A 57671-nucleotide genomic window follows, 5' to 3' on the forward strand; every position below is an offset into this window, starting at 1 on the left:
ATGCCGAACTCAGAAGTGAAACGCCGTAGCGCCGATGGTAGTGTGGGGTCTCCCCATGCGAGAGTAGGACACTGCCAAGCATCAAATAAGCCAAGAGGCCATCCGAAAGGATGGCCTTTTTGCTTTCAGTACCTCTCATCCTCCCTGCCAAGATCCTGACGCAGCTCGCGCAATGAAACATTTTCACCTTTCCGCTGAATGCTCGACAGCGACGGAAAAAAACGCTATCTTCGGGCATCTAGAAGTCTAAACGTATAAATGGATATGTGAGGGTTAAGCAATGCCGATTCGTGTTCCTGATGAGTTACCTGCGGTCAATTTCTTGCGCGGTGAGAATGTCTTCGTGATGACATCCTCGCGGGCAAAAACACAGGAAATCAGGCCACTGAAAGTGCTGATCCTCAACCTGATGCCAAAGAAGATCGAAACGGAAAACCAGTTTCTGCGTCTGTTGTCCAACTCGCCGCTGCAGATTGATATCCAGCTGCTGCGCATCGACAGCCGCGAATCGAAGAACACGCCGGCCGAGCATCTGAACAACTTCTACTGCGACTTCGAGGATATCCAGAATGAGAACTTCGATGGCCTGATTGTCACCGGCGCGCCGCTGGGGCTGGTTGATTTCTGCGATGTTGCCTATTGGCCGCAGATCGAACGGGTCATTGACTGGGCCAAAAACCATGTCACCTCTACGCTGTTCGTGTGCTGGGCGGTACAAGCGGCGTTGAATATCCTGTACGGCATTCCCAAGATGACGCGCGAAGTGAAGCTCTCCGGCGTTTATCCGCACCAAACGCTGCAGCAGCATGCGTTGCTGACGCGCGGCTTCGACGAAAGCTTCCTGGCGCCGCATTCACGCTATGCCGATTTCCCGACCGAGGTGATTCGCCAATATACCGACCTGGATATTCTGGCCGAATCCGAGCAGGCCGGCGCCTACCTGTTCGCCAGCAGGGATAAGCGCCTGGCATTTGTCACCGGCCATCCTGAGTATGATGCCCTGACCCTGGCCGGGGAGTATTGTCGCGACAACGAAGCTGGCCTCGATCCTGCCGTACCGCTCAACTACTTCCCCGATGACAACCCCGCACTGACACCGAAAGCCACCTGGCGCAGCCATGGCCACCTGTTGTTCTCCAATTGGCTCAACTATTACGTGTACCAGATCACGCCTTACGATCTGCGCCATATGAATCCGACTCTCGACTGATCTTTCCTGCCTGCCGGCGGCTGAATCGAGGCCGCCGCGCTGTTGATCCTCTGTACGATCCTCTTTTTACCCGCCACTTTTTCCAAAAAACCATTGGCCAACAGCGCGTTAGCCTGTCTTTGCGATTCTATTGGAACCGATTTCCTTACCCATTAGTTATGTTATTTGTTCTAACCAATTGATAATAAAGTGTTAATAAAATATTTAATAATAAAATGGAAATGGTTTTTGATTTTTATTTTTTGTTGAGTATTCTTAGAGCTATCGGGATGAGATCTGACCAGTTTAGGATCGTTTCATCCGCCCTGATCCACAGTGATTTCTGATGAAAATGCGCCGATCGCTCGGGCGCAATGATGGGAAGGAGCAAGGTCATGACGCAACAGATAGCAGGCACGGAGTTAAGGTTTACCCAGGGTTTCGCCGCTGCGGAGCGCCAGGTATTAACGGATGAAGCGGTTGAATTCCTGGCGGAACTGGTGGGGAAATTCACGCCGCGGCGCAATGAGCTGCTGGCGGCGCGTGCCCGCTGGCAGCAAAATATCGATCGCGGCGAGCTGCCTGGGTTTATTTCGGAAACAAATTCCATTCGTGAAGGCGACTGGCAGATCCGCGGCATTCCGCAAGACCTGCGCGATCGCCGGGTCGAGATCACCGGGCCGGTAGAACGCAAGATGGTGATCAATGCGCTTAACGCCAACGTAAAAGTGTTTATGGCGGACTTCGAAGACTCCCTGGCGCCAAGCTGGGATAAAGTCATCGACGGTCAAATCAACCTGCACGATGCGGTTAACGGCACCATCTCCTACACCAATGAAGCCGGCAAGATCTACCAGCTGAAACCGAATCCGGCGGTGTTGATCGCTCGCGTGCGCGGCCTGCATTTGCCGGAAAAACACGTGCTGTGGCGTGATGAAGCCATTCCCGGCGGCCTGTTCGATTTCGCGCTGTATTTTTATCACAACTATCGCCAGCTGTTGGCCAAGGGCAGCGGCCCGTATTTCTACCTGCCGAAAACCCAGTCCTGGGAAGAAGCGGCCTGGTGGAGCGATGTCTTCAGCTTTACCGAGGATCGATTCGATCTGCCGCGCGGCACCATCAAGGCGACCGTGTTGATCGAAACCCTGCCGGCGGTGTTCCAGATGGACGAGATCCTCTATCACCTGCGTGATCACATCGTCGGCCTGAACTGCGGCCGTTGGGATTACATCTTCAGCTACATCAAAACGCTGAAGAATCACGGCGATCGCGTGCTGCCGGATCGTCAGTCGGTGACCATGGAGAAACCTTTCCTCAGCGCCTATTCACGCCTGTTGATCAAAACCTGTCATAAGCGCGGCGCCTTCGCTATGGGCGGCATGGCGGCGTTTATCCCGAGCAAAGACGCTGAGAAAAACGCCTGGGTGCTGAACAAGGTGCGGGCGGACAAAGAGTTGGAAGCCAACAATGGCCACGACGGCACCTGGGTGGCGCATCCGGGGCTGGCGGACACGGTGATGGAGGTGTTCGGCAACGCATTGGGCGATCGCCAGAACCAGCTGGACGTGATGCGTGAGCAGGATGCGCCAATCAGCGCCGCGCAGCTGCTGGAACCGTGCGACGGCGAACGCACCGAAGCGGGGATGCGCGCCAATATCCGCGTGGCGGTACAGTACATCGAAGCCTGGATCTCCGGCAACGGCTGCGTGCCTATCTATGGGTTGATGGAAGATGCCGCGACGGCGGAGATCTCCCGTACCTCTATCTGGCAGTGGATCCACCATGAGAAGAGCCTGAACGACGGGCGCCCGGTCACCAAGGCGCTGTTCCGCCAGATGTTGCAAGAAGAGATGTTGGTGGTGCGTGAAGAAGTAGGGGAAGCGCGCTTTAACGCCGGCCGGTTCGAAGAGGCGGCGCGCCTGATGGAGCGCATCACCACGCAAGATGAATTAATCGACTTCCTGACGTTGCCCGGCTATGCGCTGCTGGCCTGAACTTTCCCAATCAACCCTACATGACTGAAAGGATAAAAATTATGTCTACCTCTCGCTCTCAACAGATCCAGCAGCTGGAACAGGAATGGAAATCGGCCCGTTGGGAAGGCATCACCCGCCCTTACAGCGCCGAAGACGTGATCAATCTGCGCGGTTCGGTCAACCCGGAATGCACCCTGGCGCAAAACGGCGCCGCCAAACTGTGGGCCTTGCTGAACGGCAAGGCGCGCAAAGGCTACGTGAACTGCCTTGGCGCGCTCACCGGCGGCCAGGCGCTGCAGCAGGCCAAAGCCGGCGTCGAGGCTATCTACCTGTCCGGCTGGCAGGTGGCGGCTGACGCCAACAGCGCGGCGGCCATGTACCCTGACCAGTCGCTGTATCCGGTGGACTCGGTGCCGAAGGTGGTCGAGCGCATCAACAACACCTTCCGCCGCGCCGATCAGATCCAATGGGCGAACCAGATTGAGCCGGGCAGCAAAGGCTACACCGATTACTTCCTGCCGATCGTCGCCGATGCGGAAGCCGGCTTCGGCGGCGTGCTGAACGCCTTTGAGCTGATGAAAGCGATGATCACCGCCGGCGCCGCCGGGGTGCACTTCGAAGACCAGTTGGCGGCGGTGAAGAAATGCGGTCATATGGGCGGCAAAGTGCTGGTGCCGACGCAGGAAGCGATCCAGAAGCTGGTCGCCGCTCGGCTGGCGGCCGACGTGCTCGGCGTGCCGACGCTGGTGATCGCCCGTACCGACGCCGATGCGGCCGACCTGCTGACGTCCGATTGCGATCCGTATGACAGCGCCTTCGTTACCGGCGAGCGCACGGCGGAAGGCTTCTTCCGCACCCATGCCGGCGTCGAACAGGCGATCAGCCGCGGCCTGGCTTATGCCCCTTACGCCGATATGGTGTGGTGCGAAACCTCAACGCCGGATCTGGATGCCGCTCAGCGCTTCGCCGACGCCATTCACGCCAAATACCCGGGCAAGCTGCTGGCCTACAACTGCTCGCCGTCGTTCAACTGGAAGAAAAACCTCGACGACCAGACCATCGCCCGCTTCCAGCAGGCGCTGTCGGACATGGGCTACAAGTATCAGTTCATCACGCTGGCGGGGATCCACAGCATGTGGTTCAACATGTTCGACCTGGCGCACGCCTATGCGCAGGGCGAAGGGATGAAACACTACGTCGAGAAGGTGCAGCAGGCGGAGTTCGCCGCGGTGGATCGCGGTTACACCTTCGCGTCGCACCAGCAAGAGGTGGGCACCGGCTACTTCGACAAAGTCACCACCATCATTCAGGGCGGCGCTTCTTCGGTCACCGCGCTGACCGGTTCGACGGAAGAACAGCAGTTCTGATGCGGCAAGCTTGAAGACGTTTCACCGGAGCCTGCATGCGCAGGCTTCTTTTTCTGGCGGGGGGGAAGGATGGCGGCAAAACTGGAGTTGTTGATCGCACAGACGATCCTGCAAGGCTTCGATGCGCAGTACGGCCGCTTTCTGGAAGTGACCGCCGGCGCGCAGCAGCGCTTCGAGCAGGCGGACTGGCCGGCGGTGCAGCAGGCGATGAAAAAGCGCATCCATCTGTACGACCATCACGTCGGCCTGGTGGTGGAGCAGCTCAAATGCATCACCGGGCAGAAATATTTCGACGCCGACTTCCCCAGCCGGGTCAAAGCGGTCTATATCGACCTGTTGCCGGACTACCCGCGTTTCGAGATCGCCGAAAGCTTCTTTAACTCGGTCTATTGCCGGCTGTTCAAGCACCGCGATCTGACGCCGGACAAGCTGTTCGTGTTCAGTTCGCAGCCGGAACGGCGCTTTCGCGACATTCCGCGTCCGCTGGCGCGCGATTTTACCCCCAATGGCGATCTGCCGGCGATGCTGCGCAGCATCTTGAGCGATCTGCCGCTGCGGTTGCCGTGGGAGGATTTGACGCGCGATATTCGCTATATCACCCAGGCGCTGCAACGCGCCTTCAGCCCACAGCACCTGACGGGGGCGACCTTCCAGATCGCCAACGAGCTGTTCTATCGCAACAAGGCCGCCTGGCTGGTCGGCAAGCTGCGCCTGGCCGACGGCGTTTATCCGTTCTTGCTGCCGATCCACCACAGCGAGTCGGGCGCGCTGTTTATCGACGCCTGCCTGACCGGTAAGGCCGAGGCCAGCATCGTCTTCGGCTTCGCCCGCTCTTATTTTATGGTCTACGCGCCGCTGCCAGCGGCGATGGTGGAGTGGCTGCGCGAGATCCTGCCGGGCAAGACCACCGCCGAGCTGTACATGGCGATCGGTTGCCAGAAGCACGGCAAAACCGAATGCTATCGCGAATACCTGACTTTTATGGCGCACTCGCAGGAGCAGTTCATCATTGCGCCAGGGGTGAAGGGCATGGTGATGCTGGTGTTTACCCTGCCGTCCTTCGATCGGGTGTTTAAAGTGATCAAAGACGAATTCGCCCCGCAAAAAGAGGTGACGCAGGCGCAGGTGATGGCTTGCTATCAGCTGGTGAAAGAGCACGATCGCGTCGGGCGCATGGCGGATACCCAGGAGTACGAGAATTTCGTCGTCGACAAGGCGCGCCTCAGCCCGGAACTGCTGGCGGAGCTGCGGCGCGAAGTGCCGGGCAAGCTGGAAGATCTTGGCGATCGCATCGTGATCAAACATCTGTATATGGAACGGCGCATGACCCCGCTGAATCTGTATCTGGAGCAGGCCAACGACCAGCAGATGCGCGATGCGATTGAAGAGTACGGCAATGCCATCAAACAGCTGGCCGCCGCCAATATCTTCCCCGGCGACATGCTGTTCAAGAACTTTGGCGTGACGCGCCACGGGCGGGTAGTGTTCTACGACTACGACGAGATTTGCTACATGACCGAGGTCAACTTCCGCGATATCCCGCCGCCGCGTTATCCGGAAGATGAACTGGCCAGCGAGCCGTGGTACAGCATCGCGCCCAACGACGTGTTCCCGGAAGAGTTCCGCCACTTTCTGTGCGGCGATCGGCGCATTCGGCAGATGTTTGAAGAGCTGCACAGCGATCTGTTTACCGCGGAGTATTGGCGCGGGTTGCAGCAGCGCATCCGCGAAGGGCATGTGGAAGACGTATTCGCTTATCGCAAGAAGCAGCGGTTCAGCCAGCGCAGCGGGGCGGCGCTGCCGGCCGCCACCGCTGCGATGTAAATCAGGCCTGAGCGCCCGCGACGGCGGCGCGCGCCAGTTCGGTAATGCGCGCGTAGTCGCCGCTTTCGAGCGCGTCCGCCGGCACCAGCCAGGAGCCGCCGATGCACAGCACGCTTTTCAGCGCCAGATAGCTGCGGTAGTTGTCCGGTGAGATGCCGCCGGTCGGGCAGAAACGCACCTGCGGGAACGGGCCGCCGATCGCCTGCAGCGCTTTTACGCCGCCGTTGGCTTCCGCCGGGAAGAATTTAAACTCGCGCAGGCCGTAATCCATGCCCTGCATCAGTTCGGAAACGGTGCTGATGCCCGGGATCAAGGGAATGGAACCGGCGGTGGCGGCCTTAAGCAGCTCGTCGGTCAGGCCTGGGCTGATGGCGAACTGCGCACCGGCTTCGGTCACTTCCCGCAACTGCTGCGGATTGATCACCGTACCGGCGCCGATGATCGCTTCCGGCACCTCTTGGGCGATGGCGCGAATGGCGTCCATGGCGCAGGCGGTGCGCAGCGTCACCTCCAGCACCCGCACGCCGCCGGCGACCAGCGCTTTCGCCAGCGGTACCGCATATTCCAGCTTGTTGATCACGATGACCGGCACCACCGGCCCCGCCGTCAGGATCTGCTCGGCGCTTGTTGTCCACTTGTTCATGCTGACGTTCTCCTCTGTGGCCGCCGCCAGGCGGCGATGCGGCCAGGCTATCGATTAAAATTTGATGCAGCAGGCGCCCTGTTCGGCGCCGGACAGCTGGCTGCGCAGCGCGCCGAACAGCTCGCGGCCGCAGCCGATGTGTTCCGCGCTCAGATCGGGTTGGCATGGCGTGCGCCGGGCCAGTTCGTCGGCGTCGACCAGCACCTGCAGCTCGCCGCTGCGGCCGTTGACGCGGATCGGATCGCCGTCGCGCACTTTCGCCAGCAGGCCGCCGGTATAGGCTTCCGGGGTGACGTGGATGGCGGAAGGCACCTTGCCGGAGGCGCCGGACAGGCGGCCGTCGGTCACCAGCGCCACTTTGAAGCCGCGATCCATCAGCACGCCCAGCGGCGGCATCAGCTTGTGCAGCTCGGGCATGCCGTTGGCCTGCGGCCCCTGGAAACGCACCACCACCACACAATCGCGATCCAGCTTGCCGGCTTCGAACGCCGGCACGATGTCGTGCTGGCTGTCGAACACTACCGCCGGCGCTTCGATGATCTGGTTGTCGGCGGGCACCGCCGAGGTTTTCATCACCGCGCGGCCCAGGTTGCCGGCCATCACTTTGGTGCCGCCGTGATGTTCAAACGGCTGAGTGACGCTGGCGATCACGCTGGCGTCGAGCGAGCCGGCCACGCCTTCGCGCCACACCAGTTGGCCGTTGTCCAACCACGGTTCCTGGGTGTAGCGGCGCAGGCCGAAACCGGCTACGGTGTGCACGTCTTCGTGCAGCAGGCCGTGTTGCAGCAGTTCGCGCACCACCAGCGGCACGCCGCCGGCGGCCTGGAATTGGTTGATGTCGGCCGGGCCGTTCGGGTAGATGCGGCACAGCAGCGGCACCGCCTCCGACAGCTCCGAGAAATCGTCCCAGGTGATGATGATGCCCGCCGCGCGCGCCATCGCCACCAGATGCATGGTCAGGTTGGTGGAGCCGCCGGTGGCCAGCAGCGAGACGATGCCGTTCACCACCACTTTCTCGTCCACCAGGCGGCCGATCGGCAGGTAGTTGCCGGCGGTATCGGTCAGTCGGGTCACCTGGCGCGCGGCGGCGTCGTTCAGCGCGTCGCGCAGCGGCGTGTCAGGATGGACGAAGGAGGCGCCCGGCAGATGCAGGCCCATCATTTCCATCACCATCTGGTTGGTGTTGGCGGTGCCGTAGAAGGTGCAGGTGCCGATGCCGTGATAAGAGGCGGCCTCGGCCTCCAGCAGCGCCAGGCGGTCAGCCTTGCCTTCGGCGTACAGCTGGCGTACGCGCACCTTTTCCTTGTTCGGCAGGCCGCTGCTCATCGGGCCGGCCGGCACGAACAGCGCGGGCAGGTGGCCGAAGGAGAGGGCGGCCATCACCAGCCCCGGTACGATCTTGTCGCAGATGCCGAGGAACAGCGCGCCGTCGAACATATTGTGCGACAGGCCGACGGCGGCCGACATGGCGATCACGTCGCGGCTCATCAACGACAGCTCCATGCCGTCCTGCCCCTGCGTCACGCCGTCGCACATCGCCGGCACGCCGCCGGCCACCTGGCCCACGGCGCCGACCGCCTTCAGCGCCTGCTTCAGCCGCTGCGGGTAGTGTTCGTACGGCTGGTGGGCCGACAGCATGTCGTTGTAGGCGGTGATGATGGCGATATCGCTGCGCACCATGTTTTTCAGCGACGCCTTGTCATCGGGCTGACAGGCTGCGAAGCCGTGGGCCAGGTTGCCGCAGGCCAGCTGCGCGCGGTGGACGGTTTGGGCGCGGGCCGCCTCGATACGCGCCAGATAGGCGGCGCGGCTGGCCTGGGAACGGTCGATGATGCGCTGTGTGACACGGGACAAGGTTGGATTAATCATGCCTTCCTCACATTGCTGTTGTTATAGTCGCCGCCTGTGGCGGTGCCCCCGGGGGTGATTTGCAGCCCTGGTGTGCAAGGCCGGGGGCGATTTGGGATTTAAAACATCGTGAATGCAATCATGCCGATGGCGCCGCCGACGCTGCCCAGAATGGTTTCCATCACCGTCCAGGTTTTCAGCGTTTGCAGTTCGTTGGCGCCGGTGAATTTGCCGAACAGCCAGAAGCCGGCGTCGTTGACGTGGCTCAGCACGATGGAGCCGCCGGCGATGCAGATGGCCAGCGCGGCCAGTTGCCCGCCGCTGAGCCCGAGCTGGCTGGTGACCGGCAGCACCAGGCCGACGGTGGTCAGGCAGGCGACGGTGGCCGAGCCCTGAATCACCCGCACCATGGCGGACAGCGCGAACGCGGCTACGGCGATCGGCAGGCCGGCGCCGATCATGGCGTCACCCAGCGCCGGCCCGACGCCGGAATCCACCAGGATCTGCTTGAACACCCCGCCGGCGCCGGTCATCAGCAGGATGATCCCGGCCGGCTGCACCGCGGCGGAGCAGATGGCCAGGGTCTGTTCGTTGCTCATGCCGCGCGGTTTCGCCAGACCGTAAATCACGATCAGGCAGGCCAGCAGGATGGCGGTGAACGGGTGGCCGATAAACTCCAGCCACTGCTGCAGCTGCGAGCCGGGGGTGACCAGCCGCGCGCCGATAGTCTTCATGCCGACCAGCACCAGCGGGCACAGCACCAGCGCCAGGCTAAAGCCGAACGACGGCAGATTGCCCTTGGTCAGCGTCGGTTCGTTCTCTTCCGGCGGCATTGGCCAGTTGACGAAGCGGCTGATAAAGCTGCCGTACAGCGGGCCGGCGATCAGCATGCCGATCACCGCCGCCACCAGGCCGATGGCGATCATCCAGCCGAAGTCGGCCTTCATCTGCGACGCCAGCAGCATCGGCACCGGCCCCGGCAGCAGGAAGGACGCGGCGGCGGCCACGCCGGCGAACAGCGGGATGGCCAGCTTGACGATATTGCCGTCGGTGCGGCGCGCCACGGCGAACACGATGCCGATCAGCAGCACCACCGCCACGTCGAAGAACAGCGGCAGCGCGCAGATCAGGCCGGCGATGCCGAGCGCGTAGTGCGCCTTGCTTTGTCCGAATCGTTTCAGCAATTGCGCCGCAATTTGATCGAGCGCGCCGACCTCATGCAGGATCTTGCCGAACATCGCCCCGAGCGCCACCACGATCGCCAGGAAGCCCAGCGTGTCGCCCATGCCTTTCTGCATGGTGTCGGCGATGTGTTCCAGCGGCATGCCGGAGAAAATGCCGGCGGCGATGGACACCAGCATCAGCGCGACGAAGGCGTGCATGCGCGCCTTCATCACCAGGAATAACAGCAGTAAAACCGAGCCGACTGCGGTACCGACCAGCGTTACGGTACTCACGCGCACACGTCCTGCGGCAGGAAGCTCTGGATATGGCGCACGGTATCGGCGATCACCGCGTCCAGCGGCTGATTGATGTCGATCGCCATCACGTCGTTCTCGTCGGCGCCCGGCTGCTCCAGCGCGGCGAACTGGGTGACCAGCATCTGCGGCTTGAAGAAGTGGCCGTTGCGCGCCGCCAGGCGGGATTCGATCACCGGGAACTCGCCGTGCAGATAGATGAATGACAGGTTGCCGTTGCCGGCGCGCAGGCGGTCGCGATACTGCTTTTTCAACGCCGAGCAGACGATGATCGACACGTTGTTAGTGCGTTGCATGGCGAAGGCGGCGTCGTTGAGCGCGGCCAGCCACGGCGCGCGATCGTCGTCGTTCAACGCCTCGCCGGCGGCCATCTTCAGGATATTGCTGCGCGGGTGCAGGAAGTCGCCGTCGAGGAAGCCGGCGGAGAGTTGGCGGGCCGCAGCGGCGGCGACGGCGGACTTGCCGCTGCCGGAAACGCCCATAACGACGTAAATGCGATTTTGATTGTTGGTCATGGCTTGGCTCCAAAACACCGGGTGACGTTACCTTCGTTCAGTCTGGTTGTTACCGGTAACATGTTATCGGTAACATTGTCGAAGGAAGTTTGAGCGGTTGCAATGGGCTTTCGCCGTGAGGATCGTTAACTGTGATCGGCTTCAAGCTTTTTGCCTGTGTGCTAAACAGGATGCCGACAGCCTGTTACATGCTGACAACAGAGCATGGCAGGGAAGCAGGGGCGCGCTGGGGCGCCCCTCAGATGGGCGGGATCAGCGCACGCCGCCGTAGGCCAGGCTGATCTCTTTGGCCGCATGGATCACCAGCGCGCCCAGCTCGATCACGCGATCGTCGGTGATGCGCGACACCGGGCCGGAGATGGAAATGGCGGCGAAGGCTTCGCGGTGCTCGTCGAAGATGCAGGCCGCCACACAGCGCAGGCCGAGCGCGTGCTCTTCGTCGTCAAAGGAGAAGCCCTGTTTGCGGATCTGCGCCAGCCCCTCTTTCAGGTTGTGCGGCGTCAGGGTGTGCGGCGTGTAGGTGTGCATGCCTTTCTTGTGCAACAGTTTGGTCACCTGATCGTCCGGCAGGGTGGCGAGGAACGCTTTGCCGGCGCCGGAGGCGTGCATCGGCAGTTTGCCGCCGATCGGCGCCGACATGCGCATCAGCGCCGTACACTGCACCTGATCGATGATGATCGCTTGGTACTCGCTGGTATCCAGCACCGCCAGGTTGACGGTTTCGCCGGACTCTTCCATCAGGCGGCGCAGCGTCGGATGCACCATCGCCAGCAGGTTGCGGCTTTGCAGGAAGCTACTGCCGACCACAAAAGCGTGCGAGCCGATGGTCCACAGGCCGAGATCGCCGACCTGGCGCACGAATCCCTGCTGCTGCATGGTGGTGAGCAGGCGGTGAGTGGTGGAGTTCGGCAGGCCGGCCTGCTGGGCCAGATCGGTCAGCGCCACGTTGCCCTGGGCTTCCGAAATGTATTCCAACAGTTTCAGGCCACGGGTCAACGATTGTACCTGACCGGTCGCCGCACTGGCGGCGGGGGCTGCTGCGCGGGGCTTCTTGCCGCGCTTGGCGGGAGCAGGGGTGGCCATGGGTGAGATTCCTTTTTCCGTATGATGGAATTCATTTTCGTTTTTTGTCGATGAATTGCAAGCCGCCGTCAGCTCATCGGAGGTGTTGGCGCACAACCTGAAAAACTCTCAATTGTCGCCTGGCCCTTTGTCCTTACAAGCTGTGCTAGGATGACTCGTTGGTGTTTGCGGCAGTTGAGCAATGGGCTGGATGGCAATGGAAGGGGTTACAGTGACGAATCGAGTAGAACAACTGCGCCGCCAGTTAGCGCAGCGCATTTTGGTGTTGGACGGCGGCATGGGCACCATGATCCAGAGCTACCGTCTGGACGAGCGCGATTTTCGCGGTGAGCGTTTCGCCGACTGGCGCAGCGATCTGAAAGGCAATAACGATTTGCTGGTGCTGACCAAGCCGGAAGTGATCACCGCCATTCATTACGCCTATCTTGAGGCGGGCGCCGATATCCTTGAGACCAATACCTTCAACTCCACCTCCATCGCCATGGCCGACTACCACATGGAGTCGCTGTCCGCCGAGATTAACTATCAGGCCGCCTGCCTGGCGCGCGCCTGCGCCGACGAATGGACGGCGCGCACGCCGGAAAAACCGCGCTACGTCGCCGGGGTGTTGGGGCCGACCAACCGCACCGCGTCCATCTCGCCGAACGTCAACGATCCGGCGTTCCGCAACATCTCGTTCGATGAACTGGTGGCGGCGTACCGTGAATCGACCCGCGCGCTGGTGGAGGGCGGCGTCGATCTGATCATGATCGAAACCATCTTCGACACCCTCAACGCCAAGGCCGCCGCTTTTGCGGTGGAAACCGAATTCGAAGCGCTGGGGGTGGAACTGCCGATCATGATTTCCGGCACCATCACCGACGCCTCCGGCCGCACCCTGTCCGGCCAGACCACCGAAGCGTTTTACAATTCGCTGCGCCACGTCAAGCCGCTGACCTTCGGCCTGAACTGCGCCCTGGGGCCGGATGAGCTGCGTCAGTACGTCGCCGAGCTGGCGCGCATCTCGGAGACCTACGTCACCGCGCACCCGAACGCCGGTTTGCCGAACGCCTTCGGCGAGTACGATCTGGATGCGGCCGAGATGGCGCGCCAGGTCGGGGAGTGGGCGCAGGCCGGCTTCCTCAATATCATCGGCGGCTGCTGCGGCACCACGCCGGAACACATCGCCGCGATGGCCAAGGCGGTTGAGGGCGTGCCGCCGCGCCGGCTGCCGGAGCTCCCGGTCGCCTGCCGCCTGGCCGGTCTGGAACCGCTGACCATCGACGCCAACACCCTGTTCGTCAACGTCGGCGAGCGCACCAACGTCACCGGTTCGGCACGTTTCAAACGCCTGATCAAAGAAGAGAAATACAACGAGGCGCTCGACGTGGCGCGCCAGCAGGTCGAGAGTGGCGCGCAGATCATCGATATCAACATGGACGAGGGGATGCTCGACGCCGAAGCGGCGATGGTGCGTTTCCTCAACCTGATCGCCGGCGAGCCGGATATCGCCCGGGTGCCGATCATGATCGACTCCTCCAAGTGGTCCGTTATCGAGAAAGGCCTGAAGTGCATTCAGGGCAAGGGCATCGTCAACTCGATCTCGATGAAGGAGGGCGAAGAGGCCTTTATCCATCACGCCAAACTGGTGCGCCGCTACGGCGCCGCGGTGGTGGTGATGGCGTTCGACGAAGTGGGCCAGGCGGACACGCGCGAGCGCAAGTTCGAGATCTGTCGCCGCGCCTATAAAATTTTGACCGAACGCGTCGGCTTCCCGCCGGAAGACATCATTTTCGACCCGAACATCTTCGCCGTCGCCACCGGCATCGAAGAGCACAACAACTACGCCGTCGACTTTATCGAAGCCTGCGCCGACATCAAAACCCACCTGCCGCACGCGATGATCTCCGGCGGCGTGTCTAACGTGTCGTTCTCGTTCCGCGGCAACGATCCGGTGCGCGAAGCGATCCACGCGGTGTTCCTGTATCACGCCATTCGCAACGGCATGGACATGGGCATCGTTAACGCCGGGCAGCTGGCGATTTACGACGATCTGCCTGGCGAGCTGCGCGAGGCGGTAGAGGACGTGATCCTCAACCGTCGCGAGGACGGCACCGAACGCCTGCTGGAGCTGGCGGAAAAGTACCGCGGCAGCAAAGACGGCGAAGCGGCGGTGCAGCAGGCGGAGTGGCGCGGTTGGCCGGTGGAAAAGCGGCTGGAATATTCGCTGGTGAAGGGCATCACCGAGTTTATCGAGCTGGACACCGAAGAAGCGCGGCAGCAGGCCGAACGCCCGATCGAAGTGATCGAGGGGCCGCTGATGGCGGGGATGAACGTGGTCGGCGATCTGTTCGGCGAGGGCAAGATGTTCCTGCCGCAGGTGGTGAAATCCGCCCGCGTGATGAAGCAGGCGGTGGCCTACCTGGAACCGTACATCGAGGCCAGCAAGCAGCAGGGCACCTCCGCGGGGAAAATCCTGCTGGCGACGGTGAAGGGCGACGTGCACGACATCGGCAAGAACATCGTCGGCGTGGTGCTGCAGTGCAACAACTATGAAATCGTCGATCTTGGCGTGATGGTGCCGACGGAGAAAATCCTGCGCACCGCGCGCGAGGAGAACGTCGACATCATCGGCCTGTCGGGGCTGATCACGCCGTCGCTGGACGAGATGGTCAACGTGGCCAAAGAGATGGAGCGCCAGGGCTTTACGCTGCCGCTGCTGATCGGCGGCGCCACCACCTCCAAGGCGCACACCGCGGTGAAAATCGAGCAGAACTACAGCGGCCCGACCACCTACGTGCAAAACGCCTCGCGTACCGTGGGCGTAGTGTCGGCGCTGCTGTCCGCCACCCAGCGCGACGAGTTTGTGGCGCGCACCCGCAAAGAGTATGAAACGGTGCGCATTCAACACGCGCGCAAAAAGCCGCGCACGCCGCCGGTCGATTTGCAGAAGGCGCGCGCCAACGCCATGGCGCTGGACTGGGCCGACTATCAGCCGCCGGCGCCGCGGCAGCTTGGCGTGTTTCCGGTGTCGGCCGGCATCGAGACGCTGCGCCACTATATCGACTGGACGCCGTTCTTCATGACCTGGTCGCTGGCGGGCAAATACCCGCGCATCCTCGAGGATGAGGTGGTGGGGGAAGAGGCCAAGCGCCTGTTCCACGACGCCAATCAGATGTTGGATCGGCTGGCGGCCGAGCGTAGCCTCAACCCGCGCGGCGTTTACGGTTTGTTCCCGGCCAACCGCGTCGGCGACGACGTGGAAGTGTACTGCGACGAACAGCGCGGCGAGGTGCTGGCGGTGAGTCGCCATCTGCGCCAGCAGACGGAAAAAACCGACTTCCCGAACTATTGTCTGGCGGACTTCGTGGCGCCGAAAAGCAGCGGCAAGGCTGACTACTTCGGTGCCTTCGCGGTGACCGGCGGACTGGAGGAGGACGCGCTGGCCGCGGCGTACGATGCACAGCACGACGATTACAACAAAATCATGGTCAAGGCGCTGGCGGATCGTTTGGCGGAGGCTTTCGCCGAATACCTGCACGAACAGGTGCGCAAGTTGCACTGGGGTTATGCCGCCGACGAGAACCTGAGCAACGAGGAACTGATCCGCGAAAACTATCAGGGCATCCGGCCGGCGCCGGGCTACCCGGCCTGCCCGGAGCACACCGAAAAAGCGACCATCTGGCAGCTGCTGGACGTCAACCGCCACACCGGCATGGAACTGACGGAGTCCTTCGCCATGTGGCCGGGGGCGGCGGTGTCCGGCTGGTACTTCAGCCATCCTGAGAGCAAGTACTTCGCGGTGGCGCAGATCCAGCGCGATCAGGTGGAAGACTATGCGGCGCGTAAAGGGATGAGCGTGAGCGAGGTCGAACGCTGGCTGGCGCCAAACCTCGGCTACGACGCCGACTGACTTTCCTCTTTAAGGGCGCAGCGATGCGCCCTTGTCATTTACAGCGCTTCCACATCGATGTGCAGCGCGTCGTACCGCCAATACTCCAGGTCGCAATCGATCACCCGGTCATGTTGATCGCGATTCACCCGCGTAATGAACAGCGCCGGGCTGCCGTAGGTCACCTTCAGCATGGCGGCGGCCTGCTGCGGCAGCAGGGTAGGCAGCATGTCGAAACGCACCCGGCCGTAGTGAATGCCGTAGCGCGCGGCGTACAGCGCGGTCAGCGACTGGGTCAGATCTTCGTCCAGAATACCGGGGAAATAGGCCGGATTGAGGTAGTGCTCGCAGTACAGCACCGCACGTCCGTCGATGTAGCGCAGCCGACGAATGCGATAGGCCTCGGCGCCGGAGGGCAGCGCCAGGCGGCCGGCCAGCGGCGCGTCGAGCGTGACGACCGCGCTGTCGATCGCTTCGGTATGCGCGGCGCGCCCCTGCTGCTGCGCCATGGCGTGAAAATGGCTGCGCTGCAGCGGATTGTAGATCAAACGTGGCGGCGAGATGAACCAGCCGCGCCGCACCTGGCGGTAGATGACGCCCTGCGCCTCCAACTGGCCGAGCGCCTCCTGCAGGGTAATGCGGGTGGTGGCGAATTGCTCGCTCAGGGCGCGTTCGGAGGGCAGCTTGCCGCCCACGGCGAACTCGCCGGCGGTGATGCGGGCGTGCAGCGTTTGGCAGATGGTGGCGACGGTCGTCGGTGCTTCACTCATACAGCGGGTGTCCCGTTTCAGTGCGTTTGGCCTTTAAGGTAGACCAGCGTCGCGTTTTCGCCGTTGCAATGGGTGATAAAACTGTCGCTTTTTTAAGCTGACATATAATTATCACATTCGTCCGTTAGATTGGTTTGGTCCTTACTGGACTAGTCCAGCCCTCCCCACACTACCACCTGGAGCATCAGTTATGAAACGTTTGTGCGCTTCTGTGTTAACCAGTGCCATCGTGTTATCCAGCCAGATGAGCTGGGCCGCGGATACCGATCTGGCGGCGCTGGAGCAGGCCGCGAAGAAAGAAGGCGAAGTCAACAGCGTCGGCATGCCGGACAGCTGGGCCAACTGGAAAGGCACCTGGCAAGATCTGTTGAGCAAGTACGGCCTGAAGCATGTCGATACCGACATGAGCTCCGCGCAGGAGATCGCCAAATTCGATGCGGAAAAGAACAACGCCACGGCGGACATTGGTGACGTCGGCGCGGCCTTCGGCCCGGTGGCGGTACAGAAGGGCGTGACGCAGCCGTACAAACCTTCTACCTGGGATCAGGTGCCGGATTGGGCGAAAGACAAAGACGGCCACTGGGCGCTGGCTTATACCGGCACCATCGCCTTTATCATCAACAAACAGCAGGTGAAAGACATCCCGCACAGCTGGGCCGATCTGCTGAAGGGCAACTATCAGGTCACCATCGGCGACGTCGGCACCGCGTCGCAGGCGGCCAGCGGCGTGCTGGCGGCCACCTACGCCATGGGCGGCAACGAGAAAAACCTCAAGCCGGGCCTGGAATTCTTCGGCAAGCTGGCCAAGGCCGGCCGACTGAGCCTGAGTAACCCGGTGATCGCATCGCTGGAGAAAGGGGAAGTGCAGGTTGGCGTGGTGTGGGACTTCAACGGCCTGAATTACCGCGACCAGATCGACAAAACCCGTTTTGAAGTGCTGATCCCGTCGGACGGCTCGATCACCTCCGGCTACACCACCATCATCAACAAATACGCCAAGCACCCGAACGCCGCCAAACTGGCGCGCGAATACATCTTCTCCGACGCCGGCCAGATCAACCTGGCGCGCGGCTATGCGCGTCCGATCCGCGCCGAGCATCTGACGCTGCCGGACGACGTCAAGGCCAAGCTGCTGCCGGCCGAGCAGTACAAGAATGCGCACCCGATCGCCGATCCGGCGGCCTGGGAACAGAGCGCCAAAGCGCTGCCGCGCCTGTGGCAGGAAAACGTCATTATGTTTATGCAGCAGTGAGTTAACGCACCATGAAAACGATCCTCGTGCTGCTGGACGGCCTCAACTACCGGGTGGCGCACGACGCCATGGGGTATCTGCAGGCCGAATGCGCGGCGGGACGCGGGCGGTTGTACCTGCTGGAGAGCGAGTTGCCCTCGCTCTCCCGGCCGCTGTATGAATGCATCCTCACCGGCGTCACGCCGGTGGAGAGCGGCGTGGTGCATAACCACGTCTCGCGCCTTTCTCATCAACAAAGCGTGTTTCATTACGCGCGCGCCGCCGGGCTGACCACCGCCGCCGCCGCGTATCATTGGTTCAGCGAATTGTATAACCGCACGCCGTTCGACGCCGCGCGCGACCGCCATACCGACGCCCCCGAGCTGCCTATCCAGCACGGGCATTTTTATTACGACGACGGCTATCCCGACAGCCATCTGTTCGACGACGCCGAAAGCCTGCGCCAGCGTCATCAGCCGGACTTCCTGCTGATCCACCCGATGAACATCGACGATGCCGGCCACCGCTTTGGCCTCTCTTCGCCGCAGTACCGCAACGCGGCGCGCCGCGCCGACGGTTCGCTGTCGCGTTACCTGCCCGAGTGGCTGGCGGCCGGTTATCAGGTGCTGGTTACCGCCGACCACGGCATGAACGACGATCGCAGCCACGGCGGGGTGTTGCCGGAAGAGCGCCAGGTGCCGCTGTTCGTATTCGGCGCGGGCTTCAGCCTGGATGACGCCGATCCGCAGCAAACCGAGCTGTGCGGCACGATCTGCGATCTGCTGCAGGCGCCGCACGACAAGCCGCGCTGCCGGGCGCTGCTGGCGCAGGATGCGCGATGAACAGCAAAACCAAATGGATCGCCGCGCTGTGCCTGCTGCCGTTTATCGTGCTGTTCGGCGCGTTTCAGATCGCCCCGCTGGTGTGGATCGCGGTTCACAGCTTTTTCAGCGAGAGCAGCGGCTGGGGATGGAGCAACTATGTCGATATCCTCACGTCGCCGTTCTACCTGCAGGCCTTTCAGTTCTCGCTGGAGATCTCGCTGTGGTCGAGCGTCTACGGCTTGCTGATTGCGTTAGTGGGCAGTTACTCACTGCGTCAGCTCGGCCAGACCCGGTTTCATGACTTTGTGATGTCGTTCACCAACATGACCAGCAACTTCGCCGGGGTGCCGCTGGCGTTCGCCTTCGTCATTCTGCTGGGGCTGAACGGCTGCCTGACGCTGCTGCTGCGAAAATACGGTTTGATGGAGAGCTTCAACCTCTATTCGAAGAGCGGCCTGATCGTGTTGTATACCTACTTCCAGATCCCGCTCGGGGTGCTGCTGCTGTATCCGGCATTCGACGCGCTGCGCGCCGACTGGCGCGAATCGGCGGCGCTGCTTGGCGCCGGCCCCTGGCGCTACTGGCGGCATATCGGCCTGCCGGTGCTGGCGCCGGCGCTGATGGGCACCTTCGTCATCCTGCTGGCCAACGCGCTGGGCGCCTACGCCACGGTGTACGCGCTGACCACCGGCAACTTCAACGTGATCCCGATCCGCATCTCGGCGCTGGTGGCGGGGGATATTTCCCTCGATCCGAACCTGGCCAGCGCGTTGGCGATGCTGCTGGTGGTAATGATGGCGTTTATCACGGTGATCCACCAATGGATGCTGCGCAGGAGTTACCTCAATGCGCGCTCATAATCGGATGGAGAATGCTCATGTCGCGTGCTGAACGCCTCTATCACCGCACGGTGACCGGCCTGCTGCTGCTGATCCTGCTGCTGCCGCTGGCGGCGACGCTGATTTATGCGCTGGCCACCCAGTGGGGCGCCACCATTTTACCGGACGGCTTTACCCTGAAGTGGCTGACGGCGCTGTGGAGCGACCCGCGCTTTTTGCAGGCGCTGTGGCACTCGCTGCTGATCTGCTTCGGCACGCTGCTGCTGTCGGTGGTGGTGATCCTGCCGGCGATGTTTGTAATCGCTTACTACTTCCCTAGGCTTGACGCGGTGATGAATGTGCTGATTCTGCTGCCGTTCGCCGTGCCGCCGGTGGTGTCGGCGGTGGGGCTGATGCAGCTGTTCGCCGCCGATCCGCTGCCGCTGCTCGGCACTCCCTGGATTTTGGTGGGCTGTTATTTCACCATCGCGCTGCCGTTTATCTACCGGGCCATCAGCAACAACATGCAGGCGATCAACCTGCGCGATCTGATGGACGCCGCGCACCTGCTGGGCTCCAGCACCTGGCAGGCGGCGCTGTGGGTGGTGTTGCCGAATCTGCGCAAGGGCGGAACGATCGCCGTGCTGCTGTCGTTTTCGTTCCTGATCGGCGAGTTCGTGTTCGCCAACCTGCTGGTGGGCAGCCAGTATGAAACGCTGCAGGTCTACCTGTTCAACATGCGCAACGGCAGCGGGCATTTCACCAGCGCGCTGGTCATCTCTTATTTCGCCGTGGTGCTGCTCGTCACCTGGCTGGCGAACCTGCTGAATAAAAACAAGGGCTAACCCGATGGCTTATCTCAACGTCACCCGCCTGAACAAACACTATGGCCAGACCCAAGTGTTTCAGGATATCGATTTCACCGCCGAAGAGGGGGAGTTCGTCACCCTGCTGGGGCCTAGCGGCTGCGGCAAATCGACGCTGCTGCGCTGTCTGGCCGGCCTGACCCCGGTCGACAGCGGGCAAATTTTGCTGCAGGGCCAGGATCTGGTGCCGCTGGCGCCGCAAAAGCGCGGCATCGGCATGGTGTTTCAAAGTTATGCGCTGTTTCCCAATATGACGGTGGAAGGCAACGTGGCCTTCGGCCTGAAAATGCAGAAGCTGGCGGCCGGACAGATCGGCCAGCGGGTGCAGGAGGCGCTGGCGCTGGTGGAGCTGAGCGATTTGGCGAAGCGCTATCCGCATCAGCTGTCGGGCGGCCAGTGTCAGCGCGTAGCGTTGGCGCGATCGCTGGTCACTCGCCCGCGTCTGCTGCTGCTCGACGAACCGCTGTCGGCGCTGGATGCGCGTATTCGCAAACACCTGCGCGAGCAGATCCGGCGCATTCAGCGCGAGCTGAACCTGACGGCGATCTTCGTCACTCACGATCAGGAAGAGGCGCTGACCCTGTCGGATCGCATCGTGCTGATGAACAAGGGGCAGATCGTGCAGAGCGGCGATGCGGAAACCCTGTATACCCAGCCGGCGGATGCCTTCGCCGCCGGGTTTATCGGCAACTACAACCTGCTGAGCGCCGAACAGGCCGGCCGCTTGACCGGGCGCAGCTATGTCGGCAAGGTGGCGATCCGCCCCGAATCGATCGTCCTGTTGCCGGCGGGACAGGGGATCGGCGGGGTGATCCTGGGTCACAGTTTGCTCGGGAATGTGGTACGGTATCGGATTCAGGTTTGCGAGGTAGAATTGCTGGTTGACGTGCTCAACCGTTCGGTGGCCGACCTGCGGCCCGACGGCGCGGAAATTGGGCTACACTTGGAACCTGTTGTATTGCGGGAAGTTGCATGACTTCGCAGCGCGGCGCCGGGGCCTTCTCGCCGCCGCATTAACCCTTCTCTTCTGCGGTCTGCCGCCCGCCCGCTGTCCTGCCAGACCCACGCCCGGCAGGCGGGACCGCGCGCTGTATCCGTCATCCTTTGGCTCGCCTCTCTGCGTCGCGTGACAAGCATCGGGTATCAGCCTCCTTTGGCCGGGCGTTAATGGAGCGTATCTTCCGTGCTGACCCTTCTTCACCTGCTTTCGTCCGTGGCGCTGTTGGTGTGGGGCACCCACATCGTGCGCACCGGGATCATGCGGGTTTACGGCGCCAATCTGCGGCGCGTGTTGAGCGACAGCGTTGAGAAAAAACCGCTGGCGTTCGTTTCCGGCATCGGCGTGACCGCGCTGGTGCAAAGCAGCAACGCCACCGCGCTGCTGGTGACCTCTTTCGTCGCACAGGGGCTGGTGGGGCTGGCGCCTGCGCTGGTGATCATGCTCGGCGCCGACGTCGGCACCGCGCTGATGGCGCGCGTGCTGACCTTCGATCTTTCCTGGCTGTCGCCGCTGCTGATCCTGGTCGGCGTCTTCCTGTTCCTCAGCCGCAAGCAGATGCGGATCGGCCAGATCGGACGCGTTCTGATCGGCCTCGGGCTGATCGTACTGGCGCTGGAGCTGATCGTGGCCGCCGCCACGCCGATCACCCAGGCGGCCGGGGTGAAAGTGCTGTTCTCATCGCTGACCGGCGATGTGATGCTGGACGCGCTGACCGGCGCGCTGTTCGCCATTGTCAGCTATTCCAGCCTGGCGGCGGTGCTGCTGACCGCTACCCTGACTGCCACCGGCGTGATTTCGCTGAAGGTGGCGCTCTGTCTGGTGATCGGCGCCAACCTCGGCAGCGGCCTGTTGGCGATGATCAACGCCAGCGGCCAGAACGCCGCGGGGCGGCGCGTGGCGCTCGGCAGCCTGCTGTTCAAGCTGGTGGGCTGCATACTGGTGCTGCCGTTCGTCTCCTATCTGGCGGATTTGATGGCTCAGCTGCCGGGCGGCAGCGAAGAGCTGGTGATCTATTTCCACGTGTTCTACAACCTGATCCGCTGCCTGGTGATGATCCCGCTGGCCGGGCCGATGGCGACGCTGTGCGAACGGCTGATCGTCGACGAAGCGGCCGACGATCCGCGCATGAGGCCGCGCCATCTTGACGCCAGCGCGCTGGACACGCCGACGCTGGCGTTGGCCAACGCGGCGCGTGAAACGCTGCGCATGGGCGACGTGGTGGAACACATGATGATCCTGCAACGTGAAGTGCTGCACGGTAAGCAGGGAGTCGATAAAGAGGTGCGGCGCCTCGACGATGACGTCGACGTGCTGTACACCGCCATCAAGCTGTATCTGGCGCAGATCCAGAAGGAAGATCTGGGCGAGGAAGACTCGCGCCGCTGGGCGGAAATCATCGAAATGGCGCTTAACCTGGAACAGGCGGGCGACATCATCGAGCGCATGGCCGGCGACGTGGGCGCCAAGTCGCACGCCGCGCGCCGCGCCTTCTCGGCGGAAGGGTTGGCGGAGCTGGACGGGCTGCACGAACGGCTGATCGGCAACCTGCGCCTGGGGCTGTCGGTGTTCCTGTCCGGCGACGTCACCAGCGCCAAACGCCTGCGCCGTTCCAAGCATCGCTTCCGCATTTTGGATCGCCGCTACGCGCATGCGCACGTCGATCGTTTGCACCAGCAAAACGTGCAGAGCATCGAGACCAGTTCACTGCATTTGGGATTGTTGGGGGACATGAAGCGCCTGAACTCGCTGTTTTGCGCCGTGGCTTACAACGTGTTGGATCAGGATGCCAAGGATGACGATCGCGACTGGGAAGATACCCCGAGCACGCTGTAAAAAAAAACGCCCCCGGAAAACCGGGGGCGTTGTGCAGGAAAGGCGCGTTATTTGCCGCTGAACACGCCGGCTTTGGCGTCCGCCTGCTGAGTTGAAGCATGGCCGCTGGCGAACGGCACGTTGCCGTCGACGCTTTGCTTCGCCGCGCCGCCTAACAGCCCGCCGACCGTGGCCGCCGCATCGACGCGGCCGCCGCCCTGATAGCGTTGGCCGTTGACGTCCTGCTGGCTGACCTGGCTGCCGCCCAGTTCCACCTTGCCTTGCTGGCTGCGGATCTCGCCGCCGGTCAGTTGGGTTTGGCCGCCGACCTGCAGCGCCACGCCGTTCTTGCCGGCAATCGCCGATTGCTCGCCGACCGCGTTGTTGTTCACCACGTCGGCATTGACCTTGAGGTGCCCCTGGCGACCGGCCGGACCGGTGATGCTGTCTTTCACCGCGCCGCCGACGGTGCGTGCGCCGCGATCCCACAGCGGGCCTTGCGGTTTTTCGCCGGCCGGCGTTGCCGGCAGCGTGACTTTGCCGTCGGCCTTGCTGAAGCTGACCGCGCCGGTGGTGTCCTGCTGCGGATCAAGGCGACGCGCCACGCTGTTGTACTTGTCGGTGGTGGCGTCGGCCACTTTGTTCACTCCGGCCTCCAGTTTCTCTTTCACCTTACCGGCGTAACGCGGCGTGCCGACCTTCGACAGCTTGGAGGTGATGCTGCTGCCCGGATCGTTGCTGTGGCTCAGACCGGCATCCACATCCACCTTCACACCGTTCTCAACGTCTTTGCGGCTTTCAACGCGCAGATCGCCGCCCACCTTGCCCTGGACGCTGTCGGCGTCGACGCGCGCGCCGGCGAGACGGGTGTCCTTGCCGCTGTTGAGCGCCACGTCGCCCGCGGTGATGCCGGTGTTGGCGTGGGTGGTTTTATCCTGCTGCTCCACGCCGACTTTCAGACCGGCGCCCAGCGTGTGGGTATCTTTGCCGGTGTTCGGATCGACCTTGCCGCCGGCGTCCTTGTTGAAGGTTTGGCCGCCTTTGGCGTTGGCTTTGATGCCCAGGCTCCAGTTGTCCTTATGCTGCTCGTTTTTGGCGGACTCCAGCAGGATGCCGCCGTTTTTCGCCTCGAGCGCGGCGCTGCCGCCGCTGACTTTGGCGCCCTGCAGATGCAGCGCGTCATCGCCTTTGCCGTTGGCGGACAGGGTGACCTTGCCGTCTGAGGCGATAGTGGCGCCCTGGCGCTCGGTCGCGGACTCATTGACTTTGGCGATGTCGAAGGCGCCGCCGGCGGAGAGGTTGCCGCCGGTTTTTTCCTTGCTGTCGCTGCTGCCGGCGCCCAGATCGATATTGCCGGACAGCTTGCTTTCCTTACGCGTTTGGGTCGATTCCGCCGCCTGCAGTGCGACTTTGTTGCCCGCGCGCAGGCTGACGTCGCCCTGGCTCTTGACGTCGGTGCCCTGCAGCGTCAGATCGCGGCCCGCCTTCAGCTCCACACCCTGGCCGCTGACGTTGCCGACCTGCGCCGTGCTGCTGCTGCTTTCACCGTTGTTGGTGCCGCCGCCGAAACCGGCGCCGAAGTTTTTGCTGTCGGCGGTGAAGCCACCTTTGGCGGACGCTTTGACGTTAAAGCCGCTGTGGTTCTCGCTCTGTTTGTCGCTGGCCTGATCGAAGCGGATATCGCCGCCGGCGTTGACGGCGGTTTTACCGCTGCCGCCGTTCAGCGCGGTACCCTGATAGACCGCGTCTTTTTTCACGTTGACGTTGATGCCATTGGCCGCGTCGATCGAGCCGGCCACCGCCCGGCTGGCGCTGCTGTTGCTGCGCTGGGTGCTGCCTTCGCCCTTGGCGTCCACGGTCAGATCGCTGCCGGTGGTGGTGTAGACGCGCACGCCGGCGCTGCCGCGGGTGTCGCGGCTCTGCTCGTCCTGACGGTTTGCCGCGGCTTCGCTGCGGTGGCTGTCCGCCGTCAGGTTGACCGCGCCTTTGCTCGCCTGGTACTGCGTGCCCTGATCGCGCACTTCGCCTTTGGCGTTGATGTCGATACTGCCGGCTTGCACCGAGCTGACCACCGCCTGCGAGCTGCTGCTGCGTTTTTCGCTGCTGCCGCCCTGTGCGCCGATATCCAGGCCGACGTTAGGCGCGCCGATGCCGCCGATGTCGTTGATGACGCCGGTGGCATCCAGCTTGGCCGCCTTGCCGACCGCGCGCTCGACCGGACGGGTCACGGCGCTGTAATCGACGTTGGCGCCGATGTTCACGCCGACGTCGGTTTTGGTGGTGGTGGTGCTGGCGGTGTCGGCGGCGGCAAGGTGATCGACGCCGGCGGCGTTTTCTTGATAGGCGCCGCCGACGCTGTGCTGCGCGCCTTGCTGGGTCAGCTTGTCGCGGGCGTTGATCGTCAGATTGCCTTTGACGTCGCTGCCGGACGTGATCGCCTTGCTGCTTTGCGCCTGAGTTTTGCTGTTCTCGTAGCCGGCTTCCACGCCGCTGCCGAGTTTGTCGATGCCGCCGGTGTAATAGAAACCGCCGCCGATCTTGGTTTGCTCGGTGTTTGAGGCCGTTTTGTCGTCGGCCGCCAGGAACGAAACCTTATTGCCGCTGACGCTGGCGTCGCCTTTGTCGGCGACCAATTTGGAGCCGCTGAAGGTCACGTCCTTCTCCGCCTTGAGCTTCACGCTGCCGCCGCTGAGGCTTGAGGCGCTATTCTCGGTGCGGGTGGTTTTCTCGCTGTCGCGGGTGTGCTCGATGCGCAAACCGGCGCGGTACTGCTTGTCGCCGGCTTCTTTGGCGTAGCCGTTAACGGTGAGCGCGGTCTTCTGCTCGTCGATGTTCTGCTGCCGCTCGGCGGCCTTGACGTTGATGTTGCCGGTCTTCGACTCGACGCTCAGCTCACCGCCGCTGGCGACCTGGCTGCCGATCACGTCGGCATCCTTGTGGCTGACCAGCGTCAGGTTGGTGTCGGACTTCAGCTCGCTGGCGGTGCTGCTCTGGTAGCTGTTGTCGGCCTTGTGCGAACTGCTGGTGATGTTGAAGGCGGTGCCGGTGCGCGCGTCGATTTTGTCCACGGTGGTGCTCAGCGCGTTGTCGATGCGCAGGCCGCCGTGGGTGGCGGTGACTTCGCCGCCTTTCTGACCGCGCGCCTTGCTGCCGGTAATGGTGACGCCTTGCTGACCGTTCAGGCGCAGGGTGCCGCCGCTGGTCAATTCGGAAGCGTGGCTGATCTCGCGGCGATTGCTGTTGTTCTTGTTGTCGCCGCCGCCGATGCCGCCCCAGGAGGTTTTGTCATCGCGCACCGCTTTGGCGTTGGCGGTTTTCTGCACCCCGACCTGGATCTGGTTGTCTGCATCGATCGTCAGATCGCGCTGGGCGTGAATCTTGGCTCCCTGAGTCGAGACATTGCGACCGGCTTTCAACGTCAGTTCGCCCTCGCTGCGCAGTTCGCTGGCCTTCAGGCTTTCGCTTTCGTCGCTGCTGCTCCATCTGCCGGTGCGCAGGCTGGAGGTGTGGTTGCGTTGGTAGCCGCGCTCGCTGGATTTGTCCTTCTCCACCAGCCCGGCAAGGTGTACGTCGCGCGCCGCTTTGACGCTCAGCGCGCGGTCGGCGCTGACGTTGGCGCCCAGCAGTTTCACGTCTTCCTGGGTGCTGATGAGTTTGGCGCTGCCGCTGGCGGCGACGGTGCTGCCCGCCTGCTGCAGTTGCTCGCGTTCGCGGGTAACGTCGTATTGCCAAGAGTAGAACCAGCGATCGTCGGTATGGCCTTGCGTCTGCTTCAACTGCTGGCCGTCGAGCGTCAGTTTGCCGCCCTGCAGCGTAATGTCTTCGCCGCGGATATCGGTGGCGGTGAGGTGCGCGTGATTATCCGCCACCAGGCTGATGTTCTTGCCTTTCAGTTCGGTGCGGGTCAGCTTCTGGCTGCTGCTGCGATCGTTGACGTAGATGCCGCCACGGTAATTTTGATAGTTATCGCCGCCGTTTTTGTTGCTGCTGGCGTCGTCGACGCGGCTTTCGCTGCGAATGTCGTAGGCCTTCACCTTGAGTTCATCGCCGGCGGTCAACGAGCCGGCCAGCTTCACGCCGCTGCCCTGCGCGGTGTTGATGATGTTGATGCGCCCGGCCTGCATGCTGCCGAGGTAGTAGCTGTCCAGCGCGGTCGGCATCTGTTGGCTAGCCTGCACCGTGCCGTCGCGCGCCACACGGTTAAGGCCGCTGATGGCGTTGATCGTCGCCGAGGTCACTTTACCATTCGACTGTTTGAAATCTTGCACGATCACTTCGCCGCGGCTGTCGATCTTCGGCGCGATCAGGTCCAGTACGCCGCCGGCGTTCAGGGTGCCATTGAGGCTCAGAGTGTTGCGGTTGCCGAAGGTGCTGTAACCCTGCAGCACGCCGTTTTCCACCAGCGGGTTGCCGACCACCAGTGAGGAATGGCTGGTATTGATGAACCCGCAGCCCTGACAGCTGATGCCGTTCGGGTTGGCCAGCACGTAGTCGGCCGCCATGCCGAAGATCTCTTGCTGGCCATGCAGTAGCGACGGGTTGCGGCCGATCACTTCGTTGAGGATCACGCTGGCTTCGCGTCCGCCCAGATTGGGGTTGGCGCCCAGTTGGCCGGCCAGCTGCGACAGTCCCGCCTCGCGGGAGTTGTTCAGCACCGCGCCGGGCTGGTTGACGTTGAAGTCCTGATATTGGTTGTGCGACAGCCCGTTGCCGTTCGGCGCGACGATATCGACCACCTGCGCGCCGGTGGCGGCGGTGGAGACGCCGGGGCCGTTGGCGCCGTTGGCCGCAACGATCTCTGCGGCGTAGGCGCCGGCGGAAGCGGCGAGAATAATCGCCAGCGCAGCGGCCAGTTTGCCTGCCGCCGAAAGTCTGAAGTTATTATTTTTCATCCATGTCTCTCCGTATATTGCCGTGGGGTCCTGCAAAACTGTTGATTAAAAGGTGTAAGAAAAGCGGGCCAACACCTGAACGGGATCTTCCGGCGTAGCGTGGTTGGACAAAATCCAGCCGCGGCTGACCTCCAGATCGACCAGCGCTCGCTGATAACGCAATGTGGCGCCGGTGCTTATACCGGCGCTGCTGCGCCAGCCAGAGTTGTCCTGACGCGGCAGAATGCGGCCGACGTCGGCGCCGAGGCGCGGCGTCAGCGTGGTGGCGCCCAGATTGAAACTGCGCGACAGCGTATTCTGCAGATACCAGCCGTTGTCCCCGGACTGGGTGCTGCGGCTGAAGCCGCGTACGGCGCTGCGATCGGTGAGGCTCAGCCACTCCACGCCGGGCAGCGGATCGCGGCTGTACTGGCCGTAGAACAGGTTGTTGAGCTGATAGGTGGCGTCGCCCAGCCTGAGGCGCTGGCTGAGGTTGGCGAACAGCTTGCCCTTGGTGAACTGGCTGTCGAGGTGCACCGAACTCGGGTGGCGGCCGGCCCCCAGCCACGGCATCCCCTGCTCGACGCTGAGGTTGGCGCTGAACACGCCATTGGGCAGAATTTGCAGGTGGCTGGCGCTCAGTTCGGCCAGGGTCAGCGTTGGGCTGCTGACCTCAAGGCGCACGCTTTCGAAGTAGTTATCGATGCGCTTGTAGGTCAGCTGGCCGCTCAGGCTGTCTATCTGATCGTGATCGCGATAAAACACGTAGTCGCTGCGCAGCCCGTACTGTTGGGTCTGGCCGTGCAGTTTGACCACGTTGTGCGGCAACTGCTGGTGGTTTTCATAGGACGAGAAGCTGGCGAACCCGCTGAAGGTGAACGCGCCGTACGGCAGCGAATAGAGCAGGGTATAGGCGCGATTATAGCGGTGAGCCGGATTTTCCAGCGTGCTGTTGGCGTTCAGGCTGACAAAGTCCGACAGGCCGAACGGGCTGTCCAACGTGGCGGTGGCGCGCGCCAGCCACCGGCCGGTGCTTTTTTGGCCGTAATTATCCGTGCCGGCGGTAATCAGCCAGGGCTTGGCATGCTGATTGCGCAAGCGAATAACCGAACCGCCAACCTGGCGGCCGGGCAATATATCCAGCTTGGTGGTATTCGATTGCAAACGGTTGGCCTGATCCAATCCCTGATCAAGCTCGGTTAATTTCAACGGCTTGCCTTCCAGCCCCGGAAATAATAAACGGCTGTTGACCCAGCGATCGCCGCCTTCTATTTTCTCGATAAATCCTTCGGTCACGCTTAACCCCAATTCTCCTTGTGAATTAGGGCGAACAATTTGCACGCGTGCGGTGATATAGCCTTTTTGCACATAAAGGCGCGTTAATTCACGGGTCAGGCGATTGATATCGTTGCTGCTGATGCACTGTTCCGGCAGCGCGCTCAGGGCCGATAAATCGGCCGGCGAGAGCAGGGTGACACCTTGCAGATAAACGCCGGCGATCGGCAGGCACTGCGCGGACTGCGGCAGGGCGGGCGCGGCCGGTTCCGGTTCCGCCAGCAGGCGCTGTTGCTTCAGCTGCTGGTAGCGGCGTTGCTCAATCAACTGGTTGACTTCACGCGTGCTGTCTTGCAGCGCGCGGCGCGACTCCCCCATCGACATATCCTGCATCATGTGGGAGTCCGGCAGGGTTTCAGCGGAAAGGGCCGTGCTGACCAACAGCGTCAAGGCGGTGATTTTTTTTATCATTGTAATCCATTATGAGAGGCCGCCGGGGCAGCCAGCCCAATCCATGAGGTTAACCACGGGCGGCCGACGGCCGGCCCGAAATAATGAGCGACATGCACATTGCGAGATATCTTGATTTGCCGCAGCAAATAAGACGGTGGGTATATATCTAAATAATAATTAGGCTGCTTCTTTTATGGCGGGCAACCCTGGTGACTTAATTAATTAAAAAAAGTGGAGCGCCTCTTCCTCTTGCCAACATTATCGGCATGGATAGGAAGAATCTGAATTTTTATTTTTCACGGATGATAGGGGATGAGAGGAATTATGACAATCCGACCAGTGGGAAATACGAAATTTCGCAGGAAAGAAAAGGGACGCAATTGTTTGCGTCCCTGCAGGCGGTTTATTTCTTCTTGATAGGGCGGCCGGACCAATAACCCGCCAGCAGCGAACCGGAGAGGTTGTGCCAGACCGAGAACAGCGCGCCTGGCAGCGCGGCCAGCGGTGAGAAGTAAATTTTACCCAGCGTGGCCGCCAACCCGGAGTTCTGCATGCCCACTTCGATCGCCAGCGTGCGGCAGGTGGACTCGTCGAAGCCGAACAATTTGCCGCCCCAATAGCCGCTCAGCAGACCGATGCCGTTGTGCAGGATCACCGCGACGATCACCACCAGACCGATCGAAGCGATATGGCTTTGGCTGCCCGCCACCACCGCGCTGATGATCGCCAGAATGCACACCATCGACAACGCCGGCAACAGTGGCTCGATGCGTTTCACCACCTTGGTCAGGGTATGGTGGACGATCAGGCCCAGGCCGATCGGGATCACCACAATCTGCAGAATGCTCAACAGCATGCCCATGATATCGACGCTGATCTCGGCGTCGACGTACAGACGGGTCAGCAGCGGCGTGGCGAACACCCCCACCAGCGTCGAGACCGCCGAGATGGTCACCGACAGCGCCACGTCACCCTTGGCCAGATAGATCATCACGTTGGAGGCGGTGCCGCTGGCCACGCTGCCCACCAGCACCATGCCGGCGGACAGATCCGGCGGCATGCGGAACAGCATCGCCAGGATCCAGGCCGCCAGCGGCATGATCAGATAATGCAGGAAGATGCCTGCCGCCACCGGGCCGGGGCGCGCCAGCACGCGTTTGAAGTCGTCGAGCCGCAGCGTAACGCCCATGGCGAACATGATCAGCATCAGCAGCGGGCTGACGTAGGGGCCGATACCGGTAAAGGTGGTCGGCGTGTAATAAGCGGCGACGGACAGCAGTATCGCCCAGAGGGGGAATAAGCGCGTGAGCAGTGCCAGCATGCAGGTTTTCCTTAGCCAGATTGAGAACGGCGGGTGTGGTTGTGTTTTTATTGCGGGCTCAACATGCTGAACCCCTGCAGGTTTTGAACGGATTTTTTAGACGCAGGGGCGCAGCATGCTGCGCCCGCAATCAGGATAATGACTTATTCGAACAGGTTGTGATGCAGGGTACGCACCACCTGCTCGGCTTCTTCGCCCGGCACCAGGAAGCACAGGTTATAGCTGCTGGCGCCGTAGCAGATCAGGCGGATATTGAACGGATCGAGCACGCCAAACACCTCTTTGCCCACGCCGCAGGCGCGTGACAGCTGGTTGCCGATGATCGCCACCAGCGCCAGGTTTTCTTCCACTTCCACCCGGCACAGCGACGACAGTTCAGTCAGCAGTGAGGTGGTCAGCAAGCTGCCGCCGACGGAGGTGGCGCCAGTGGTGTCCATAGTCAGCGCGATGCTGACTTCCGAAGTGGTGATCAGATCGACGGAGACATTATGGCGCGCCAGGATGTTGAATACCTCGGCCAGGAAACCGCGCGCGTGCAGCATGTTCAGGCTGTGCAGCGTCAGCAGCGTTTGCTTGCGGCGCAGCGCCAGCGCGCGGAACAGCGGCGGGTTCTCGGTGGTGTTGCACACCAGCGTGCCGCCGGCCGCCGGATCCTTGCTGGAGCCGACGAACACCGGAATATCGCTGCGCACCGCCGGCAACAGGGTGGCCGGATGCAGCACTTTAGCGCCGAAGGTGGCCATTTCCGCCGCCTCTTCGAAACCGATTTTGTCGATGCGCTTGGCCGCCGGCACCACGCGCGGATCGGTGGTGTAGATGCCCGGCACGTCGGTCCAGATATCCACCCGGCCGACGCCGAGCGCCTCGCCGAGCAGCGCGGCGGTATAGTCGCTGCCGCCGCGGCCGAGCGTGGTAGTGCGGCCTTTTGGCTCGCTGCCGATAAAGCCCTGGGTGACCACCAGCGCTTCCTGCAGGCGCGGCTGCAACTGCGACCGGGCCAGTTCGCTGAGCGCGGCGCTGTCCGGCACGGCGCGGCCGAAGTGATCGTCGGTGCGCATTACTTTGCGCACGTCGAACCATTCGGCCTGCACGTTGCGGGCGCGCAGGATTTCAACGAACAGCAGGGTGGACATCAGCTCCCCATGGCTGACCAGTTCGTCGGTCAACGCCGTCGAGGTGGCCAGCGACGCGGCCTCCGACAGCATGGCGATGTTTTCCAGCAGGCGGTCTATCTCGTCGCGGATCACCGCAGGCGCCGCGAGGCGATCGAGGATGGCGTACTGGATGCGACGAATTTCATCAAGCTGGTAGTTGCGTTTGTCGGCCTCGCAACCTTCGGCCAGGGCGACCAACAGGTTGGTGACGCCCGCCGAGGCGGACAACACCACCAGGCGGACCTGCGGATTGGCCAGCACGACGTCGGCGCTGCGGTTCATGGCTTCAAAGTCGGCGACGCTGGTGCCGCCGAACTTGGCTACCACGGTGGAATTCTGGGGTGCTGCTTGGTTCATCTAGAAACCTCGTGTCAGGGATGCCCGTTTGGGGCACTGTAATTCCATAGCCTTGGCACAAGGGGAGAGCGGTAAACAGGGGGCAGGCGTAGAGGTCAGGCTACGATACACCCAGAAGCGCCCCACCTTGTCGATCGCCCTGTGGCGATCCCCTGGTGACAACCCAGGGGATTCAGCCCCTGTAGTCGATACGATAATGGCCGGCCATTATCGTACCTCGGCGTCGCTCCCCCTCGGGTGCCGTCAACGGAGAAACGGCTCCTCTGACACTCTACCTGGGCGACGCGCCTCTTCTGGCTTGCGCACCGGGTGCGCAAGTAGGCTGTTAGGAATAGCCGGTTATCGCCATTCTGTCAACGTACAGACGGTGAGGGATTTTCATCTTGCACCAGCGCGATAAGCGTACAGGGCATCGCGGGCGTGGAACCGGCGCCAATCGGTTGCAGAGAACCGTCTTCCTTTTGGCTGAATAGCGGAATAACGCCCTGATGTTTCTCCAAATACTCCAGCCAACCGAAATTTTCGTTCAATTTGGTCGCTTTGATGGTGGCCCCTCTGGCGAGCAGGCTGCTCAGGCGGCCGTAGGTGGCTTCCTGATTAAATAAAATTTCATGCCGGCGGAAACGCGAACTTTCCGCGCTGGCGCCGCGCCCTTTCAACGGTGCCCCCGAACGAATGGCGAACACGTGATCCTCGCCGAAGAGGTGGCCGAAGTGATAGACGGCCAGCGCGTTTTGGTGACGATTGGGCGACAGCGCCAGCACCTGGGCGATATTGCTCAGATCGAGATAGTTCTCGGCGTGTTCGGAGTAGGCGTGGCCATAGTAGGCCGGAATGCCGTCCATGCGCGCCTGACGGTAGTATTCCCAGCTGCTGTCGGTGACGATCACCGGCACGTTCAGCTTGATCAGCGCCTGCGCCAGCATGCGCGCCACGCTGTTGGCGCCGACGATCAGCACGCCGCGCGGTTTCTGCTGCTGCACCCGCAGCCAGCGCGCCATCATGCCGCTGGTCAGGCTTTGCAACACCACGGTGCCGATGATGATGGCGAACACCACGGTCACCAGCCGGTCGGCGCCCTGATAGCCGCTGCGCTGCAGCGTCAACGCGAACAGCGAGCTGACCGCCGCGGCGACGATGCCGCGCGGGGCGATCCAGCACAGCAGCAGCCGATCGCGCCAGTGCAGGGAAGAGCGCCAGGTCGACACCGCGATGCACAGCGGCCGGGCGATGAACTGCACCGCCAGCAGCAGCAGGAGCAGCGGCCAGCCCATGTGCCACAGCGCCTGGATGTCGAGCCGCGCCGCCAGAATGATGAACAGCGCCGAGATCAGGATCGCCGACAGCTCCTCTTTGAACGCCAGAATATCGCTGGTGTCCACGTCGCGCATGTTGGCCAGCCAGATGCCCATCACCGTGACGGTCAGCAGGCCGGATTCGTCGGCGATGGCGTTGGAAACGCCGAAGGCGGTCAGCATGATCGCCAGCACCGCCAAGTTCTGCAGATAGCGCGGCAGCCAGACGCGGCGCAGCGCCAGGCCGAGCAGGTAGCCGAACAGCGCGCCGGCGATCAGGCCGACGGCGGCGGTCACGCCCAGCGTCCAAAACAGGTGGGTATAGGACTCCGCATTCTGCTTCAGCACGATAAACTCGAACACCAGCAGGGTGAAGATGGCGCCGACCGGATCGATGACGATCCCTTCCCAACGCAACACCTGGTTAATGTTGGCGTTCGGCCGCACCACGCGCATCAGCGGGGCGATCACCGTCGGCCCGGTCACTACCGTCACCGCGCCGATCAGCGCCGCCAGCTCCGGCGGGAAATCCAGCAGCCACCAGCTGGCGAGGCTGATGACCAGAAAGGTAACCAGCATGCCGACGGTGACCAGGTTGCGCACCACGCCGCCGAGGCCGCGTATCTCCTCGAAGCGCAGCGTCAGCGCCCCCTCGAACAGGATGATCGCCACCGACAGCGACACCAGCGGAAACAGCAGATCGCCGAACAGCAGATCCGGCTGCACCAGATGCACCGTCGGGCCGAGCACGATGCCGAACAGCAGCAGCGGCAAAATGGCCGGCAGGCGCAGCAACCAGGCCAGCCACTGCGCCAGCAGCGACGCCAGACCGATAAGCACCAACATGAGCGGGGCGGATAATTCCATAAGCGAGATCCCTTTCAAATGACGAAATAAGCGACGATGACACAGCCTGATGACAATTCGGCAACCCCGATAACAGGCCGTTAGCCAAAAGTATAGAGTGAAAGCTGAAACGAGGCGGCAATGCGTTGACAGTTAGCGCCTATCGCAAGAAAAGAGATCATAATCACAGTCGAACAGGCTACAATCGGACAAACGCGTCATTTTTATTCTCAAGCCTAAGAGTGTTGCTATGAAAAATATCAATCCTAGTCAAACCGCTGCTTGGCAAGCCCTGCAGCAACATTATGCACAGATGAAAGACGTACGGATCGCCGACCTGTTCGCCCAGGACAGCGATCGTTTCTCCAGGTTCTCCGCGACCTTCAACGACCAAATGTTGGTGGACTATTCCAAGAACCGCATCACGCAGGAAACCCTGGAGAAGCTGCAGGCGCTGGCGAAAGAAACCGATCTGCAAGGCGCCATCAAATCGATGTTCGCCGGTGAGAAAATCAACCGCACTGAAGATCGCGCGGTGCTGCATATTGCCCTGCGCAACCGCAGCAACAGCCCGATCCTGGTCGACGGCAAAGACGTGATGCCGGAAGTGAACGCGGTATTGGCCAAGATCAAACAGTTCTGCGCGCGCGTCATCGGCGGCGAGTGGAAAGGCTACACCGGCAAGCCGATCACCGATGTGGTGAACATCGGCATCGGCGGTTCGGATCTCGGCCCTTACATGGTGACCGAAGCGCTGCGCCCTTATAAAAACCACCTGAACATGCACTTCGTCTCCAACGTCGACGGCACCCACATCGCCGAAACGCTGCAGCCGCTGAATCCGGAAACCACGCTGTTCCTGGTGGCCTCCAAAACCTTCACCACTCAGGAAACCATGACCAACGCCCACAGCGCGCGCGACTGGTTCCTGAGCAGCGCCGCCGATCAACAGCACGTGGCCAAGCACTTCGCCGCGCTGTCCACCAACGGCAAAGCGGTGGCTGAGTTCGGCATCGATACCGACAACATGTTCGAATTCTGGGACTGGGTCGGCGGGCGCTACTCCCTGTGGTCGGCGATCGGTTTGTCGATTGCGCTGTCCATCGGTTATGACAACTTCGAGCAGCTGCTGAGCGGCGCGCACGCCATGGACAAGCACTTCGCCGAAACGTCGGCGGAGAAAAACCTGCCGGTGTTGCTGGCGCTGATCGGTATTTGGTACAACAACTTCTTTGGCGCCGAAACCGAAGCCATTCTGCCGTACGATCAGTACATGCACCGTTTTGCCGCTTACTTCCAGCAGGGCAACATGGAATCCAACGGCAAGTACGTCGATCGCAACGGCAACCCGGTGGATTACCAGACCGGTCCCATCATTTGGGGCGAGCCGGGCACCAACGGCCAGCATGCGTTCTATCAGTTGATCCACCAGGGCACCAAGCTGGTGCCGTGCGATTTCATCGCGCCGGCCATCAGCCATAACCCGCTGGGCGATCATCACGCCAAACTGCTGTCCAACTTCTTCGCTCAGACCGAAGCGCTGGCGTTCGGCAAGTCGCTGGAAGTGGTGGAAGCCGAGTTCGCGGCGCAGGGCAAAACTCCTGAGCAGGTCAAGCACGTGGCGCCGTTCAAGGTGTTTGAAGGCAACCGGCCGACCAACTCGATCCTGCTGCGCGAAATCACCCCGTTCAGCCTGGGCAGCCTGATCGCGCTGTATGAGCACAAGATCTTCACCCAGGGCGCGATCCTGAACATCTTCACCTTCGATCAGTGGGGCGTGGAGCTGGGCAAACAGCTGGCTAACCGCATCCTGCCGGAGCTGGCGGGCAGTGAGAAAATCAGCAGCCACGACAGCTCGACCAATGCGCTGATCAACCGCTTCAAGGAATGGCGCTAAGCGCCTGAGCTGAAGCCAATAAAAAACCCGCCGCGGCGGGTTTTTTTACGTCTGCAAAAAATTACAGGTTGATCGGCACTTCGAAGCTGATGCCTGCACCCACGTCATCGGCGGTGCTGTGATCGCTGTCGGTGTACCACAGGCTGGTATCGAACTTAACCTGAGAATCGAAGCTGTAACCCCAGCCGAGCTGAATGCCTTTCAGCGTATCGGAACGCGGGAACGCCCGGTTGATGGTTTGGTTGTTCGGGTTCACCTTGGCGTACACCAGACGGGTGCTCCAACGTTGGCCATCGTCCAGCACCATTTCCACGCGCCCGGACAGCATCTGGCCGTCGCCGCCCATCGCGTGGCCCAGCGGATAACCTTGCTGGTAGTAACCGCCCCGATAGATGTAGTGGTTGTACATCACGTTGTTGGCGTTGCCGTTAGAGCGGGTATCAGAACCTTCGATATGCCAGTTGATCGTGGTCGGGCCCCATTCCGGATGGCCTTCAAGCCCCAGCATGTAAGCGTTATGCGAAGGCAACATGCCTGCTTCATCTTCACCGGTGATCTGGCCATAAAAGCTGACCGGCATGCCGATGAGCGGCTGCAGCTTGAGTTTGAAGTCAAAACCGCCCAACTGGTTGCCCGGATCGTTTTTCGGATCGCCGGTGTTATCGTTGCCGGTTACGCCATCCCAGAAGGAACTCCAGGAGTGCGGACGGCCATCACCACCCCACATCATGACGCGTGAAGCGCCCAGCTCCAGAAAGTCGGTCGGCATCATGGTCAGGCGGCCACCGATCAGCTTGGTGTCCGGTACGGCTGCGTATTGCGACAGCTGGCCGGCGGACAGCTGGTATTGCCAGCGGCCGATCCACGACAGCCACGGGGTTTCAAACGGCGATTGGTCGGCGCGCTGCAGCATAAAGCCGGCCACCGGGCGCGCGGCGTCGGAGCGGATCAGACTGCCGTCGTAACCCGGGCCCCACCACTGGGAAACCTCGCCGAAGGAGAGCCATTGGTTCCAGATTTTCACTGCGCCGTAGGAGCCGTTCATGTTGAATTTGGAACCGTCGCTGACGCGCTGATCGCCTTCCACCGAGCCCTGCAGACGCACGTCCCAGAACTCGCCGTTGGCGCCGGCGCCGATGGTCAGGCGATCGTCGGCGTACTCGTTTTGGCCGAAGCCCTGCGGGGTGCCGGGTTTATCGGTCGACGCGTAACCGCTGACGCGGATGTTGGCTTTCAGAGCATCGACACGGCGCTGCACGCGGTCGATGACGTTTTTCTCGGTGTTGGTCACCGGCTTGGCCTGCGCGATAACGGAACTGATCTCTTCCTGACTCAGCGGCCAGGTGGACAGGCTGACGTTGATGACGCCGCGGTCAGACAACCAGGCGAGATCGTTACGCAGATCGTTGTCAGGGGCTACCAGGCCGGCGGCGTGGCCGGACAATGCACAGGTAAACAGGCCCGCAGCGACCAGTCCGTTAAGTTTAGCGCGCATAAAGAATTCCCTTGTTAATTCGAGGTTATTGGTTTTATGTAAAGATCTCTGTGACCCATGATAGTTGACATTTCGATTTGCTACAAATCTATAAGGCAGAAACATCTTATTATAACGTGATGAATTAAATGGGGTTTAAAGTGCTTTCACCTGGGACGGAATTTTTAGGACAATGCCTATATTGGCAGGGTTGAATCATATAAGCGGTATTCAGAGAGAGGTTTTATGGCAAAAACGTCGCGTTCGATCATGATAGCGAAGGGGCTGCAGCGAGTGCTGAACGTGGGCTTGTTGCTGCTGGCGGCAATTCTGGTGGTGTTTCTGGTCAAGGAAACCATCCATCTGGCGAAGGTGTTATTTATCAACAGCGAAGAGTCGTCTTCTTACCTGTTGATTGAAGGCATCGTGATTTATTTCCTGTACTTTGAATTTATCGCCTTGATCGTCAAGTATTTTGAGTCGGGTTATCATTTTCCGCTGCGCTATTTTATTTACATTGGCATTACCGCGATTATTCGTTTGATTATCGTGGACCACAAAAACCCCATCGATACCCTGATCTACGCCGCGGCGATATTGGTGCTGGTGGTGACGCTCTATCTGGCCAATACCGATCGGCTGAAACGGGAGTAGCGATAAAAATGGCGGCCAAAGGCCGCCAAAGACACAGGATATAATTACCCGTCGTCTTTCAAGCGACAGCGTTGTTGACTGCACTCGCTAACCCCAGTTACTTACTGAAGTAAGCGCCTGGGCTTAGCGAGCTGGTCGCCTCGCTGTAACTTGAAATCCATAGGGTAAAAGATAAGGAAAAACATCAAACGCACTGCAGTGGCACAAATTACCCCTTCACGCCGCCGGCCGTCAGGCCGCCCACCAGCCAGCGCTGCGCCAGCAGGAACACGGCGGTAATCGGTATCGCCGACAGCACCGCGGCGGCGGCGAAGTCGCCCCACAGGTAGTTCTGCGGGTTGAGATATTGCTGCATCCCCACCGCCAGCGTGTAGCTGTTCACATCGCGCAGCAGCAGCGACGCCACCGGCACTTCGGTGATGGCGGCGATAAATGACAGAATGAATACCACCGCCAGAATCGGCACCGACAGCGGCAACAGCACCAGACGGAATGCCTGCCACGGCGTGGCGCCATCCAGCGCCGCCGCTTCTTCCAGCGAATTGTCGATAGTTTCGAAATAGCCCTTGATGGTCCAGACGTGCAGCGCGATGCCGCCCATGTAGGCGAAAATCACGCCGCCGTGGGTGTTCAGGCCGATAAACGGAATGTACTGGCCCAGGCGATCGAACAGGGCGTACAGCGCCACCAGCGACAGCACCGCCGGGAACATCTGGAAGATCAGCATGCTTTTCAGCAACGTGCTCTTGCCGCGAAAACGCATGCGTGCGAAGGCGTAGGCGCAGGTGGTGGACAGCGTCACGATGCCGATGGCGGTGATCGCCGCGATCTTGATGGAGTTCCACAGCCACAGCAGCACCGGGAACGGCGGCGGCGTCACGCTGCCGTCGGCGTGGGTGACGCTGAAGCCAAGCGCCAGCCGCCAGTGATCCCAAGAGAGGGTTTCCGGTATCAGGCTGCCGGTGGCGAAGTTGCCGGAGCGCAGCGAGATGGCGACCACCATCAGCAGCGGAAACATGATCAGGGCGATAAAGCACAGCATCAAGATATGGGTGATCCACAGGCGCAGGCGCTGGGATTTGGGTTGAACCATGGCCATCGTTATTCTCCCTAATCAAAGTTCATCTTGCTGGCTTTCAAATTCAGGATCGCCAGCGCGCCCACCAGCAGGAAGATCAGCGTGGCGATGGCGGCCGCCAGGCCGAAGTCTTGCCCGCCGCCGCCTTCGAAGGCGATGCGGTAGGTGTAGCTGACCAGCAGATCGGTATAGCCGGCCGGCGTAGTGGTGCCGATCATGTCCGGGCCGCCGTTGGTCAGCAGCTGGATCAGCACGAAGTTGTTAAAGTTGAAGGCGAAGCTGGCGATCATCAGCGGCGTCAGCGGCTTGATCAGCAGCGGTAAGGTGATGCGGAAGAAGTTTTGCCACGGGTTGGCGCCGTCCATCGCCGAGGCCTCGTACAGATCGTCCGGGATCGCTTTCAGCAGCCCCATGCACAGGATCATCATGTACGGGTAGCCGAGCCAGGTGTTGACGATCAGGATCATGCTCTTGGCGGTGAGCGGATCGCTGAACCAGGCGGGTTTGATGCCGAACAGATGGCTGAGCATCATGTTGATTTCGCCGAAGCTCTGGTTGAACAACCCTTTGAAGATCAGGATCGAGATGAACGACGGCACCGCATAGGGCAGGATCAGCAGCACGCGGTAGATCGCCTTGCCTTTCAGCGCCTCCCACTGCACCACGCAGGCCAGCACCATGCCGACCGCCACGGTGAGGATCACCGTCATCACCGAGAACACGATGGTCCAGATGAAGATCGATACGAACGGTTTCTTGATGCCCTCGTCCTGCAGCACCCGCAGGAAGTTTTTCCAGCCGGTGGTGACGGTATAGCCCGGGCTCAGGGTTTCCTGCGCCCAGCCGCCGTCGGCGTTGATCGCCTGATAGAAGCCGATGTCGCCGTTCGGCCGGTAGCGCACCTGGGTCTGGTTATTGGTCAGCGTACTGCCGTCTTTGTCCAGCGCATACAGCGGACGGGTGCCGGAGAACTGGCGCAGTGAACTCATGCGCAATTCACCGCCGTCGGGCAGTTGCGCCACCAGCTGGCTCAGCGCCTGCCGGTTCTGGGTGATCACCCGCAGCGTGGCGCGCTCGCCCTGCGGCGCGGCGCTCTGTGTGGTCAATGTCAGGGTTTGCGGCGCCGCGGCGTCGAGGCGGAAAGGCTCGGAGAGCAGCGGCTGTTCACTGTCCGGTGGCGTCAGCTGCAGGCGCCACTGCTGATTTTCCGCCGGGTAGAGGCCGAAGGTGAAGGTTTTGCCACTCTGGAACTGGCGTTGCATCAGCACCGATTGCGCGCGCTCAAAGGTCAGCTGGTTGGTGCTGCTGTAGTTGGTAAAGGCGATGGCGATGGTGCAGATCAGCGGGAACAGGACGAACAGCCCCATGCCGGCGATGCCGGGATACACATAGCGCCAGGCGTAGGCGCGGCGGTTGGCGAAGACGTAAAGCCCGGCGCTGACCAGGATCAGCGTCAGGATGGCGAACAGGTATTCACCCTGTGCATACATCAACACAATCAGGTAGCAGGTCACCAGGCTGAACAGGCCGACCACCAGCCATTTCAGTGCGTCGCTTTGCCACCACTTCGATTTTTTACGCGCGGGCGTCCCGGCGTGAGCGAATTGCATAGGGCGTTCCTTTCTGTGAAGCAACGGCGGAGCGCCACGGCGCCCCGCACGACGTCGTTACTTGGTGATACGGGTCTGTACGTCGTCCAGCGCGGCTTTCACCGTCTGACGGCCGCTGACGGCGTTGATCACCGCGCTGCGTTCGGCGTACCAGAAGGCGCTCATCTGCGGGATGTTCGGCATGATTTCCCCGTTTTGCGAGTTCTGCATGGTGGCGGCGATCTTCGGATCTTTGGCCAGCGCTTCCTGATAGGACTTCAGCGCCACCGCGCCCAGCGGTTTGTCTTTGTTGACGTCCGCCAGCCCTTCGTTGGTCAGCAGGTAGTTCTCGAGGAACTCGGTCGCCAGCTCTTTATTCGGGCTGGCGGCGTTGATGCCGGCGGTCAGCACGCCGACGAACGGTTTGGACGGCTTGCCTTTGAAGGTCGGCAGCAGCGTCACGCCGTAGTTGATTTTGCTCTGCTCGATGTTGTTCCAGGCCCACGGCCCGTTGATGGTCATCGCGGTCTGGCCTTTGTTGAACGCGGCTTCGGCGATCGAGTAGTCGGTATCGGCGTTGATGTGTTTGTTTTTCACCAGATCGACGATGAACTGCAGGCCGGCCTGCGAACCGGCGTTGGCGACGCCGACATCCTTGATGTTGTATTTGCCGTTTTCATACTTGAAGGCATAACCGCCGTCGGCGGCGATGATAGGCCAGGTGAAGTAGGGTTCCTGCAGGTTCCACATGATGGCGCTCTTGCCGCCGGCGCGCAGCTGTTTGTCCAGCGCCGGGATCTCTTCCCAGGTCTTCGGCGGCTGTTTGACCAGGTCCTTGTTGTAAATCAGCGACAGCGCTTCGACGGCGATCGGATAGCCGATCAGCTTGCCGTCATAACGCACGGCGTCCCAGGTGAACGGGAACAGCTTGTCCTGGAAGGCTTTGGACGGGTGGATTTCGGCCAGCAGGCCGGACTGCGCATAGCCGCCGAAGCGGTCGTGGGCCCAGAAAATGATGTCAGGACCGTCGCCGGTGGCGGCCACCTGAGGGTATTTTTCTTCCAGCTTGTCCGGGTGCTCGACGGTGACCTTGATGCCGGTGTCTTTTTCGAATTTCTTGCCGACTTCCGCCAGGCCGTTATAGCCCTTGTCGCCGTTGATCCAGATAACCAGTTTGCCTTCCTCAATCTTGGCGAAGGCGGAAGAAGAGAGCACCAGGGTGGCCAGTGCCGAGAGCGCCAGCGTGCGGGCGAGGGTAATGCTGCGAGTCATAATCCAGTCCTTCTTTTTGTGGGCACATAAATCAAGGAGAGACGTTTCGCGGTAATAGTGGGTCACAACGCGACATATTCTCATCCTCCCCCCCTCTACGCCCCTGAGATGAGGAGTGTGATCCAGTTAACGTTGTGCTCTATTCTGTGGCGTCAGGCACAAAATAGGGGGGCGATTTTTGCCAGCCGGATCACAGATTTGCCTCAAGCGCGGAACTTCTCATCGCCGCGGTCGTTCTCTCATCCTCCCGCCTCCTCCCCCATGAAAAATCCTGTTACGGATGATTACCCTTTCCGGCGACTCCCGCACTATCGGCCCATCGATTTTTAACGCCACGCGCTGCAGGGATACCGGATTTATGTCGTCAATGCCTATCGCCACTCAGCCCACCCTGTACCGGATCCATCCGGCCAGTTTCCGTGACGGAAACGGGGACGGCGTGGGCGACGCGCTCGGCATGCTGGCGGCGCTGCCATACCTGAAAGCGCTGTCGATCGACGGTCTGTTGCTGCCGCAGACGTTGGCGCCGGAGGCCGAGGCGACGGTGACGGGCGAAGGGCTGACTCTGTGGTACGGCGATGACGCCAACCGCGTTCGCAATGCCGTCGCACCGCAGCGGTTCGCCCACGGCGCGCTGGCGCTCGACGTGATGCCGTTCAGCGCGGAAAAGCTGGTGGCGGTGCTGCACGCTCGCCGCGCCACGTTGGCAGACAGCCTGTGGAGCACCGGCGACGCCGATCAGCCTCGGGTGGTCAGCCGCTGGGGGCAGGGCGACCTGCGTTCCGCCGCCGCCTTTTTGACGCTGTTGGCGATGTTGCCGGCGCCGATCTGCCTGTATCAGGGCGAAGAGCTGGGGCTGCCGCATGCCGCCGGCCTGCAGGATCCGCGCGGCGCGCAAACGCCAATGCCGTGGCATGAAGCCCCCGAACAGGTCACCGCCGGGGAGATCAGCTGGTATCAGCAGGTGGCGATCGAACACCGCGCATTGGCCATCAGCCGCCAACAGCACGACAGCCACTCCACCTTACGTTACTGCCAGGCGCTGTTGGCCCTGCGCCGTTCGCCGCTCATCCAGCGCGGCGAGCTGAACGCGGTCAGCCAGCGGGACGGCGTGGTGCGCTTACTTATTACCCATCAGGATCAATGCCTTGAAGCGCTGATAAACCTGCAGCCTTATACTCAGGCGGCCGCGCCGTCTGAGGCGACCTTGCCGTTGGCATGGCAGCACGGCGCGCAGCAAGAGGGTCATCAATGGGTTTTGGCGGGCTTTGCCTCCGCCATTTTCACACGACATGTTAACTGCGAAAGCAGGGGAGTAACGCATGGCTAGCGTGACACTGCGCAGCGTTTATAAGGCCTTCGGTGAGGCCGTGATTTCCAAAGACGTCAATCTGACTATCGAAGACGGCGAGTTTGTGGTGTTTGTCGGGCCGTCGGGCTGCGGCAAATCGACGCTGCTGCGCATGATCGCCGGGCTGGAGGACATCACCTCCGGCGACCTGCTGATCGGCGAGAAACGTATGAATGAGGTGCCGCCTTCCGAGCGCGGCATCGGCATGGTGTTCCAGTCCTACGCGCTGTATCCGCACCTGTCGGTGGCGGACAACATGTCGTTCGGCCTGAAGCTGGCCGGCGCCAAGAAAGCGGAAATCAATCAACGGGTGAACCAGGTCTCCGAGGTGCTGCAGCTGGCGCACCTGCTCGATCGGCGGCCGAAGGCGCTGTCCGGCGGGCAGCGTCAGCGTGTGGCGATCGGCCGCACGCTGGTGGCCGAGCCGGACGTATTCCTGCTCGACGAACCGCTGTCCAACCTCGATGCCGCGCTGCGGGTGCAGATGCGCATCGAGATCTCCCGTCTGCACAAGCGCCTGCAGCGCACCATGATTTACGTCACTCACGATCAGGTCGAAGCGATGACGCTGGCCGACAAGATCGTGGTGCTCGACGCCGGTCGCGTGGCGCAGGTCGGCAAGCCGCTGGAACTGTACCACTACCCGGCCAACCGCTTCGTCGCCGGGTTCATCGGTTCGCCGAAGATGAACTTCCTGCCGGTCAAGGTCACCGCGGCGGAGCCGCGACAGGTGCAGGTCGAACTGCCCAACCGCCAACTGGTCTGGCTGCCGGTGGAAGGCGCGGGCGTTCAGCCCGGCGCCAACCTGTCACTGGGCATTCGTCCCGAACATCTGCTGCCCGGCGAAGCCTCTGAAGTGCGGCTTACCGGCGACGTACAGGTGGTGGAGCAGCTCGGTAACGAGACGCAAATCCACATCCAAATCCCGGCCATCCGTCAAAACCTGGTGTACCGCCAGAACGACGTGGTGCTGGTAGAAGAAGGTGCCACATTCGCCATCGGCCTGCCGCCTCACCGCTGCCATCTGTTCCGTGAAGACGGTACGGCATGTAAACGGCTGCACCAGGAGCCGGGCGTTTAAAGCATCAAAGTCGGTATAACAGGAGAATAATGATGACTACTCTGCGCAAACTTCCTCTGGCACTGGCTGTCGCCGCCGGTGTTCTCTCTACTCAGGCGCTGGCCGTGGATTTCCACGGTTACGCCCGTTCCGGCATCGGCTGGACCGGCAGCGGCGGTGAGCAACAGTGCTTCAAGGCCACCGGCGCCGCGAGCAAATACCGTCTCGGCAACGAATGCGAAACCTACGCCGAACTGAAACTGGGGCAGGAAGTGTGGAAAGAAGGCGACAAGAGCTTCTATTTCGACACTAACCTGGCCTATTCGGTCTCGCAGCGTTCCGACTGGGAAGACGTGACGCCGGGCTTCCGCGAAGTGAACGTGCAGGGTAAAAACCTGATCGAGTGGCTGCCGGGCTCCACGCTGTGGGCCGGTAAGCGTTTCTATCAGCGTCATGACGTTCACATGATCGACTTCTACTACTGGGATATCTCCGGCCCGGGCGCCGGTCTGGAAAACATCGATCTGGGCTTCGGCAAGCTGTCCGCCGCCGTGACCCGCAACTCCGAATCCGGCGGCTCTTACGGCTATCTGGATAACGAATGGAAACAGCGTCCGACCGTCAACGACACTTTCGACCTGCGTCTGGCCGGCCTGGAGTTGAACCCGGGCGGCACCCTGGAGCTGGGCGTGGACTACGGCCGCGCCAATGCGCAGGATAACTACCGCCTGGCCGACGGTGCCAGCAAAGACGGCTGGATGTTCACCGCGGAACACACGCAGAGCATCCTGAACGGTTACAACAAGTTCGTGCTGCAGTACGCCACCGACTCGATGACCTCGCAGAACAACGGCCGCAACGAAGGCGCCACCATCGATAACAACGGCAAGATGATCCGCGTGCTGGATCACGGCGCCATCGATTTCAACGATCAATGGGCGCTGATGTATGTCGCCATGTTCCAGGACATCGACCGCGACAACAACAACGGCACCACCTGGTACACCGTGGGCGTGCGCCCGATGTACAAATGGACGCCGATCATGAGCACCTTGCTGGAAGCCGGCTATGACAACGTCAAGTCTCAACGCACCGGCGATCGCAACGGCCAGTATAAAGTGACCCTGGCGCAGCAATGGCAGGCGGGCAACAGCATCTGGTCGCGTCCGGCCATCCGCCTGTTCGCCACCTACGCCAAGTGGGATGAGAAGTGGGGCTACGCCACCGGCGATGACACCGGGTATAACGCCGGCACCGCTTACAACGACACCAGCATGCATACCTTCAGCCGCGGCAAGGATGACGAAGTCACCTTCGGCGCCCAGATGGAAATTTGGTGGTAACGACAGGACGGGGAGGGCCGCCGGCTCTCCCCCAACCGCATTCGCCGCGGCCCGATCTCTTGCCTGATCCGCCGCGGTGCTGAAAGAGGATATAACGATGAAAAAGAATCTGCTGTCACTCTGCCTGTCGCTGGCGCTGACCGTCGGCGTGCCTTTGGCGGCCAACGCCGATACGCCGGCCAACGTTTCCGTCGCGCCGGCCATCAGCGCCGCCACGCTGCAAAGCCTGCCGTGGCAGCCGCTGCAGCCGCCGGTGTCGCAAGAAGTGAAGCTCGACGCCGTCAGCCCGCAGCTCAATCAGGGCGAGATCCAGGGGGCGATCGTCGCCTATACGCTGCCGGCCGATCGCGGTTCGCTGGAAGTGACGCTGAGCAGCCTCGCCAAGAACAATTCGCTGTACGCGCCGAGCGTGCTGGTGCTGGACGAGCATCTGCGCCCGGCGGCGTATTACCCGAGCAGCTATTTCCCTTACCAGCCGCCGGGAGCGATGTCCTCCGATCGCCTCGAAGGCACGCTGAAGCTGACGCCGGCGCTCGGGCAAAAACAGATTTACCTGCTGGTGTACACCACCCGCCAGGATTTGGCGAAAACCACGCAGCTGACCAATCCGGCCAAGGCCTATGCGCAGGGCGTGGGCAACGCGGTGCCGGATATCCCGGATCCGATCGCCGGCCACGCGACGACCGGCACGCTGAAGCTTAAGGTCACCGCGGAACAGGGCACCGGCAACGTGATGATCGGCATGCTGCAGCCTGCGCCGACCGTGGCGCCGGTGGTGGTGGGATCAACCGCACCGGCCGCCGTGGCGGCGCCGGCACCGACCCCGGAGAAACCGGCGGAGCCGATGCTCAACGATACCGAAAGCTACTTCAATAACGGCATCAAGCAGGCGGTGAAGGCGGGCGATATCGACAAGGCGCTGAAGCTGATGAATGAGGCCGAGAAGTTGGGCTCGACCACTGCGCGTAAAACGTTTATCAGCAGCGTTAAAGGCAAGGGGTAACACCCGGCGCTGCCGATGCTGGCTCGATGATTGGTGCGCCTTGGCGCACCTTTTTTCATCCGCGCGCCAGCGTTGCGCCGATCAGCGTCAGCAGACGGGGGTTGTCCACCTGCTGCATGATGCGCACCGGCTTGCCCTGCGGCGGCGGCAGGCCGACCGTCAGGCGCAGGCCGCCCGGCCGCCAACGGCGTGAGCTGCCGCGCGTCAACGCCCCTTCCAGCGCCACATCCACATGGAACATTTCGGTCGTGACCAACTGCGGTTCCAACAGCCAGGCGATCACCAGCGCATCATGGATCCAGCAGCCCGGCAGGCGCCGCGTATGGCGCGAATAGTCGATCCACGGCTGTGTGGTGGCGCGCAAATAGCGGCACAGCGGCGTATCCGGCTGGGTCAGTGCGGCCAGATCCGCCTGGGTCAGCATGGTCTGGGTGGTGACGTCCAGCGGGGCCAGCGTGATATTGGCGCCGCTGTTCAACACCAGCCGCGCCGCTTCCGGATCCAAACCAAAATTGGTGTCCTTGATGTATCCTTCGACGTTGAACACGCCGCCCATGATCACGATCTCTTTCACCGCCTGCGCCATCTGCGGGTAAAGCTGCATGGCGTGCGCAACGTTGGTCAGCGGGCCGATCGCCGCCAACGTGATCTCGCCGGGATGCCGGCAGATCAGTTCGCCGATGGCGATGGCGGCGTCCGGTGCGGGCGCGTTGGCCAGCGAGGGCGCGGGCAAGTCGCGCCACAGCGCCGCCAGCTTGGGATCGGCGATTGGGCGGTCCAGATGAGCGCGCCATGGCTCCGGCGGCTCGCTCAGGGCGCGCGCCGCGCCGAGGGCGACCGGCACCTGGTAGCCGCTTTGCGCCAGCAGATCGGTGGCGACGGCGAAGCCCACTTCGCGCGGGGTATTGCCGGCCACGATGCTGATCAGCTCCAGCTGCAGCTGCGGTTTGGCCGCCAGCGCCAGGGCCAGCGCCAGACCGTCGTCGACGTTGGCGCCGGGAACGCCGTTACCGGGATCGCAATCAATGATTAAACGCATAGTAAGGTGTCCTGAAAATCCGCTAACAGCCGCATGAATGGCGGATGCGCAGTTGAAAAGCGAATTCATGCAGCTCGGCGGGCGCGGCGCCGGCGGCCAGCATGGCGATGGCCCGCTTGGCCATGGCGTCGATCGGCTGCTCGACCGCGCTGAGCGGCGGCACGCTGAATTCGGATTGCTGCGTGCCGTTAAAACAGATCAGCGCCAGATCGTCCGGCGCGCGCAGCCCATGTTCCGCCAGCGCCGACAGGCAGCCGAGCGCCTGCTGCTCGTTGGAGGTGAAAACGGCGCGTGGGTGCGGGCCTTGCACCATGCGCTGGGTGGCCTGGTAGCCGCCCTGGCGGGTGTAGGGGACCTCGAAAATCCACTCGTCGCGCGGCGCGATGCCCGCCTCCAGCAGCGCATCGCGCCAGCCGTTCAGGCGATCCTGCGCGTTGAGCATGGTTAGCGGGCCGATAAAAATGCCGATGTCGCGATAGCCATGCTGCAGCAGATGGCGGGTCGCCTGGCAGGCGGCGTCGCGCTCGTCGACGCGGATGGCGCAGACCCCGGCCTGGCTGTCGATGGTATCTATCATCACGCAGGGCGTGCCGGAGGCGCGGATCAGCTCGAACCACGGATGGCGATCGACGCTGGTGTACAGCAGGCCGTCGACCTGGCGGCGCAGCAGGTTGTTGATCAGCTCATACTCGCGCTGCCGGTCGTCGCCGGCGTCGCCCAGCAGCAGCACGCGGCCGCGGCTGAAGGCCTCTTGCTGCAGCGCCCGCGCCAGCGTGGCGAAGAACGGATTGGAAATATCCGGCACCACCAGCCCATAGGTTTGCGTGCTGCCGGAGGCCAATGCCCGCGCGATGTCATTCGGCCGGTAGCCGGTCTGCTCGATCGCCGCCAGCACGCGCAGCCGGGTGGCTTCCGCCACCGGGCGAGGGCCGTTGTTGATCACGTAGCTGACCACGGCGACGGAGGTGCCCGCTATGCGAGCCACGTCGGCGCGGGTAACGCGGCGCGCGGAGTGATTATCCAAATTGAGGTCCTGTTCGCCTTCCCGCTACGCGGCATCCTGCGGCAGATTGAGATCGCGGCCGCGGGTTTCGGGAGCAAAGAAGGTGGTGATTAAGCCGATGGCCGCCATTACAACAAAATAGCAGGCGACAGGCCACCAGTGACCGAAACCGGACAGCAGCGCGGTGGCGATCAGCGGCGCGGTGCCGCCGGAGAGGATCGACCCAAGCTCCTTGGCGAACGCCATTTTGGAGTAGCGGTTCTTCACGCCGAACAGTTCGACGCCATAGGCCGCCTGTACGCCGAAGATCCCCAGCGATGCGATGCACATGCCGACCACGATCACCGAGATGACGATCGCCGGCTCACGGCTGTCGAGCAGCCAGAACGCAGGGAAAGCGTACAGCACCAGCAGCAGGCAGAACCACCGGTAGGTGATGCGGCGGCCGAAGCGATCGGAGAGCCAGCCGGCCAGCGGGATCACCAGAAAACCGCACAGTGAGGCGATCAGCACCGCCAGCGCCGGCACTGATTTATCGACCATCAGCACCTTGGCGACATAGCCGACGATAAAGCCCTGGCACAGGTAGGAGGGGCCGTTTTCGCCGATGCGCAGGCCGAGCATCACCCAGAACGCCTTGGTGCGTTGCAGGTAGCTGCGTGAGTCCGGCGCGGCCTGGGCGGCGTCCAGCATGCGCTGGTGGTTTTGCTGCAGCTCGCGTTCGAACACTGGCGTTTCCCGCACGTGGCGGCGCAGGTACAGCGCCGCGCCGGCGATCAGAATGCTGGCGAGGAACGGAATGCGCCAGCCCCAGCTCATCAGATCTTCCTTGTCGAGCTGCAGCACCAGCAGCCACACCAGCGACGCCAGCAGGGTGCCGCTGTTGGAGCCGATGGCGATGATCGACGCGACCAGCCCGCGCCGCTTGGCCGGCGCGTATTCCGCCAGCATCACCGCCCCGCCGGACAGCTCCGCACCGGCGCCGAACCCCTGCGCGAAGCGCAGGATCACCAGGCAGGCGGGCGCCCAGACGCCGATTTGCGCATAGGACGGGATCAGACCGATCAATGTGGTGGAGAGGCCCATTAGCGCCACGGTGGTGATCAGCACCACGCGGCGGCCTTTGCGGTCGCCGATCCAGCCGAACACCAGCGCGCCGATCGGCCGCGCGACGAAGCCGACGGAGTAGGTGGCGAAACTGGCCAGCAGCGCCACCAGCGGCGTGGCTTCGGGGAAGAACACGTCGCCGAACACCATGCCGGCCGCCAGGCCGTACAGCGCGAAGTCGACGTATTCCATGGCGGTGCCGAGCCAACAGGAGAAGGTGGCGCGCCAAAATTGGCTGCGCCCCTCTTTGGTTGCCAGGCGTTCATCGGCCGCCAGCGCGGCGTCGGCGGTCTGTGAAGGGGCAAGCGTTGTTTCGCTCATGGCAGTGCTATCCTCTTTTGTTCTGCGCCTGGAGGGGCGCGGTTAAAGATGGTTTCCCTGGTGCCGGCAACAAAGGTGTGCCGACAAATCATGTCGGACGCATGGCGATTCAACGCTGCCGTATCAGGGTATCTACGCGCGTAGATAACACAACGCGAGGAAGCTGAAACTTTGCGGGCGATCACAGAATCGTCAGCGCGCCGGGAAATGAAGATAGAGAATGCGGATGGCAAAAAGATGACAGAACCCCGGTTTTTCCGGCCGACAGACCTGCCGTTTTCGCCACGAATCAGCCTGCCGCTTTCGCATTTCTGCGCTACAATGGGGGCCTGTTAACAGTTTGTATCGTCTGGCGCGCCGTACCGGCTGCGGTTCAGGCGAGGAGTAAAGCAATGTCTGGCATCAGGGATTCCATCCTGCCGCCGCTGGAGTGGTTATCCGAACAGGATCCTCCGGCGCCCGCCGCCGTCAGCGACTGGCTGATGGAGTTAGGCTCCATGACCCGCCGATTTGAACGCCATTGCGCCCAGGTGCGCGTTGAACCGCAGCGCGAATGCTTCGTCACGCGTGAGGCGCTGGGCGACGAGGCGAACCACCTGCCCGACAGCCCGCGCTACTGGCTGCGCGAAGTGGTGCTGCTGGGCGACGACCAGCCCTGGCTGCTGGGGCGCACGGTGATCCCGGAACATACGCTGACCGGCCCCGATCAGGCGCTGGTGGATCTGGGGACGCTGCCGCTCGGGCGCTATCTGTTCAGCAGCGGCGATCTGACCCGCGACTATATCCATATCGGCCGGCAGGACGCGCTGTGGGCGCGTCGTTCACGGCTGCGGCTGGCGGGCAAGCCGCTGCTGCTGACCGAACTGTTTTTACCGGCTTCGCCGCTGTATTCAGCGGTTCCTGCATAAGAGAGGAGAACAAGACGTTGGAGGGAAGCGTGACTCAAAGTAAATGGCGGGCTTACAGCCATTTGATGCGCATTGATAAACCGATCGGCACGCTGTTGCTGTTGTGGCCGACGCTGTGGGCGCTGTGGCTGGCCGGGAAAGGCGTGCCGCCGCTGTCGATTCTGGTGGTGTTCGTGCTCGGCGTGTTCCTGATGCGCGCCGCCGGCTGCGTGGTGAATGACTACGCCGATCGCGCGGTGGACGGCTACGTAAAGCGCACCGCCGGGCGGCCGATGCCGAGCGGCCGGGTGAGCGCGAAAGAGGCCAAAGTGCTGTTCGTGGTGCTGGTGCTGATTTCGTTCTGCCTGGTGTTGACGCTGAATGCGATGACCATCTGGCTGTCACTGGCGGCGCTGGCGCTGGCCTGGGTGTATCCGTTTATGAAGCGGGTGACCAACCTGCCGCAGTTCGTACTGGGCGCCGCGTTCGGCTGGGGCATTCCGATGGGCTATGCGGCGGTCAGCGAATCGTTGCCGCTCAGCTGCTGGCTGCTGCTGCTGGCGAACATCTGCTGGACGGTAGCCTATGACACGCTGTATGCGATGGTCGATCGCGACGATGATCTGAAAATCGGCATCAAGTCCACCGCCATCCTGTTCGGGCGTTATGACAAGCTGATCGTCGGGCTGTTGCAGTTCGCGACGTTGTTGCTGCTGGCGTGGGTTGGTTATCTGGCGCAGCTCGGCGGCGCGTTTTACTGGTCGCTGTTGCTGGCGGGCGCGCTGTTCATTCACCAGCAGAAGCAGATCGCCGGGCGCGAGCGCGAAGCCTGCTTCAAGGCCTTCCTGCAGAACAACTATGTCGGGCTGGTGGTGTTTATCGGCATCGCGCTGAGCTATCTGCCGGCGTAACGGTTTCCTGCAGCAAGAAAAAAGGCACCCCAAGGGGTGCCTTTTGTGTTTTCGCGCCGGGCGAAATCACTCGTCTTTCTCTTCTTCCGCATCGGTTTGCGGCAGAGCGTTAGTCTCTTCCGGCATGTTGACGCTTTCGATGGTCAGCTTGATTTCCGGCGTGATCAGATCGCTCAGCATGCTGTACACCTCGAGGGTGTGTTCGCGGATCGCATCGCCGCTGTCGTTGATGTAGCCTTCTTCACGCAGCGTCGCCACCAGGGTGGAGAACACCGCCTTGTCGAAGAACTCCGGCGCGTTGATGCCGTGCAGCACCGACAGACGCTGCGCCATGATGCGGCTCTCTTTTTCCAGCGCGCCGCGGTTGATGCTCGGGTTGGCGCTGAGGATCGACATGGTGATGGCGTAGCGTTGCAGGGTTTCGCGCACCCCGGCGGCCAGCAGCTGCAGCGGGCGAATGCGCGCCGGGTTGAGCACCAGATCGTCGCCTTTGTCGCAGATCAACTGTTGACGGATCAGCTCGTCGATCATCGGCCGCAGCACGTCCGGCAGCTGTTCCTTGTCGTTATGCAGGAACAGCTCGGCTTTCAGCATCGGGTAGATCATGCCGATCTGGCGCAGCAGTTCGGCGCGCGATACCCGGCGGTGATGCATCACGATGCTGGCGATCAGCGACGGCAACACCAGCAGGTGGTGGATGTTGTTGCGGTAATAGGTCATCAGCACCGCCTGTTCGCGCGGCAGAATGATGATGTCGCCGATGTTGTCCTTTTCCACCTCGAACTTGTTCATGTTCAGCGCGTGATCCAGCAGCTCGTCCGGCGTTTGCGTCGGTACGGTGACGTCATGCGCGTAAGGCGCGTTGCGCATCAGCTGCAGGTAGCACTCGAGCTGTTCGACCAGCTGTTCGCGGGTCAGCGAACGCTGACGCGAGGCCAGCAGCGCGGTGGAACACAGGTTCATGGCGTTGGCCGCGGCGGCATTGTTGATGCGCACCATGATCTGGCCGGCCAGATCGTTGACCGTCGGCGTCAGCCAGCTTGGACGCTGAGCTTCGATCGGATCGATCGACTCGCGCCACTGCGGCACGTTCTGGTTGAGGTAAGCTGTCAACGGCAGCGGTTCGCCGAAGTTGACGTAACCCTGACCCAGGTTGCGCAGCTTGCGCAGGCCGCGCAGCATCTGCGGCAGGCTCTCTTTTTCCTTGGTGGCGCCGCGCAGCTCTTTGGCGTAGGTACCCACTTCCATCACGTGCTCGTAACCGATGTAAATCGGCACCAGCGTGATCGGACGGGTGCCGCCGCGCAGCATCGCCTGAATGGTCATCGACAGGGTGCCGGTCTTCGGCTCCAGCAGGCGCCCGGTGCGGGAACGGCCGCCTTCCACGAAGTATTCCACCGAGTAACCGCGGGTGAACAGCTCGCCGAGGTATTCGCGGAACACCGTCGAGTACAGCTTGTTGCCCTTGAAGGTGCGGCGGATGAAGAACGCGCCCAGGCGGCGGAAGATCGGGCCGGCCGGCCAGAAGTTGAGGTTGATGCCCGCGGCGATGTGCGGCGGCACCAGGCCCTGGTGATACAGCACGTAGGACAGCAGCAGATAGTCCATGTGGCTGCGGTGGCAGGGCACGTAGACGATCTCGTGGCCGTCCTGCGCCAGCTGGCGCACGCGCTCGGCGTTGGTGACGTTGATGCCCTGATACAACCGGTTCCAGGTCCAGCTCAGCACGCGGTCGGACAGACGCACGGTTTCGTAGGAGAAGTCGGCGGCGATCTCTTCCATCAGCGCGATGGCGTTCTGCTGGGCCTTCTCGTGCGAGATCTTCTTGCTGCGCGCTTCGTCCTCGACCGCTTTTTCGATCGCTTTGGACGCCAACAGCTTGTTGAACAGATCCTGACGGGCCGGCAGGCTTGGGCCCACCGCGGCCAGGCGCTGACGCGAGAAGTGCATGCGCGCCACGCGCGCCAGTTTCTGCGCGATGGTTTTATCCGTGCCGTGTTCGGTCGCCATACGGCGCAGCGACACGGTGTTGGAGAAACGCACGAAGCTGTCGCGGCCGAGCCACAGCACGGCGAAGAACTTCTGCACGCCGTTCAACAGACGCAGGTGCGGCGTGCCGTGGCCTTCGCGGCCCGGCGAGCGGCCGAACATGACCGAAACCGGCAGCATCTGAATGTCGAGATCCGGGTTGCTGCGATGCAGATCCAGATAGTCGTGGAACAGCTTTACCGACTCTTCTTTCGGGGTGTAGTAGCGGAACACGCGCGGGCCGTCGTGAATGAACACGTAGCTCGGCAGCACGGTGCCGTCGATCTCCAGCGAGTTGAGCGGATCGGGCAGATCCTGCGCCAGGCACTGGGTGCGCAGCGTCAGCAAATCCGCCTTGGAATTGTAAGGTAAAACATACAAAATCGGCCGTGAGGGATCCAACCCTAGCTCGGTAACCGGATCTGAAGGGATGACCTTACTTCTTACCAACAATTTAAGTGGTAAATTCAATATTTTATAATAAATTTTACGCCAACCTGACATAACAACGTGAAGCCTCTTGTTAGCAATGCGCCGCAAGCATACCAGAAACCGGGTAGCAGATCTGTGGTGTTCGAAAACCGAGAGCCGTCAGCGCCGACTGTTCTAGACTCTTTTTATTATGACCGACCTCTGAGAAAGGCACGAAAACATGGCAAACCAAGCAACCGGACTGACCCGCATCATCAAGGCCGCCGGCTATTCCTATAAAGGGCTATCCGCCGCCTGGCAGCACGAAGCGGCTTTCCGCCAGGAACTGGTGGTCACCCTTCTGGCTATCATACTGGCTGTCTGGCTGGATGTGGGTGCGATAGCGCGCATTTTATTGATCGGATCGGTAGCGCTGGTGATGATCGTCGAGATCCTGAACAGCGCGATCGAGGCGGTGGTGGATCGCATCGGCAGCGAACATCACGAGCTGTCCGGGCGGGCCAAGGACATGGGATCGGCGGCGGTGTCGCTGGCGATCGCGCTGGCGCTGTTCGTTTGGGGCACGGTCTTATGGCAGCATTTCGGCTGACGAAAAGCGCCTACTGACTGATTTTTATTTATTCTTCGGTTCCCAATCCGCGCTTACCTGTATATACTCACAGCAAGACTGTATAAACAAACAGGGGGCGGAATGAAAGCACTAACTACCAGACAGCAAGAGGTCTACGATCTGATTCGCGAGCACATTTCGCAAACGGGCATGCCGCCAACGCGTGCCGAGATCGCGATGCGTCTGGGGTTCCGTTCGCCTAACGCCGCCGAAGAACACCTGAAGGCGCTGGCACGCAAAGGCGTGATCGAAATCGTCTCCGGTGCCTCGCGCGGTATCCGTCTGCTGATGGAAGAAGAAGAAGGGCTGCCGCTGATCGGCCGCGTCGCCGCCGGCGAGCCGCTGCTGGCGCAGCAGCACATCGAAGGGCACTACCAGGTGGATCCTTCCCTGTTTAAACCGAGCGCCGATTTCCTGCTGCGGGTGAACGGCATGTCGATGCGCGACATCGGCATTCTGGACGGCGATCTGCTGGCGGTGCACAAAACGCAAGACGTGCGCAACGGCCAGGTCGTGGTCGCGCGCATCGAAGACGAAGTGACGGTCAAGCGCTTGAAAAAGCACGGCAACGTGGTTGAACTGCTGCCGGAGAACAATGAATTCCAACCGATAGTGGTCGATCTGCGTCAGCAGAATTTCACTATCGAAGGGCTGGCGGTCGGCGTGATCCGCAACGGCGACTGGATTTAATCGCCGGCCCATCACCGCCGCTCCCTGTATCAATCGCCCCTGTTTTGGGGCGTTTTTGTTTCTGACTTCGCCCTTTGTCACTCAGTCACAGGAACATCCCATCATGCGCCTGATTTCCGCCTTCACCAGCGACACCGATAAAGCCCTGTGGCGCCTCGCCCTGCCGATGATCTTCTCCAATATTACCGTGCCGCTGCTCGGGCTGGTGGACACCGCGGTGATAGGCCACCTCGACAGCCCGATCTACCTGGGGGGCGTGGCGATCGGCGCGGTGGCGACCAGTTTCCTCTTCATGCTGCTGTTATTCCTGCGCATGAGCACCACCGGCCTCGCGGCGCAGGCGCTGGGAGCGAAAAACCCGCAGGCGCTGGCGCGCGCCTTTATGCAACCGCTGCTGCTGGCGCTGTTGGCCGGGGGGGCGATCGTCCTGTTGCGCTACCCGCTGATCGAACTGGCGCTGCGGATCGTCGGCGGCGATGGCGAGGTGCTGGAGCAGGCGCGGCGTTTTCTTGAGATCCGCTGGTTAAGCGCGCCGGCGGCGCTGGCCAACCTGGTGCTGCTGGGCTGGCTGCTCGGCGTGCAGTACGTGCGGGCGCCGGTGATCCTGCTGATCGTCGGCAACCTGCTGAACATCGTGCTGGATATCTGGCTGGTGATGGGCCTGGGCTGGAACGTGCGGGGGGCGGCGGCGGCAACCGCCATCGCCGAATACGCTACGCTGCTGCTCGGCCTGTGGTTGGCGTGGCGGGTGATGCGCCTGCGCGGTATTACCCTGCAGATGCTGCGCCAGGCCTGGCGTGGCGATCTGCGTCGCCTGCTGGCGCTCAACCGCGACATCATGCTGCGTTCACTGTTGCTGCAACTGTGCTTTGCGTCGTTGACCATTTTCGGCGCTCGCCTGGGAAGCGAGGTGGTGGCGGTCAATGCGGTATTGATGAATCTGCTGACGTTCACCGCCTATGCGCTCGACGGTTTCGCTTATGCGGTGGAGGCTCATTCGGGCCACGCCTACGGCGCCCGGGACGACAGCCAACTGCGCAAGGTGTGGCACGCGGCCTGTAGGCAGGCAGGGCTGGTCGCGTTGGCCTTCGGCCTGGCGTATGCCGTTACCGGCCAGCAGATCGTGGCGGCATTGACCTCTTTGCCGGAACTGCGTGCGTTGGCCGCCCATTATTTACCCTGGCAGGTCATTCTGCCGTTGGTCGGGGTGTGGTGCTATTTGCTGGACGGCATGT

The 57671-nt window shown here is 61.9% G+C and carries 41 protein-coding genes, 1 rRNA gene and 1 riboswitch (1 of these 43 running past the window's edge); of the genes, 23 read left to right on the forward strand and 19 right to left on the reverse strand.

Going from position 1 to position 57671, the window contains the following annotated elements; all coding sequences use genetic code 11:
- The 5 genes from rrf to aceK all read left to right on the forward strand — a co-directional run.
- Positions 1-80: ribosomal RNA gene (gene rrf, locus ACTJJ6_RS19060) — 5S ribosomal RNA — on the forward strand; the annotation flags it as partial.
- Positions 81-280: 200 nt separating this feature from the next.
- Positions 281-1210: a homoserine O-acetyltransferase MetA gene (metA, locus tag ACTJJ6_RS19065; protein WP_004936623.1), complete on the forward strand. Its 930-nt coding sequence runs from the start codon at positions 281-283 to the stop codon at positions 1208-1210.
- Positions 1211-1584: 374 nt separating this feature from the next.
- A complete protein-coding gene (gene aceB / locus ACTJJ6_RS19070; RefSeq protein WP_016930307.1) occupies positions 1585-3183 on the forward strand; it encodes a malate synthase A in 1599 nt (532 codons plus the stop codon).
- Between the two features lie 41 nt (positions 3184-3224).
- Positions 3225-4532 carry an isocitrate lyase gene (aceA, locus tag ACTJJ6_RS19075; RefSeq protein ID WP_004936630.1) on the forward strand — a complete coding sequence of 436 codons (1308 nt, stop codon included), beginning with the start codon at positions 3225-3227 and terminating at the stop codon, positions 4530-4532.
- 69 nt (positions 4533-4601) lie between these two features.
- Positions 4602-6356, forward strand: coding sequence for a bifunctional isocitrate dehydrogenase kinase/phosphatase (gene aceK / locus ACTJJ6_RS19080; RefSeq protein WP_239044025.1), 1755 nt, complete (start codon positions 4602-4604; stop codon positions 6354-6356).
- A gap of 1 nt (position 6357) precedes the next feature.
- On the opposite strand, the gene ACTJJ6_RS19085 is transcribed toward aceK, so the two are convergent.
- From ACTJJ6_RS19085 to iclR, 5 genes are all read right to left on the reverse strand, one after another.
- Positions 6358-6999 (reverse strand): bifunctional 4-hydroxy-2-oxoglutarate aldolase/2-dehydro-3-deoxy-phosphogluconate aldolase, encoded by a 642-nt coding sequence (locus ACTJJ6_RS19085; protein WP_016930304.1) that lies wholly within the window; start codon positions 6997-6999, stop codon positions 6358-6360.
- Between the two features lie 54 nt (positions 7000-7053).
- Complete coding sequence (gene edd, locus ACTJJ6_RS19090; RefSeq protein WP_440803868.1) at positions 7054-8868, reverse strand: phosphogluconate dehydratase; 1815 nt, start codon at positions 8866-8868, stop codon at positions 7054-7056.
- A 98-nt stretch (positions 8869-8966) separates the two neighbouring features.
- Positions 8967-10304: a gluconate transporter gene (gntU, locus tag ACTJJ6_RS19095; protein WP_015379253.1), complete on the reverse strand. Its 1338-nt coding sequence runs from the start codon at positions 10302-10304 to the stop codon at positions 8967-8969.
- A complete protein-coding gene (gene gntK / locus ACTJJ6_RS19100) occupies positions 10301-10840 on the reverse strand; it encodes a gluconokinase (RefSeq protein ID WP_004936645.1) in 540 nt (179 codons plus the stop codon). The genes gntU and gntK overlap by 4 nt, the downstream gene beginning before the upstream one ends.
- Before the next feature lie 252 nt (positions 10841-11092).
- A complete protein-coding gene (iclR, locus tag ACTJJ6_RS19105; protein WP_004936648.1) occupies positions 11093-11923 on the reverse strand; it encodes a glyoxylate bypass operon transcriptional repressor IclR in 831 nt (276 codons plus the stop codon).
- Positions 11924-12119: 196 nt separating this feature from the next.
- Between iclR and metH the strand changes: the two genes are divergently transcribed.
- Positions 12120-15815, forward strand: a complete 3696-nt coding sequence (gene metH / locus ACTJJ6_RS19110; protein ID WP_337055546.1) for a methionine synthase — start codon at positions 12120-12122, stop codon at positions 15813-15815.
- A gap of 38 nt (positions 15816-15853) precedes the next feature.
- On the opposite strand, the gene ACTJJ6_RS19115 is transcribed toward metH, so the two are convergent.
- Positions 15854-16564, reverse strand: a complete 711-nt coding sequence (locus ACTJJ6_RS19115) for a UTRA domain-containing protein (RefSeq protein WP_004936656.1) — start codon at positions 16562-16564, stop codon at positions 15854-15856.
- 190 nt (positions 16565-16754) lie between these two features.
- Between ACTJJ6_RS19115 and ACTJJ6_RS19120 the strand changes: the two genes are divergently transcribed.
- The 6 genes from ACTJJ6_RS19120 (at position 16755) to ACTJJ6_RS19145 (ending at position 23136) form a co-directional block, all read left to right on the forward strand.
- Positions 16755-17816, forward strand: a complete 1062-nt coding sequence (locus tag ACTJJ6_RS19120; protein WP_016930300.1) for an ABC transporter substrate-binding protein — start codon at positions 16755-16757, stop codon at positions 17814-17816.
- 11 nt (positions 17817-17827) lie between these two features.
- Positions 17828-18637: an alkaline phosphatase family protein gene (locus ACTJJ6_RS19125; protein WP_016930299.1), complete on the forward strand. Its 810-nt coding sequence runs from the start codon at positions 17828-17830 to the stop codon at positions 18635-18637.
- Complete coding sequence (locus tag ACTJJ6_RS19130) at positions 18634-19479, forward strand: ABC transporter permease (protein ID WP_337055543.1); 846 nt, start codon at positions 18634-18636, stop codon at positions 19477-19479. The genes ACTJJ6_RS19125 and ACTJJ6_RS19130 overlap by 4 nt, the downstream gene beginning before the upstream one ends.
- Positions 19480-19496: 17 nt before the next feature.
- The gene (locus ACTJJ6_RS19135; RefSeq protein WP_440803862.1) at positions 19497-20282 is read left to right on the forward strand and encodes an ABC transporter permease; all 786 of its coding nucleotides are present in this window, start codon (positions 19497-19499) and stop codon (positions 20280-20282) included.
- A gap of 4 nt (positions 20283-20286) precedes the next feature.
- Positions 20287-21279, forward strand: coding sequence for an ABC transporter ATP-binding protein (locus tag ACTJJ6_RS19140; RefSeq protein ID WP_049299934.1), 993 nt, complete (start codon positions 20287-20289; stop codon positions 21277-21279).
- A gap of 207 nt (positions 21280-21486) precedes the next feature.
- Positions 21487-23136 (forward strand): Na/Pi cotransporter family protein, encoded by a 1650-nt coding sequence (locus ACTJJ6_RS19145; protein WP_016930295.1) that lies wholly within the window; start codon positions 21487-21489, stop codon positions 23134-23136.
- A gap of 47 nt (positions 23137-23183) precedes the next feature.
- On the opposite strand, the gene ACTJJ6_RS19150 is transcribed toward ACTJJ6_RS19145, so the two are convergent.
- The 5 genes from ACTJJ6_RS19150 to ACTJJ6_RS19170 all read right to left on the reverse strand — a co-directional run bounded on the left by ACTJJ6_RS19150 (position 23184) and on the right by ACTJJ6_RS19170 (position 34708).
- On the reverse strand, positions 23184-28007 hold the full coding sequence (locus ACTJJ6_RS19150; protein ID WP_440803857.1) for a hemagglutinin repeat-containing protein: 4824 nt from the start codon (positions 28005-28007) through the stop codon (positions 23184-23186).
- A 45-nt stretch (positions 28008-28052) separates the two neighbouring features.
- Complete coding sequence (locus ACTJJ6_RS19155) at positions 28053-29732, reverse strand: ShlB/FhaC/HecB family hemolysin secretion/activation protein (RefSeq protein ID WP_016930293.1); 1680 nt, start codon at positions 29730-29732, stop codon at positions 28053-28055.
- 385 nt (positions 29733-30117) lie between these two features.
- Entirely contained in the window at positions 30118-31035 is a 918-nt protein-coding gene (gene panS, locus ACTJJ6_RS19160; RefSeq protein ID WP_440803854.1) for a ketopantoate/pantoate/pantothenate transporter PanS, read from the reverse strand.
- A gap of 143 nt (positions 31036-31178) precedes the next feature.
- Positions 31179-32546, reverse strand: coding sequence for a lysine-sensitive aspartokinase 3 (lysC, locus tag ACTJJ6_RS19165; RefSeq protein WP_028128299.1), 1368 nt, complete (start codon positions 32544-32546; stop codon positions 31179-31181).
- Between the two features lie 107 nt (positions 32547-32653).
- Positions 32654-32847: riboswitch (Lysine riboswitch) on the reverse strand.
- 52 nt (positions 32848-32899) lie between these two features.
- Positions 32900-34708, reverse strand: coding sequence for a cation:proton antiporter (locus tag ACTJJ6_RS19170; protein WP_028128300.1), 1809 nt, complete (start codon positions 34706-34708; stop codon positions 32900-32902).
- 229 nt (positions 34709-34937) lie between these two features.
- Between ACTJJ6_RS19170 and pgi the strand changes: the two genes are divergently transcribed.
- Positions 34938-36584 (forward strand): glucose-6-phosphate isomerase, encoded by a 1647-nt coding sequence (pgi, locus tag ACTJJ6_RS19175; RefSeq protein WP_143778446.1) that lies wholly within the window; start codon positions 34938-34940, stop codon positions 36582-36584.
- Positions 36585-36645: 61 nt separating this feature from the next.
- Here pgi and ACTJJ6_RS19180 read toward each other — a convergent pair whose 3' ends face one another.
- Positions 36646-38079, reverse strand: coding sequence for a capsule assembly Wzi family protein (locus ACTJJ6_RS19180; RefSeq protein WP_016930288.1), 1434 nt, complete (start codon positions 38077-38079; stop codon positions 36646-36648).
- A gap of 225 nt (positions 38080-38304) precedes the next feature.
- On the opposite strand from ACTJJ6_RS19180, the gene psiE reads away from it, so the two are divergent.
- Positions 38305-38712, forward strand: a complete 408-nt coding sequence (gene psiE / locus ACTJJ6_RS19185) for a phosphate-starvation-inducible protein PsiE (RefSeq protein WP_015379238.1) — start codon at positions 38305-38307, stop codon at positions 38710-38712.
- Between the two features lie 208 nt (positions 38713-38920).
- On the opposite strand, the gene malG is transcribed toward psiE, so the two are convergent.
- The 3 genes from malG to malE are packed head-to-tail and all read right to left on the reverse strand — an operon-like array spanning position 38921 to position 42651.
- Positions 38921-39811, reverse strand: coding sequence for a maltose ABC transporter permease MalG (gene malG, locus ACTJJ6_RS19190; protein ID WP_004936696.1), 891 nt, complete (start codon positions 39809-39811; stop codon positions 38921-38923).
- An 11-nt stretch (positions 39812-39822) separates the two neighbouring features.
- Positions 39823-41400 carry a maltose ABC transporter permease MalF gene (gene malF, locus ACTJJ6_RS19195; RefSeq protein WP_016930287.1) on the reverse strand — a complete coding sequence of 526 codons (1578 nt, stop codon included), beginning with the start codon at positions 41398-41400 and terminating at the stop codon, positions 39823-39825.
- A 57-nt stretch (positions 41401-41457) separates the two neighbouring features.
- Entirely contained in the window at positions 41458-42651 is a 1194-nt protein-coding gene (gene malE, locus ACTJJ6_RS19200) for a maltose/maltodextrin ABC transporter substrate-binding protein MalE (protein ID WP_016930286.1), read from the reverse strand.
- Between the two features lie 358 nt (positions 42652-43009).
- Between malE and ACTJJ6_RS19205 the strand changes: the two genes are divergently transcribed.
- From ACTJJ6_RS19205 to malM, 4 genes are all read left to right on the forward strand, one after another.
- Positions 43010-43981: an alpha-amylase family glycosyl hydrolase gene (locus tag ACTJJ6_RS19205; RefSeq protein ID WP_049299931.1), complete on the forward strand. Its 972-nt coding sequence runs from the start codon at positions 43010-43012 to the stop codon at positions 43979-43981.
- Positions 43974-45083, forward strand: a complete 1110-nt coding sequence (gene malK / locus ACTJJ6_RS19210; RefSeq protein ID WP_016930284.1) for a maltose/maltodextrin ABC transporter ATP-binding protein MalK — start codon at positions 43974-43976, stop codon at positions 45081-45083. The genes ACTJJ6_RS19205 and malK overlap by 8 nt, the downstream gene beginning before the upstream one ends.
- A 32-nt stretch (positions 45084-45115) precedes the next feature.
- Positions 45116-46405, forward strand: coding sequence for a maltoporin (locus ACTJJ6_RS19215; protein ID WP_028127550.1), 1290 nt, complete (start codon positions 45116-45118; stop codon positions 46403-46405).
- A gap of 97 nt (positions 46406-46502) precedes the next feature.
- Entirely contained in the window at positions 46503-47408 is a 906-nt protein-coding gene (gene malM, locus ACTJJ6_RS19220) for a maltose operon protein MalM (RefSeq protein ID WP_440803846.1), read from the forward strand.
- Between the two features lie 55 nt (positions 47409-47463).
- Here malM and ACTJJ6_RS19225 read toward each other — a convergent pair whose 3' ends face one another.
- The 3 genes from ACTJJ6_RS19225 to ACTJJ6_RS19235 are packed head-to-tail and all read right to left on the reverse strand — an operon-like array spanning position 47464 to position 50878.
- Positions 47464-48447: a nucleoside hydrolase gene (locus ACTJJ6_RS19225; protein ID WP_016930281.1), complete on the reverse strand. Its 984-nt coding sequence runs from the start codon at positions 48445-48447 to the stop codon at positions 47464-47466.
- Positions 48448-48469: 22 nt separating this feature from the next.
- Positions 48470-49471: a LacI family DNA-binding transcriptional regulator gene (locus ACTJJ6_RS19230; RefSeq protein ID WP_440803843.1), complete on the reverse strand. Its 1002-nt coding sequence runs from the start codon at positions 49469-49471 to the stop codon at positions 48470-48472.
- A gap of 24 nt (positions 49472-49495) precedes the next feature.
- Positions 49496-50878, reverse strand: a complete 1383-nt coding sequence (locus ACTJJ6_RS19235; protein WP_016930279.1) for an MFS transporter — start codon at positions 50876-50878, stop codon at positions 49496-49498.
- Positions 50879-51270: 392 nt separating this feature from the next.
- On the opposite strand from ACTJJ6_RS19235, the gene ubiC reads away from it, so the two are divergent.
- Both ubiC and ubiA read left to right on the forward strand, forming a co-directional pair.
- Positions 51271-51786 carry a chorismate lyase gene (gene ubiC / locus ACTJJ6_RS19240; protein WP_033651214.1) on the forward strand — a complete coding sequence of 172 codons (516 nt, stop codon included), beginning with the start codon at positions 51271-51273 and terminating at the stop codon, positions 51784-51786.
- A 17-nt stretch (positions 51787-51803) separates the two neighbouring features.
- Positions 51804-52676 carry a 4-hydroxybenzoate octaprenyltransferase gene (gene ubiA, locus ACTJJ6_RS19245; protein WP_028127548.1) on the forward strand — a complete coding sequence of 291 codons (873 nt, stop codon included), beginning with the start codon at positions 51804-51806 and terminating at the stop codon, positions 52674-52676.
- A gap of 66 nt (positions 52677-52742) precedes the next feature.
- On the opposite strand, the gene plsB is transcribed toward ubiA, so the two are convergent.
- On the reverse strand, positions 52743-55208 hold the full coding sequence (plsB, locus tag ACTJJ6_RS19250) for a glycerol-3-phosphate 1-O-acyltransferase PlsB (protein WP_028127547.1): 2466 nt from the start codon (positions 55206-55208) through the stop codon (positions 52743-52745).
- A gap of 148 nt (positions 55209-55356) precedes the next feature.
- Between plsB and ACTJJ6_RS19255 the strand changes: the two genes are divergently transcribed.
- From ACTJJ6_RS19255 to dinF, 3 genes are all read left to right on the forward strand, one after another.
- Positions 55357-55725: a diacylglycerol kinase gene (locus ACTJJ6_RS19255; RefSeq protein ID WP_016930276.1), complete on the forward strand. Its 369-nt coding sequence runs from the start codon at positions 55357-55359 to the stop codon at positions 55723-55725.
- A 102-nt stretch (positions 55726-55827) separates the two neighbouring features.
- Positions 55828-56436, forward strand: coding sequence for a transcriptional repressor LexA (gene lexA, locus ACTJJ6_RS19260; RefSeq protein WP_004936736.1), 609 nt, complete (start codon positions 55828-55830; stop codon positions 56434-56436).
- A 103-nt stretch (positions 56437-56539) separates the two neighbouring features.
- Positions 56540-57671, forward strand: partial view of an MATE family efflux transporter DinF gene (dinF, locus tag ACTJJ6_RS19265; protein WP_079451598.1) — the 5' portion only. 206 nt of this gene lie beyond the right edge of the window; 1132 of the gene's 1338 nt are visible here — the first part of the coding sequence; it begins with the start codon at positions 56540-56542; its stop codon lies off the right edge, out of view.

The sequence above is a fragment of the Serratia sp. 22278 genome (assembly GCF_052045405.1).
Lineage (GTDB): Bacteria > Pseudomonadota > Gammaproteobacteria > Enterobacterales > Enterobacteriaceae > Serratia > Serratia marcescens.

Coding starts and splice junctions, on each gene's coding strand:
- metA (WP_004936623.1), top strand. CDS start 281: ATGCCGATTCGTGTTCCTGATGAGTTACCTGCGGTCAATTTCTTGCGC.
- aceB (WP_016930307.1), top strand. CDS start 1,585: ATGACGCAACAGATAGCAGGCACGGAGTTAAGGTTTACCCAGGGTTTC.
- aceA (WP_004936630.1), top strand. CDS start 3,225: ATGTCTACCTCTCGCTCTCAACAGATCCAGCAGCTGGAACAGGAATGG.
- aceK (WP_239044025.1), top strand. CDS start 4,602: ATGGCGGCAAAACTGGAGTTGTTGATCGCACAGACGATCCTGCAAGGC.
- ACTJJ6_RS19085 (WP_016930304.1), bottom strand. CDS start 6,999: ATGAACAAGTGGACAACAAGCGCCGAGCAGATCCTGACGGCGGGGCCG.
- edd (WP_440803868.1), bottom strand. CDS start 8,868: ATGATTAATCCAACCTTGTCCCGTGTCACACAGCGCATCATCGACCGT.
- gntK (WP_004936645.1), bottom strand. CDS start 10,840: ATGACCAACAATCAAAATCGCATTTACGTCGTTATGGGCGTTTCCGGC.
- iclR (WP_004936648.1), bottom strand. CDS start 11,923: ATGGCCACCCCTGCTCCCGCCAAGCGCGGCAAGAAGCCCCGCGCAGCA.
- metH (WP_337055546.1), top strand. CDS start 12,120: ATGGAAGGGGTTACAGTGACGAATCGAGTAGAACAACTGCGCCGCCAG.
- ACTJJ6_RS19115 (WP_004936656.1), bottom strand. CDS start 16,564: ATGAGTGAAGCACCGACGACCGTCGCCACCATCTGCCAAACGCTGCAC.
- ACTJJ6_RS19120 (WP_016930300.1), top strand. CDS start 16,755: ATGAAACGTTTGTGCGCTTCTGTGTTAACCAGTGCCATCGTGTTATCC.
- ACTJJ6_RS19125 (WP_016930299.1), top strand. CDS start 17,828: ATGAAAACGATCCTCGTGCTGCTGGACGGCCTCAACTACCGGGTGGCG.
- ACTJJ6_RS19130 (WP_337055543.1), top strand. CDS start 18,634: ATGAACAGCAAAACCAAATGGATCGCCGCGCTGTGCCTGCTGCCGTTT.
- ACTJJ6_RS19135 (WP_440803862.1), top strand. CDS start 19,497: ATGTCGCGTGCTGAACGCCTCTATCACCGCACGGTGACCGGCCTGCTG.
- ACTJJ6_RS19140 (WP_049299934.1), top strand. CDS start 20,287: ATGGCTTATCTCAACGTCACCCGCCTGAACAAACACTATGGCCAGACC.
- ACTJJ6_RS19150 (WP_440803857.1), bottom strand. CDS start 28,007: ATGAAAAATAATAACTTCAGACTTTCGGCGGCAGGCAAACTGGCCGCT.
- ACTJJ6_RS19155 (WP_016930293.1), bottom strand. CDS start 29,732: ATGATAAAAAAAATCACCGCCTTGACGCTGTTGGTCAGCACGGCCCTT.
- panS (WP_440803854.1), bottom strand. CDS start 31,035: ATGCTGGCACTGCTCACGCGCTTATTCCCCCTCTGGGCGATACTGCTG.
- lysC (WP_028128299.1), bottom strand. CDS start 32,546: ATGAACCAAGCAGCACCCCAGAATTCCACCGTGGTAGCCAAGTTCGGC.
- ACTJJ6_RS19170 (WP_028128300.1), bottom strand. CDS start 34,708: ATGGAATTATCCGCCCCGCTCATGTTGGTGCTTATCGGTCTGGCGTCG.
- pgi (WP_143778446.1), top strand. CDS start 34,938: ATGAAAAATATCAATCCTAGTCAAACCGCTGCTTGGCAAGCCCTGCAG.
- ACTJJ6_RS19180 (WP_016930288.1), bottom strand. CDS start 38,079: ATGCGCGCTAAACTTAACGGACTGGTCGCTGCGGGCCTGTTTACCTGT.
- psiE (WP_015379238.1), top strand. CDS start 38,305: ATGGCAAAAACGTCGCGTTCGATCATGATAGCGAAGGGGCTGCAGCGA.
- malG (WP_004936696.1), bottom strand. CDS start 39,811: ATGGCCATGGTTCAACCCAAATCCCAGCGCCTGCGCCTGTGGATCACC.
- malF (WP_016930287.1), bottom strand. CDS start 41,400: ATGCAATTCGCTCACGCCGGGACGCCCGCGCGTAAAAAATCGAAGTGG.
- malE (WP_016930286.1), bottom strand. CDS start 42,651: ATGACTCGCAGCATTACCCTCGCCCGCACGCTGGCGCTCTCGGCACTG.
- ACTJJ6_RS19205 (WP_049299931.1), top strand. CDS start 43,010: ATGTCGTCAATGCCTATCGCCACTCAGCCCACCCTGTACCGGATCCAT.
- malK (WP_016930284.1), top strand. CDS start 43,974: ATGGCTAGCGTGACACTGCGCAGCGTTTATAAGGCCTTCGGTGAGGCC.
- ACTJJ6_RS19215 (WP_028127550.1), top strand. CDS start 45,116: ATGACTACTCTGCGCAAACTTCCTCTGGCACTGGCTGTCGCCGCCGGT.
- malM (WP_440803846.1), top strand. CDS start 46,503: ATGAAAAAGAATCTGCTGTCACTCTGCCTGTCGCTGGCGCTGACCGTC.
- ACTJJ6_RS19225 (WP_016930281.1), bottom strand. CDS start 48,447: ATGCGTTTAATCATTGATTGCGATCCCGGTAACGGCGTTCCCGGCGCC.
- ACTJJ6_RS19235 (WP_016930279.1), bottom strand. CDS start 50,878: ATGAGCGAAACAACGCTTGCCCCTTCACAGACCGCCGACGCCGCGCTG.
- ubiC (WP_033651214.1), top strand. CDS start 51,271: ATGTCTGGCATCAGGGATTCCATCCTGCCGCCGCTGGAGTGGTTATCC.
- plsB (WP_028127547.1), bottom strand. CDS start 55,208: ATGTCAGGTTGGCGTAAAATTTATTATAAAATATTGAATTTACCACTT.
- ACTJJ6_RS19255 (WP_016930276.1), top strand. CDS start 55,357: ATGGCAAACCAAGCAACCGGACTGACCCGCATCATCAAGGCCGCCGGC.
- lexA (WP_004936736.1), top strand. CDS start 55,828: ATGAAAGCACTAACTACCAGACAGCAAGAGGTCTACGATCTGATTCGC.